At 67.3% G+C, this 54,329-nt stretch carries 59 protein-coding genes (2 of these 59 cut by a window edge); 34 read left to right on the top strand and 25 right to left on the bottom strand.

Annotated elements, in window-relative coordinates:
• Window positions 1-2,092 carry the 3' portion of an ATP-dependent helicase gene (locus ACOZ35_RS05140; RefSeq protein ID WP_424015370.1) on the top strand. The gene continues 860 nt to the left of window position 1, outside the view, so only the last 2,092 of its 2,952 coding nucleotides appear in the window; its start codon lies beyond the left edge, outside the window; it ends in the stop codon at window positions 2,090-2,092.
• A gap of 18 nt (window positions 2,093-2,110) precedes the next feature.
• Here the strand turns inward: ACOZ35_RS05140 and ACOZ35_RS05135 are convergent, their stop codons facing one another.
• Window positions 2,111-2,299, bottom strand: coding sequence for a hypothetical protein (locus ACOZ35_RS05135; protein ID WP_424015369.1), 189 nt, complete (start codon window positions 2,297-2,299; stop codon window positions 2,111-2,113).
• A gap of 111 nt (window positions 2,300-2,410) precedes the next feature.
• Window positions 2,411-3,391 (bottom strand): formyltetrahydrofolate deformylase, encoded by a 981-nt coding sequence (locus ACOZ35_RS05130; protein WP_424015368.1) that lies wholly within the window; start codon window positions 3,389-3,391, stop codon window positions 2,411-2,413.
• 180 nt (window positions 3,392-3,571) lie between these two features.
• Here ACOZ35_RS05130 and purS point away from each other — a divergent pair, with 180 nt between their 5' ends.
• Together purS and purQ are read left to right on the top strand one after the other, a co-directional pair.
• Window positions 3,572-3,823, top strand: a complete 252-nt coding sequence (purS, locus tag ACOZ35_RS05125) for a phosphoribosylformylglycinamidine synthase subunit PurS (protein ID WP_008442483.1) — start codon at window positions 3,572-3,574, stop codon at window positions 3,821-3,823.
• A complete protein-coding gene (purQ, locus tag ACOZ35_RS05120) occupies window positions 3,820-4,497 on the top strand; it encodes a phosphoribosylformylglycinamidine synthase I (protein WP_424015367.1) in 678 nt (225 codons plus the stop codon). The genes purS and purQ overlap by 4 nt, the downstream gene beginning before the upstream one ends.
• A gap of 14 nt (window positions 4,498-4,511) precedes the next feature.
• Here the strand turns inward: purQ and ACOZ35_RS05115 are convergent, their stop codons facing one another.
• Complete coding sequence (locus ACOZ35_RS05115; RefSeq protein ID WP_424015366.1) at window positions 4,512-4,913, bottom strand: SHOCT domain-containing protein; 402 nt, start codon at window positions 4,911-4,913, stop codon at window positions 4,512-4,514.
• 151 nt (window positions 4,914-5,064) lie between these two features.
• Between ACOZ35_RS05115 and ACOZ35_RS05110 the strand changes: the two genes are divergently transcribed.
• The 4 genes from ACOZ35_RS05110 (at window position 5,065) to ilvD (ending at window position 8,807) form a co-directional block, all read left to right on the top strand.
• Window positions 5,065-5,457, top strand: coding sequence for a VOC family protein (locus ACOZ35_RS05110; protein WP_424015365.1), 393 nt, complete (start codon window positions 5,065-5,067; stop codon window positions 5,455-5,457).
• A gap of 8 nt (window positions 5,458-5,465) precedes the next feature.
• Complete coding sequence (locus tag ACOZ35_RS05105) at window positions 5,466-5,774, top strand: MarR family transcriptional regulator (RefSeq protein WP_424015364.1); 309 nt, start codon at window positions 5,466-5,468, stop codon at window positions 5,772-5,774.
• A 77-nt stretch (window positions 5,775-5,851) separates the two neighbouring features.
• Entirely contained in the window at window positions 5,852-6,934 is a 1,083-nt protein-coding gene (locus tag ACOZ35_RS05100; RefSeq protein ID WP_424015363.1) for a type I restriction enzyme HsdR N-terminal domain-containing protein, read from the top strand.
• An 82-nt stretch (window positions 6,935-7,016) separates the two neighbouring features.
• Entirely contained in the window at window positions 7,017-8,807 is a 1,791-nt protein-coding gene (gene ilvD / locus ACOZ35_RS05095; RefSeq protein ID WP_424015362.1) for a dihydroxy-acid dehydratase, read from the top strand.
• 408 nt (window positions 8,808-9,215) lie between these two features.
• Here ilvD and ACOZ35_RS05090 read toward each other — a convergent pair whose 3' ends face one another.
• A complete protein-coding gene (locus tag ACOZ35_RS05090; protein WP_424015361.1) occupies window positions 9,216-9,470 on the bottom strand; it encodes a hypothetical protein in 255 nt (84 codons plus the stop codon).
• A gap of 175 nt (window positions 9,471-9,645) precedes the next feature.
• Here ACOZ35_RS05090 and ACOZ35_RS05085 point away from each other — a divergent pair, with 175 nt between their 5' ends.
• Window positions 9,646-10,230, top strand: coding sequence for an NYN domain-containing protein (locus ACOZ35_RS05085; protein ID WP_424015360.1), 585 nt, complete (start codon window positions 9,646-9,648; stop codon window positions 10,228-10,230).
• A 414-nt stretch (window positions 10,231-10,644) separates the two neighbouring features.
• Here the strand turns inward: ACOZ35_RS05085 and ACOZ35_RS05080 are convergent, their stop codons facing one another.
• Window positions 10,645-11,304, bottom strand: coding sequence for a S26 family signal peptidase (locus tag ACOZ35_RS05080; protein ID WP_424015359.1), 660 nt, complete (start codon window positions 11,302-11,304; stop codon window positions 10,645-10,647).
• A 141-nt stretch (window positions 11,305-11,445) separates the two neighbouring features.
• Here ACOZ35_RS05080 and gcvT point away from each other — a divergent pair, with 141 nt between their 5' ends.
• Both gcvT and ACOZ35_RS05070 read left to right on the top strand, forming a co-directional pair.
• The gene (gene gcvT / locus ACOZ35_RS05075; RefSeq protein ID WP_424015358.1) at window positions 11,446-12,630 is read left to right on the top strand and encodes a glycine cleavage system aminomethyltransferase GcvT; all 1,185 of its coding nucleotides are present in this window, start codon (window positions 11,446-11,448) and stop codon (window positions 12,628-12,630) included.
• Window positions 12,631-12,685: 55 nt separating this feature from the next.
• The gene (locus tag ACOZ35_RS05070) at window positions 12,686-14,428 is read left to right on the top strand and encodes a formate--tetrahydrofolate ligase (RefSeq protein ID WP_424015357.1); all 1,743 of its coding nucleotides are present in this window, start codon (window positions 12,686-12,688) and stop codon (window positions 14,426-14,428) included.
• Window positions 14,429-14,484: 56 nt separating this feature from the next.
• Here the strand turns inward: ACOZ35_RS05070 and moaC are convergent, their stop codons facing one another.
• Window positions 14,485-15,018 carry a cyclic pyranopterin monophosphate synthase MoaC gene (moaC, locus tag ACOZ35_RS05065; protein WP_424015356.1) on the bottom strand — a complete coding sequence of 178 codons (534 nt, stop codon included), beginning with the start codon at window positions 15,016-15,018 and terminating at the stop codon, window positions 14,485-14,487.
• Window positions 15,011-16,483, bottom strand: a complete 1,473-nt coding sequence (locus ACOZ35_RS05060) for an NAD(P)H-hydrate dehydratase (RefSeq protein WP_424015355.1) — start codon at window positions 16,481-16,483, stop codon at window positions 15,011-15,013. The genes moaC and ACOZ35_RS05060 overlap by 8 nt, the downstream gene beginning before the upstream one ends.
• 256 nt (window positions 16,484-16,739) lie before the next feature.
• Between ACOZ35_RS05060 and ACOZ35_RS05055 the strand changes: the two genes are divergently transcribed.
• From ACOZ35_RS05055 to ACOZ35_RS05045, 3 genes are all read left to right on the top strand, one after another.
• Window positions 16,740-17,804 (top strand): glycosyltransferase, encoded by a 1,065-nt coding sequence (locus ACOZ35_RS05055; protein WP_424015354.1) that lies wholly within the window; start codon window positions 16,740-16,742, stop codon window positions 17,802-17,804.
• A complete protein-coding gene (locus tag ACOZ35_RS05050) occupies window positions 17,805-19,541 on the top strand; it encodes a DUF2070 family protein (protein ID WP_424015353.1) in 1,737 nt (578 codons plus the stop codon).
• 83 nt (window positions 19,542-19,624) lie between these two features.
• Entirely contained in the window at window positions 19,625-20,089 is a 465-nt protein-coding gene (locus ACOZ35_RS05045; protein WP_424015352.1) for a hypothetical protein, read from the top strand.
• A 24-nt stretch (window positions 20,090-20,113) separates the two neighbouring features.
• Here the strand turns inward: ACOZ35_RS05045 and ACOZ35_RS05040 are convergent, their stop codons facing one another.
• Entirely contained in the window at window positions 20,114-21,127 is a 1,014-nt protein-coding gene (locus ACOZ35_RS05040) for a lysylphosphatidylglycerol synthase transmembrane domain-containing protein (protein WP_424015351.1), read from the bottom strand.
• A gap of 142 nt (window positions 21,128-21,269) precedes the next feature.
• Here ACOZ35_RS05040 and ACOZ35_RS05035 point away from each other — a divergent pair, with 142 nt between their 5' ends.
• From ACOZ35_RS05035 to ACOZ35_RS05015, 5 genes are all read left to right on the top strand, one after another.
• A complete protein-coding gene (locus tag ACOZ35_RS05035) occupies window positions 21,270-22,139 on the top strand; it encodes a hypothetical protein (RefSeq protein ID WP_424015350.1) in 870 nt (289 codons plus the stop codon).
• Window positions 22,140-22,173: 34 nt separating this feature from the next.
• Window positions 22,174-23,205 carry a glycosyltransferase family 4 protein gene (locus tag ACOZ35_RS05030; RefSeq protein ID WP_424015349.1) on the top strand — a complete coding sequence of 344 codons (1,032 nt, stop codon included), beginning with the start codon at window positions 22,174-22,176 and terminating at the stop codon, window positions 23,203-23,205.
• Window positions 23,206-23,293: 88 nt separating this feature from the next.
• Window positions 23,294-24,070: a pyrroline-5-carboxylate reductase gene (proC, locus tag ACOZ35_RS05025; protein WP_424015348.1), complete on the top strand. Its 777-nt coding sequence runs from the start codon at window positions 23,294-23,296 to the stop codon at window positions 24,068-24,070.
• Window positions 24,063-24,938, top strand: a complete 876-nt coding sequence (gene proB, locus ACOZ35_RS05020) for a glutamate 5-kinase (RefSeq protein WP_424015347.1) — start codon at window positions 24,063-24,065, stop codon at window positions 24,936-24,938. Before proC ends, proB begins: the two co-directional genes overlap by 8 nt.
• Window positions 24,922-26,283: a glutamate-5-semialdehyde dehydrogenase gene (locus ACOZ35_RS05015; RefSeq protein ID WP_424015346.1), complete on the top strand. Its 1,362-nt coding sequence runs from the start codon at window positions 24,922-24,924 to the stop codon at window positions 26,281-26,283. The genes proB and ACOZ35_RS05015 overlap by 17 nt, the downstream gene beginning before the upstream one ends.
• Before the next feature lie 31 nt (window positions 26,284-26,314).
• Here ACOZ35_RS05015 and ACOZ35_RS05010 read toward each other — a convergent pair whose 3' ends face one another.
• Both ACOZ35_RS05010 and ACOZ35_RS05005 read right to left on the bottom strand, forming a co-directional pair.
• Entirely contained in the window at window positions 26,315-26,968 is a 654-nt protein-coding gene (locus tag ACOZ35_RS05010) for a potassium channel family protein (protein WP_424015345.1), read from the bottom strand.
• Between the two features lie 4 nt (window positions 26,969-26,972).
• Entirely contained in the window at window positions 26,973-28,427 is a 1,455-nt protein-coding gene (locus ACOZ35_RS05005) for an APC family permease (RefSeq protein ID WP_424015344.1), read from the bottom strand.
• A gap of 205 nt (window positions 28,428-28,632) precedes the next feature.
• On the opposite strand from ACOZ35_RS05005, the gene ACOZ35_RS05000 reads away from it, so the two are divergent.
• Entirely contained in the window at window positions 28,633-29,286 is a 654-nt protein-coding gene (locus ACOZ35_RS05000; RefSeq protein WP_424015343.1) for a potassium channel family protein, read from the top strand.
• Between the two features lie 156 nt (window positions 29,287-29,442).
• Here ACOZ35_RS05000 and ACOZ35_RS04995 read toward each other — a convergent pair whose 3' ends face one another.
• Window positions 29,443-30,717: an IS4 family transposase gene (locus tag ACOZ35_RS04995; RefSeq protein WP_424016034.1), complete on the bottom strand. Its 1,275-nt coding sequence runs from the start codon at window positions 30,715-30,717 to the stop codon at window positions 29,443-29,445.
• Between the two features lie 251 nt (window positions 30,718-30,968).
• Between ACOZ35_RS04995 and ACOZ35_RS04990 the strand changes: the two genes are divergently transcribed.
• Together ACOZ35_RS04990 and ACOZ35_RS04985 are read left to right on the top strand one after the other, a co-directional pair.
• Entirely contained in the window at window positions 30,969-31,295 is a 327-nt protein-coding gene (locus ACOZ35_RS04990; protein ID WP_138007526.1) for a hypothetical protein, read from the top strand.
• Window positions 31,285-31,899, top strand: a complete 615-nt coding sequence (locus tag ACOZ35_RS04985; RefSeq protein ID WP_138007525.1) for a hypothetical protein — start codon at window positions 31,285-31,287, stop codon at window positions 31,897-31,899. Before ACOZ35_RS04990 ends, ACOZ35_RS04985 begins: the two co-directional genes overlap by 11 nt.
• A gap of 55 nt (window positions 31,900-31,954) precedes the next feature.
• On the opposite strand, the gene ACOZ35_RS04980 is transcribed toward ACOZ35_RS04985, so the two are convergent.
• Window positions 31,955-32,179, bottom strand: coding sequence for a hypothetical protein (locus ACOZ35_RS04980; protein WP_424015342.1), 225 nt, complete (start codon window positions 32,177-32,179; stop codon window positions 31,955-31,957).
• A gap of 116 nt (window positions 32,180-32,295) precedes the next feature.
• Window positions 32,296-32,775, bottom strand: coding sequence for a winged helix-turn-helix transcriptional regulator (locus ACOZ35_RS04975; protein WP_424015341.1), 480 nt, complete (start codon window positions 32,773-32,775; stop codon window positions 32,296-32,298).
• 330 nt (window positions 32,776-33,105) lie between these two features.
• Between ACOZ35_RS04975 and ACOZ35_RS04970 the strand changes: the two genes are divergently transcribed.
• The 6 genes from ACOZ35_RS04970 to ACOZ35_RS04945 all read left to right on the top strand — a co-directional run bounded on the left by ACOZ35_RS04970 (window position 33,106) and on the right by ACOZ35_RS04945 (window position 40,765).
• Window positions 33,106-34,872 (top strand): transposase, encoded by a 1,767-nt coding sequence (locus tag ACOZ35_RS04970; RefSeq protein WP_424015340.1) that lies wholly within the window; start codon window positions 33,106-33,108, stop codon window positions 34,870-34,872.
• Between the two features lie 367 nt (window positions 34,873-35,239).
• The gene (locus ACOZ35_RS04965) at window positions 35,240-36,073 is read left to right on the top strand and encodes an MBL fold metallo-hydrolase (protein WP_424015339.1); all 834 of its coding nucleotides are present in this window, start codon (window positions 35,240-35,242) and stop codon (window positions 36,071-36,073) included.
• Between the two features lie 93 nt (window positions 36,074-36,166).
• Window positions 36,167-37,927: an alanine-zipper protein gene (locus ACOZ35_RS04960; protein WP_424015338.1), complete on the top strand. Its 1,761-nt coding sequence runs from the start codon at window positions 36,167-36,169 to the stop codon at window positions 37,925-37,927.
• Between the two features lie 108 nt (window positions 37,928-38,035).
• On the top strand, window positions 38,036-38,941 hold the full coding sequence (locus ACOZ35_RS04955) for a hypothetical protein (protein WP_424015337.1): 906 nt from the start codon (window positions 38,036-38,038) through the stop codon (window positions 38,939-38,941).
• A gap of 419 nt (window positions 38,942-39,360) precedes the next feature.
• Window positions 39,361-39,741 carry a DUF5805 domain-containing protein gene (locus ACOZ35_RS04950; protein WP_424015336.1) on the top strand — a complete coding sequence of 127 codons (381 nt, stop codon included), beginning with the start codon at window positions 39,361-39,363 and terminating at the stop codon, window positions 39,739-39,741.
• Window positions 39,734-40,765: a tyrosine-type recombinase/integrase gene (locus ACOZ35_RS04945; protein ID WP_424015335.1), complete on the top strand. Its 1,032-nt coding sequence runs from the start codon at window positions 39,734-39,736 to the stop codon at window positions 40,763-40,765. Before ACOZ35_RS04950 ends, ACOZ35_RS04945 begins: the two co-directional genes overlap by 8 nt.
• Before the next feature lie 338 nt (window positions 40,766-41,103).
• On the opposite strand, the gene ACOZ35_RS04940 is transcribed toward ACOZ35_RS04945, so the two are convergent.
• Window positions 41,104-41,427, bottom strand: a complete 324-nt coding sequence (locus tag ACOZ35_RS04940; RefSeq protein WP_424015334.1) for a hypothetical protein — start codon at window positions 41,425-41,427, stop codon at window positions 41,104-41,106.
• A 182-nt stretch (window positions 41,428-41,609) separates the two neighbouring features.
• Between ACOZ35_RS04940 and ACOZ35_RS04935 the strand changes: the two genes are divergently transcribed.
• Window positions 41,610-42,470 carry a phosphatase PAP2 family protein gene (locus tag ACOZ35_RS04935; RefSeq protein WP_424015333.1) on the top strand — a complete coding sequence of 287 codons (861 nt, stop codon included), beginning with the start codon at window positions 41,610-41,612 and terminating at the stop codon, window positions 42,468-42,470.
• 383 nt (window positions 42,471-42,853) lie between these two features.
• Here ACOZ35_RS04935 and ftsY read toward each other — a convergent pair whose 3' ends face one another.
• From ftsY to ACOZ35_RS04885, 10 genes are all read right to left on the bottom strand, one after another.
• Window positions 42,854-43,960: a signal recognition particle-docking protein FtsY gene (ftsY, locus tag ACOZ35_RS04930; RefSeq protein ID WP_424015332.1), complete on the bottom strand. Its 1,107-nt coding sequence runs from the start codon at window positions 43,958-43,960 to the stop codon at window positions 42,854-42,856.
• A 15-nt stretch (window positions 43,961-43,975) separates the two neighbouring features.
• Window positions 43,976-44,434 (bottom strand): prefoldin subunit alpha, encoded by a 459-nt coding sequence (gene pfdA / locus ACOZ35_RS04925; RefSeq protein ID WP_424015331.1) that lies wholly within the window; start codon window positions 44,432-44,434, stop codon window positions 43,976-43,978.
• Complete coding sequence (rpl18a, locus tag ACOZ35_RS04920) at window positions 44,434-44,610, bottom strand: 50S ribosomal protein L18Ae (protein WP_017343293.1); 177 nt, start codon at window positions 44,608-44,610, stop codon at window positions 44,434-44,436. The genes pfdA and rpl18a overlap by 1 nt, the downstream gene beginning before the upstream one ends.
• Window positions 44,611-44,728: 118 nt before the next feature.
• On the bottom strand, window positions 44,729-45,544 hold the full coding sequence (locus ACOZ35_RS04915; RefSeq protein WP_424015330.1) for an ABC transporter permease: 816 nt from the start codon (window positions 45,542-45,544) through the stop codon (window positions 44,729-44,731).
• A complete protein-coding gene (locus ACOZ35_RS04910) occupies window positions 45,541-46,515 on the bottom strand; it encodes an ABC transporter ATP-binding protein (RefSeq protein WP_424015329.1) in 975 nt (324 codons plus the stop codon). Before ACOZ35_RS04910 ends, ACOZ35_RS04915 begins: the two co-directional genes overlap by 4 nt.
• 85 nt (window positions 46,516-46,600) lie before the next feature.
• Window positions 46,601-47,266 (bottom strand): translation initiation factor IF-6, encoded by a 666-nt coding sequence (locus ACOZ35_RS04905; RefSeq protein ID WP_424015328.1) that lies wholly within the window; start codon window positions 47,264-47,266, stop codon window positions 46,601-46,603.
• A gap of 1 nt (window position 47,267) precedes the next feature.
• Window positions 47,268-47,546 (bottom strand): 50S ribosomal protein L31e, encoded by a 279-nt coding sequence (locus ACOZ35_RS04900; RefSeq protein WP_004595726.1) that lies wholly within the window; start codon window positions 47,544-47,546, stop codon window positions 47,268-47,270.
• On the bottom strand, window positions 47,547-47,699 hold the full coding sequence (locus tag ACOZ35_RS04895; RefSeq protein ID WP_004050128.1) for a 50S ribosomal protein L39e: 153 nt from the start codon (window positions 47,697-47,699) through the stop codon (window positions 47,547-47,549).
• Window positions 47,700-47,792: 93 nt separating this feature from the next.
• Window positions 47,793-48,911, bottom strand: a complete 1,119-nt coding sequence (locus tag ACOZ35_RS04890) for a M20 family metallopeptidase (RefSeq protein ID WP_424015327.1) — start codon at window positions 48,909-48,911, stop codon at window positions 47,793-47,795.
• 101 nt (window positions 48,912-49,012) lie between these two features.
• Window positions 49,013-49,297: a DUF357 domain-containing protein gene (locus tag ACOZ35_RS04885; protein WP_424015326.1), complete on the bottom strand. Its 285-nt coding sequence runs from the start codon at window positions 49,295-49,297 to the stop codon at window positions 49,013-49,015.
• Between the two features lie 78 nt (window positions 49,298-49,375).
• Here ACOZ35_RS04885 and ACOZ35_RS04880 point away from each other — a divergent pair, with 78 nt between their 5' ends.
• The 6 genes from ACOZ35_RS04880 (at window position 49,376) to ACOZ35_RS04855 (ending at window position 53,888) form a co-directional block, all read left to right on the top strand.
• Entirely contained in the window at window positions 49,376-50,239 is an 864-nt protein-coding gene (locus ACOZ35_RS04880; RefSeq protein WP_424015325.1) for a DUF6498-containing protein, read from the top strand.
• A 61-nt stretch (window positions 50,240-50,300) separates the two neighbouring features.
• Window positions 50,301-51,059 carry an RNase P subunit p30 family protein gene (locus ACOZ35_RS04875; RefSeq protein WP_424015324.1) on the top strand — a complete coding sequence of 253 codons (759 nt, stop codon included), beginning with the start codon at window positions 50,301-50,303 and terminating at the stop codon, window positions 51,057-51,059.
• The gene (locus ACOZ35_RS04870; protein ID WP_424015323.1) at window positions 51,043-51,666 is read left to right on the top strand and encodes a class I SAM-dependent methyltransferase; all 624 of its coding nucleotides are present in this window, start codon (window positions 51,043-51,045) and stop codon (window positions 51,664-51,666) included. The genes ACOZ35_RS04875 and ACOZ35_RS04870 overlap by 17 nt, the downstream gene beginning before the upstream one ends.
• A gap of 7 nt (window positions 51,667-51,673) precedes the next feature.
• Window positions 51,674-52,153, top strand: a complete 480-nt coding sequence (locus tag ACOZ35_RS04865) for an Rpp14/Pop5 family protein (protein WP_424015322.1) — start codon at window positions 51,674-51,676, stop codon at window positions 52,151-52,153.
• Window positions 52,154-52,157: 4 nt separating this feature from the next.
• The gene (gene psmA, locus ACOZ35_RS04860; protein ID WP_424015321.1) at window positions 52,158-52,931 is read left to right on the top strand and encodes an archaeal proteasome endopeptidase complex subunit alpha; all 774 of its coding nucleotides are present in this window, start codon (window positions 52,158-52,160) and stop codon (window positions 52,929-52,931) included.
• A gap of 54 nt (window positions 52,932-52,985) precedes the next feature.
• Window positions 52,986-53,888 (top strand): SDR family oxidoreductase, encoded by a 903-nt coding sequence (locus ACOZ35_RS04855; RefSeq protein ID WP_424015320.1) that lies wholly within the window; start codon window positions 52,986-52,988, stop codon window positions 53,886-53,888.
• 18 nt (window positions 53,889-53,906) lie between these two features.
• Here the strand turns inward: ACOZ35_RS04855 and ACOZ35_RS04850 are convergent, their stop codons facing one another.
• On the bottom strand, window positions 53,907-54,329 hold the 3' portion of the coding sequence (locus tag ACOZ35_RS04850) for a hypothetical protein (RefSeq protein WP_424015319.1). 93 nt of this gene lie beyond the right edge of the window; 423 of the gene's 516 nt are visible here — the last part of the coding sequence; its start codon lies beyond the right edge, outside the window — the gene reads right to left on this strand; the stop codon is at window positions 53,907-53,909.

Raw genomic sequence — 54,329 nt, 5'->3', positions numbered from 1 at the left:
GTTCCTCGTCGGGCGCGAGCGCGTCGCCGGCGAGATCGGTGAGGTTGACGGGTTCGAGACGCGCGCCTGCGAGGTGGTCGACGCGCGGTTCGCGCGCGAGTTCGACCTCGAACTCCGGACGCCCGCGGCCGACCTGATCCACACGCCGCGGTCGGCGGTGACCGATCGCTTCTACGAGTCGCTCCGCGAGCTGATCGAGTCTCACGAGAACACGCTGGTGTTCACGAACTCCCGGTCGGGCGCCGAGCGCACGCTCCAAGAGCTCCGCCAGCGGTTCGACTACGACGAGTCGGACTCCGGGTGTCACCACGGGAGCCTCGGCGAGGCCCAACGGACGCGCGTCGAGGAGGGGCTGAAGTCGGGCGAGCTCGACGTGGTCACGACCTCCACGAGCCTGGAGCTCGGCATCGACATGCCCCACCTCGACCTGGTGGTCCAAGTGGGCTCGCCGAAGTCGGTCGCCGCCCTGCTCCAGCGCGTCGGGCGCGCGGGCCACAGCCCGGGCGAGACGGTCGAGGGGCGCGTGTTCGCGCTCGACCGCGACGAGCTGATCGAGTGCGCGACGCTGCTCGCCCGCGCCGAGGACGGGTTCGTCGACCGCGTGTTCCCGCCCGAGGGCGCCTACGACGTCGCCGCCCAGCATGTCTACGGGATGGCGATAAACCGGATCCGGCCCGACCGCGAGATTCGGGAGGTACTGCGCCGGGCGCACCCGTACCGCGGCTTCGACGACGCCGCCTACGAGCGGCTGTTCCGGTACCTCACCGGCGACTACGACGGACTAGAGGCGAAGAACGTCTACCCGAAGGTGTGGCGCGACGCCAACGACCCGCCTGACGGCGAGCACCACTACCCCGAGTTCCCGGTCGGCGAGACGCTCGTCGGGAAGCGCGGGCGGCTCGCGCGGGTCATCTACATGACGAACGTGGGGACCATCCCGGACTCGTTCACCTGCGACGTGTTCACGCGCGACGACGAGTGGGTGGGTACCCTCGACGAGTCGTACCTCGACACGCTGGACTCGGGCGACGTGTTCGCCCTGGGCGGCGAGCGGTTCGCGTTCCGCTACCGACGCGGCTCGAAGGTGTACGTCGACCGGACGAGCGAGCGCCCGACCGTCCCTTCGTGGTTCGCCGAGCGCCTCCCGCTGTCCGCGGACCTCGCTCGCGAGGTGCTCGCGTTTCAGGCGGAACTCCTCGACCGGCTGGCCGGTGACGGTCCGAACGCGGGGCCGGCCGCGGTGCGCGCGTGGCTCCGAGAGTTCCCCCTCGACGAGAACGCGGTCCGCGCGCTCGCCCGCATGTACGACGAGCAGGTCCGGTACGCGGGCCCGGACTCGGTCTCGACGCCCGACCGCATCGTCGTCGAGGAGGAACTCGACCGCAACGAGTACAAGCGTCGCTTCTACGTCCACTCGATCTACGGCCGCCGGTTCAACGACGGCCTCTCGCGGCTCGTCGCGGCCGCGGTCGCGAACCGCACCGACGCGAACGTCGCGGTCGCGGTCGCGGACCGCGGGTTCTCGCTGGCGCTCCCCTTGAACCGCAAGGTCGACGTGGCGGGAATTCTAGCTGACCTCGACCCGGAGACCGTCCGCGAGGACCTCCGCGAGGCCGTTCAGGGGACGGACCTGCTCCAGCGCTACTTCCGGATCAACGCCGGGCGCGCGCTCCTCATATTAAAGCGGTACAAGGGGTACGAGAAGTCGGCCGCCGAACAGCAGGTCTCCGCCGAGATGCTGCTGTCGTTCGCGGCGGATCTGGAGGAGTTCGCGGTGTTAGAGGAGACGTACCGCGAGCTGCTGGAGGACCGGCTGGACGTCGACGGGATCCGCGAGGCGGTCGGGCGGATCGCGACCGGCGACCTGACGGTGGAACACCGCGTCGTCGACTCGCCGAGTCCGCTCGCGTTCGGGCTGGCGACGCTCGTCGACTCCGATACCGTCATCGCCGACGACGAGTCGGCCGTCCTCCGCGAGTTCCACGCCCGCGTGATGGAGGAGATCGGCGAGACGCCGCGGAGCGCCGGGAGCGAAGAGGCCGGTGACCGCGGCGTCGGTGACCGCGATGCCGAACCGCCCGCGGACCGCTGACCGGACTGAGACGGCGGATTACGGCCTGAGCGGCTGGGTCGGGATCGGGTCGGGAAGCCCGTCCAAGATCAGCGTTGTGTAGTGGAGGAAGACGACCAGCGCCGCGAGCGACAGCAACAGCAGGAACAGCAGGACCAACCGCTCGTCGCTGCGGACGACCGCGGCGGTGTCGGCGAGGAAATCCGTCCGCGGGCGACGGCCGATCATCGTTGACAGTTGCGGTCGCGTCCGCTTAAAAGTGACCGCTAGAGTGGCCGAGTCGGCCGAGTTGGACGAGTTGGGCGAGTTGGCCGAGCCGACCGACTCGCTCGCGGCCGCTCAGTCGTCCGACGGCGACACGGGTGACCGGCCGAGCGGCTCGCCGTCGACGGGCTCGTCGGGGTTCGCGTCGACGGCGGCGTCACTCAGCCCGAACTGGGCGTCGATGTCGGCGTCCTCGCGGACGTGGACGGTGCCGCGGTGGACTGCGATGGCGTCCGCGAGGTGGAGCCGGACCGCGTCGAGCAGCACCTCGGCTTCGAGGGGCTGCCCGCGGCGCTTGATCTCGTCGACGTCGGCGCCCGGCGGCACGTCGAAGGCGCGCTGGGCGATGACCGGGCCCTGGTCGAGATCGGTCGTGACGTAGTGGGCGGTGACGCCCGCGATGCGGACGCCGGCGTCCTTCGCCTGCCGGTACGCCTCCGCGCCGGGGAACGCCGGCAGCAGCGAGGGGTGGACGTTGATGATCCGGCCCTCGTATCGGAAGACGACCTCCGGCGAGAGGATGCGCATGTAGCGGGCCAGCGCGATGAGGTCCACGTCGTACTCGGCCAAGAGGTCGAGCAGGCGCCCCTCGTCGGTGTTGCCGTTGCCGTCGCCCACGTCGTAGAACGGCTTGTCGTAGCGCTCCGCGAGCGATCGGAGGTCGCCGCGGTTACCGATGACGACTGGAATCTCCGCTTCGGCGCCGTCGTCGGCCAGCTCGCCGTTGGCCTCGGCCTCCAGCAGGGCCTCGGGCGCGTGCGTCTCCTTCGTGACGAGCAGCGCGACGCGTCGCGCGTCGCGGTCGCTCGGGAAGCGGACCTGGATGTCGACGTCGAGCTCGCGGCCGAGCTCGGCGAGCGCGCGGCGGAGCTCGCCGCGGGAGGTCTCCATCTCCGAGGCGTCGACGCGGGTCGTCATCCGGAAGACGCCCTCGCGGACCGCCTGATCTAAGTCCTCGATGTTGATTCCCCGCTCGAACAGCAGGGAGGTGACCCGCGCGATGAGTCCGGTCTTGTCTCCTCCGACGACCGTGATCTCGGTCAGTTCGCGGGTCATGCGACGATCACCTCCGCGGGTTCGAGCGGCTGCATACACCCTTCCCAACAGGCGGAGGGGTTTGCCCCTTTCGTTCCGCGCGGTCCCTGCCTCCCGCAGGAACGACCGATCTGTATCCACGAACGTGCCCATAAACGGCGTTCCAAAACGGTTTTTACACACGACTCCGCACCAACGGGTATGACCGCGTACACGGCGACGGTGACGGTCCGGCTGAAGCGGGGCGTCCTCGACCCGGAGGCCGAGACGACCCAGCAGGCCCTCGAACGGCTCGGGTTCGAGCTGTCCGACCTCCGCTCGGCGGACCGGTTCGAGGTCGACCTCGACGCCGCCGACGCCGACGAGGCGGCCGCGCGCGCCGACGAGATGGCCGAGCGGCTGCTCGCGAACCCCACGATCCACGACTACGACGTCGCGGTCGCGGAGCGATGACCGTTTCAGTCGTCCAGTTCGGCGGCTCGAACTGCGACCGCGACGCCGTCCGCGCCCTCGACCACCTCGGCGTGGACGCCGAGCGCGTCTGGCACGAGGACGGCCTCCCCGCCGATGCCGACGGAATCGTCCTTCCCGGCGGCTTCTCCTACGGCGACTACCTCCGCGCCGGCGCGATGGCCGCCCGGGCGCCGATCATGGAGGAGGTCCGCGCGGCGGCCGACGACGGCGTCCCCGTAATCGGCATCTGTAACGGCGCGCAGATCGGCTCGGAGTCCGGACTCACGCCCGGCGCGTTCACCACGAACGCTTCCGCGCGCTTCCAGTGCGAGCCGGTCCACCTGCGCGTCGAGCGCGCGGACACGCCTTGGACCGCCGCCTACGACGAGGGCGACGTCATCGAGGTCCCCATCGCGCACGGTGAGGGTCGCTTCGAGATAAGCGAGGACGCCCACGCCGACCTCGTTGCCGACGACCGCGTGCTCTTCCGCTACTGCGACGCCGACGGGAACGTCACGGAGGGCGCCAATCCGAACGGCTCGACGGACAACGTCGCCGGCGTCCTGGGCGAGCGCGAGACGGTCGCCGTGCTGATGCCGCACCCCGAGCGCGCCACGCTCCCGGACCTCGGCCGCAGCACCGACGGCGCGGGGATCCTGCGGGCGTTCGCCTGAGCGGACTCACAGGCCTACCGCGTTCGCTCCGCATCCCCGGTCAGATCCGATCCGGCGCCCGGTCCCGTGCCGGGCCCGTCAGTCCCTTCACGCTCCAGTTCGCGTTCCAGCGCTCGCTCGAACTCTCCCTCCGTGAGTTCGCCGTCCGCGTAGCGCCGCTGGAGGCGCTCGACCGGGGTTTCGTCGCTCCGGGCCCGGGCCGGACCGTCGCCGGTCTCCGCCGTGAGGGCCCGTATTCCGACGACGCCCGCGGCGAGCAACGCTCCGACGGTGAGCAGCGCGAGGAGCGGAACGAGGAACGTCGCGCCGCCTACTCCGCCAGCCATCCCCGAACCTGCCATCCCCGAACCTGCCATCCCCGAACCTGCCATCCCGCCCATCAGGGGCGCGGTCGCGAGGGTTTCGAGAGTAGCCATGTATAGTATTTACACTTCTATGAATAAATACTCCGCGGCCGTTTGTGCCCCGCGAGACCGCGCCGACGCCGGTCGGCACGCTGCCGGGCGTTCGGGGACGGGCGCCGTTCCGCCCCAACGGCTTTTGCGGCTGGACGCCGAAATGACGAGCGTGAACGCGCGACACATCGACCACGTCAACCTCCGGATCCCCGAGGACGGTGCCGACGACGCCCGCGAGTTCTACGGCGAGCGGCTCGGGTTCGGCATCGAGGACGCGCTGTACGCGGCCGACGAGAAGCCGTTCTTCGACGTGCGGCTCTCGGCGACCGCCGTGATCCATCTCTGGCCGACCGACGAGTTCGAGCGGCCGACGAAGACGAACTACGACCACGTCGCGGTCGTCGTCGAGGAGTCGGTCGACGAGATTGAGGCCGAGCTGGCCGAGGCCGGCGTCGAGGTCGAGAAGACGCTCGACTCGCCGCTCGGCGCGACCGGCGAGGCCGGCGCGGTGTACGTCCGCGACCCGTTCGGCTACCGGGTGGAACTGAAGGCGCGGGTCTGAATCTCTCTATGGACGAAACACAGAATAGTACGGAACGGATCGTACTGTTCCTTGACGAAAGCGACGATCGCGCGTGGAAGGCGGCGACGATCGCCGAACGACTCGATCTGGAGACGGACGCCGTTAGTGCGATCCTTTCCCGATTGAAAGAGCGTGACCTCGTCCGTCACAAGGGGTCGTTCTGGACAATCACCGATGACGAAGAACGACTCCGAGCCGCATACCGACTCCACCGACACCACAAAAACGCAGACGGTCAGTACGGCGAGGAACGCTTGGAAGAGATAGAAACGGAAGACATGGAAGTGGTTTCGTGACTGTAATCCTACGCTGTCACCTGAACGGTTAGCAACGTTTCACTTTTAAGAGGGTGCGCACCAGAGATTTCGAAAAGATGGACGAGGAGACGGTGTCGGACTACGTCGAACGCTCCCTGTCGCTCGTCGAGTCGTCTCCGCAAATGGACGAGCAGAACACGCGTTCTCGGTTGATTGATCCATTTATAAGAGATGTTCTTGGATGGGACTTCTACTCCACGGAAGTCGAAATGGAATACTCGGTCCAGATGGGGTCTTCAAAAAAGAAGGTCGACTACGCGCTGTTCGCCGACGGTTCTCCGGCTCTGTTCGTCGAAGCGAAAGGCTGTGACACGCCGATCACCGACGCGTACGCCGACCAACTACGGAGCTACATGCGACAAGAGTGGGTGGACTGGGGGCTACTCACGAACGGAAAGACGTTCGCCGTGTTCCGGCTTAAAAAAGATGGCGCTACCCCCGACGTGGAACACCTCGGAGAATCTGCCCTCGCCGACCTCACCGCGAACGACTGGATGCTCGCCGCGCTCTCGAAGGATTCGATTCAGTCGGGTGCCTCGACGGAGATTTATCAGCGGGTGGAGCGTCGACGGCAAGCGATTTCGACGCTGTCCGAAGAGAAAGACGACATCGCGGATTCGATCCGTGAAACGGTCGTCGATCGAGTCGGCGAAGTTGTCTCCCAACCGGCCGAGTCGCTCTCAAAGACGCTCGTCGACGATTTGATCGCGGAATTGGAACGAGATCAGAATGACAGTCGGGTGGACAGTGAAGATCATGCCCAGTCGTCGACCCCCACGAAAACCACCGGACCTTCGGACGCATCTGGATCGTACGTCGTGGAACTCATCACCGAAGCTGGGTCAACGTTCGTCAGCGGTGAGAGCCAGTCAGACGTTATGGAGGAGGCCGTGGATTACCTCATCGAAAATCACAGTCTGATCGAAGCGTACGCGCCGCTTCCGTACGTTCCCGGACAGAAAATTGCGATGCTGAACGACGAGCCGAACCACCCGAACGGCGACGAGATGCGAACGTACCGCCAGGTCGGTGACGACTACTACGTCTACACATCGTTAAATAAGCGAGACAAGAAACGGCATCTCCGCAATTTTGCCGACGCCTGCGGTGTCGACATAGACTTTACAGGCGAGTGGTAACCCCGCCCCGAACCTGTTCGCCCCACCGAGCAACCCTCGCCCCGACGCGGCCGTTTAAGACCCCCGAGCGACAGGGTCGGGTATGAGCGAACAGCAGCCGAAATCCGACGACGACGAGCGGCGGCGTCGCCGGGAGGACGTGGGTAGATTCGCCGGCGGGAAAGACGAGAGCCTGCGGAGCAGAGACGTGACGGAGGGGCCGGACAAGGCGCCGCACCGCGCGATGTTCCGCGCGATGGGGTTCGACGACGAGGACCTCTCCTCGCCGATCATCGGCGTGCCGAACCCGGCGGCCGACATCACGCCGTGTAACGTTCACCTCGACGACGTGGCGGACGCCGCGCTCGACGGGATCGACGCCGCGGGCGGGATGCCGATCGAGTTCGGGACGATCACTATCTCCGACGCCATCTCGATGGGGACCGAGGGGATGAAGGCGAGCCTCATCTCGCGAGAGGTCATCGCGGACTCCGTCGAGCTCGTCTCCTTCGGCGAGCGCATGGACGCCCTCGTGACCGTCGCGGGCTGCGACAAGAACCTTCCCGGGATGATGATGGCCGCGATCCGGACGGACCTCCCCAGCGTCTTCCTCTACGGCGGCTCGATCATGCCCGGGCAACACGACGGGCGCGACGTGACGATCGTCCAGGTGTTCGAGGGCGTCGGGACGTACGCACAGGGCGACATGGACGCCGACGAGCTCGACGACCTGGAGCGCAACGCCTGCCCCGGCGCGGGCTCCTGTGGCGGAATGTTCACCGCGAACACGATGGCGTCGCTCTCGGAGGCGCTCGGGCTGGCGCCGCTCGGGTCGGCCTCCCCGCCCGCCGAGGACGAGGAGCGCTACGCGGTCGCCGAGCGCGCCGGCGAGCTCGCGATGGACTGCATCGAGAACGACCGCCGCCCCTCCGACATCCTCACGCGGGAGTCGTTCGAGAACGCGATCGCGGCCCAGACCGCGATGGGCGGCTCGACGAACGCGGTGCTCCACCTGCTCGCGCTCGCGGCCGAGGCCGACGTCGACCTCTCGATCGAGGACTTCGACGAGATCTCGCGGCGCACGCCGAAGATCGCGGACCTCCAGCCCGGCGGGAGCCGCGTGATGAACGACCTCCACGAGGTCGGCGGCGTGCCGGTCGTGCTCCGGCGCCTGCTGGAGGCCGACCTGCTCCACGGCGATGCGATGACCGTCACGGGTCGGACGCTCGCCGAGGAGATCGCGGAGCTGGAGGCGCAGGGCGACCTCCCCGACGACAACGAGATCGAGGCCGACTTCCTCTACACCATCGATGAGCCGAAGGAAGAGGAGGGCGCCATCAAGATCCTCGACGGCAACCTCGCGCCGGACGGCTCGGTGCTGAAGGTGACCGGCGACGACGAGTTCTACCACGAGGGGCCCGCCCGCGTGTTCGAAAATGAGGAGGACGCGATGGAGTATGTCCAATCCGGAGAGATCGAGTCCGGCGACGTGATCGTCATCCGCAACGAGGGGCCCCGCGGCGGTCCGGGGATGCGCGAGATGCTCGGCGTCACCGCGGCCGTCGTCGGCGCGGGCCACGAGGACGACGTGGCGCTGCTCACCGACGGCCGGTTCTCGGGCGGCACCCGCGGCCCGATGATCGGCCACGTGGCGCCCGAGGCCGCCGCGGGCGGCCCGATCGGCCTCATCGAGGACGGCGATTACATCACCGTCGACATCCCCGAGCGTGACCTGACGGTCGACCTCTCCGACGAGGAACTTGACGAGCGCCGCGAGGCGTGGGACGCGCCCGAACCGCCCTACGAGGGCGGCATCCTCGCGAAGTACGGCCGCGACTTCGCCTCCGCAGCCGACGGCGCGGTGACGAACCCGCGGCTCACCCGAGACTTATAAGCGAGCCGGGCGCCCCTTTTGCGGATTTTAGTTATGCTGTGGCGCGCGCCTCCGAGCGGCCGCCCTCGGCGGCCGCGAGGAGCGCGTGCGAGGGACGCCGCGAGCGACCGGAGGGAGCGAGCGGCGAGGCTGGGGAGGCGTGAGGCTGCCGTGCTGGGCGGGACTCAAAGGGGCAGTTGCGAGGACGGCGCAGACGACGTAAGCACCGCAGCGAGCAGCGCGAGCGAGGAGCGCAACGAGTGTGCGCCGTCCTCGCGGCTGGGGCTTTGGAGGTGTTCACCGGCGATCCGTTGGCAACGATTTAAAGCCGAGAGACCGGGATTTTGGAGGCGAGTTCCACAGCGCAGTCGATCACTTATTACAGAGGATAGCAATAAATCCGAAATTCCGTGTTCAGAGCCACTCGGTTTACTCCCCGCTCACTCCACCGTCGGTCTGTGCGGTCCGGACCGACTCGGCGCGCCAGACGTTGCTGCGGCGGCCGGCGCGCGACAGCTCCATCTTCACGACCGAGCCCACCGGCAGGTCCGCGACGCGCTCGCGGGCGTCCTCGTCGGCGTACTCGACGACGTGGAACGTCTCGTTGCGCGGATGGGCACGTACCGTGGTACATTCGTGATCGTTCTGTGCGGAAATGACGGTGTACGCGTTCGATTGTGACATCTTATCTCCGTATAGCTGGACATCCTACTTCAAATCTCCGTATATTCACTACGGTCGTGACCGAAGTCGTAATACGGATATAAGGTCTTGAAGTTCCGAAGCGATCGGGACCGAGTCGAGGATTGTCGTTCAGCGGAATCACCATACCTATTTCCGGCGACGGCGAAGGCCAGTCATGGACCGAGGCGACGGGCCGGAGAACGAGACGAACGCCGGCGGCGAGACCGCCGCTGACGACGTGACGGACGCAGACGGCGTGACGGACGCGGACACCGGCGGCGTGGCGCTGTTCGTCGACGGGCCGAACGTGTTGCGCGAGGAGTTCGACGTCGACCTCGACGACGTGCGGCGGGCCGGTGAGGCCGAGGGACCACTCGTAACGACCCGGCTCTACCTCGACGAGCACGCGACGCCGGGGCTGATTCAGGCCGCGGAGGCACGCGGCTTCGAGGTCGTGATCACGAGCGGCGACGTCGACGTGAAGCTCGCGGTCGACGCCGCTCGGTTCGCGGCCGAGGGCCGGATGGACACCCTCGCGATCGCCTCCCGCGACACGGACTTCAAGCCGGTCGTCGAGACCGCGAACGGCTACGGGATCCGAACGCTCGCCATCGCGCCCGGCGAGTTCGGCCGCTCGGACGCGCTCCGGAACGCCGCCAACGGCTCCGTGACGCTCGACGGAGACGAAGTCGACGGCGAGGGCGACGTGGCCGAAAACGACGGCGACGAGACGGGCACCGAATCGGCCTCGACGCGATAAGGATTGAAACACGGTGTCGACGGCGATTATTTATAAACGAATGGTGGTACCGCGGTGAACGCTTCTGAAACCCCAGCTGCTCATTTATGTATTTTTTATATGGGATCGCCGGGGAACACCTCCAAAGCCCCAGCCGCGAGGATTCGCGCGACTCGCTGCGGTCCTCAGTCGGTCGCTGGCACTCCCTCCTTGCGGTCCTTGCGTCGTCGTGCTTCGTCCTCGCGGCTGCCCCTTTGAGCCCCACCCGACCGCGACCGCACAGCACCTCACACCTCCCCAGCCTCGTCAGTCGCCTCCGCTTCGCTCCGGCGACTGACTCCCTCGCACGCGCTCCTCGCGACCGCCGAGAGCGGCCGCTCGGAGGCGCGCGCCAACCGCACCGGTTTTATAAATAACCGCTATCGCCTGTCTGCGTCACCGCCGTCTCCCCCGCCGAAGCCAACCCAGAAGCAGCGCACCGACTCCCCCCGCGAGTCCCGCGAAGCCGACGAGGACGACGCCGGTCGCGACGCCGCCGTACCGCGCGGCCGCCGCGTCGACCCCCACCCGAATCCAGCCGAGGTTCGGCACCGCGAACAGCGCCTTGCCGGCGATCCACTCCTCGGGGACGACCGGCGCGATGCCGGCGCTCTGGTCGTACAACTCGTTCGCGTCGCCGTACGTGACGTACCCGTCGTACGGTGCGGGACAGGTCGTCAGCTCCCCGCAGTCGCCGGCGAGGAGCGCCGGGTCGGCCCGCTCCGTCCAGTCCTCGCCGGCGTCGACCGGGAACGCCAGCCGGTGGAACACCGGCCTCCCCCCGACGCCCGGCACGGTGTAAACGACCACGTCGCCCGTCTCGCCGAGGCGCGTCGGGGCGTCCGAGTCGGCCGCGGTCGAAAGGTCGCCCCACGGCGCGCGGTCGGTCGCCGTGACGACGACGAGGTCACCGCGCTCGACGCCGGGCGCCATGCTGCCGCTCTCGACCGCGACGAACGGGGGCCACGTCCCGACGAGCGCGCCGAGCAGGACCGCGATCAGAAGGACCGCGACCGCGGGCGCGACGAGACTGCGATCGGGGCGACGGCTGCTCACGCCCGATACGGGGGCCGGCGACCGCTTGAGGCTGTCGCCCGAGTCGCTCCGGCGGAGTCGTCGACGACCGCCGGATCCGACGGCGGGGCTCCCCTCCCCCGATGCCACAAAGGCTTAGGCGCGTCCGAGTGAGGTGCGAATATGACCGATCGCCTCCCTCCGCTCCACGGATCTCACGACGCGCGCGGCGCCAAGTTCACCGACTTCGGCGGCTGGCAGATGCCCGTCGAGTTCGACTCGATCCAGACCGAACACGCCGCAGTCCGCGAGTCCGTCGGCGTCTTCGACGTCTCGCACATGGGCGAGATCGAGGTCGCCGGCCCGGACGCGACCGATCTCATGAACCGGCTCACGACCAACGACGTGGGCGCGCTCGACCCCGGCGACTCCCAGTACGCCGCGATCACGAACGAGGAGGGCGTGATGCTCGACGACACGGTCGTCTACCGGCTGCCCGACGGGACCACGGCCGGCGAGGCGGCCGCGTCGCTCGCGGCCCTAGAGGACGCCCACGACGGCGACCTCGACGCGCCCAGCGGCGACCCCGCCTACCTCTTCGTGCCGAACGCGGGCCACGACGGCCAGATGTACGACCGCTGGACCGCCCACCGCGAGGAGTGGGACCTCGACGCGACCGTCGCGAACGCCACCGACGACTGGGCGATGCTCGCGGTCCAGGGCCCCGACGCGGCCGACGCGCTCGACGAGGCCACGCCCCGCGACCGCGTCGTCGACCTCTCGAAGTTCGAGGCGACGTCGGCGGCCGTGGCGGGGGCGGAGAGCTGGGTCGCACGCACCGGCTACACCGGCGAGGACGGCTTCGAGGTGATGTGTCCTGCCGACGCCGCCGAGTCCGTCTGGGACGCGTTCGTCGACGCGCCGCGCGAGGCGCAGCCGTGCGGACTCGGCGCGCGCGACACGCTCCGCACGGAGATGGGCTTTCTCCTGTCCGGACAGGACTTCGACCCCGAAAACGAACCCAGAACGCCCTACGAGGCCCGAATCGGCTTCGTCGTGAAGCTGGACACGGAGTTCGTCGGTCGCGACGCCTTGGAGGCCCAGAAGGAGGAAGGCGTCGACGAAAAGTTCGTCGGCGTCCGCCTCCGCGAGCGCGGCGTGCCCCGCGGCGGCTACGCGGTCACCGACGGCGACCTCACCCGCGTCGGGAAGCTGACCTCCGGGACGATGAGCCCGACGCTCGACGAGCCGATCGGCCTCGGCTACCTCCACGAGACGTACGCCGACGCCGGCACCGAGGTGAGCGTCGTCGTGCGCGGCGACGAGAAGCGCGCCGAGGTCGTGATCCCGCCGTTCCTCGATCGGTGAGGATAGTCACCAAATCACGGGCAACCCTCATGAGACCGGCCTGAGAAGCGCCGGTATGGCATCGACGGATCCCGCAAGCGACGCGACCGGCGCACCGGAGTCCGACCTCGCCGTCGCGCGAGCGACCGATCCCCGCCCGATCGAGGACGTCGCGGCCGATCTGGGGCTCTCCGCCGACGACGTCGAGCGCCGCGGCGACGGCGTCGCGAAGCTCACGCACGCGGCGGTGCGCGAGGCCGTCGGCGGCGAAGCGGGCGCGGCCGACGGGGCGAGCGCGTCCGACGGGACGACCGTCCTCGTGACCGGGATGTCGCCCACCCCGAAGGGCGAGGGGAAGACGGTCACGACCGTGGGGCTCGGCCAGGGCCTCGCTAAGCTTGGCGAGCGAACCGCGGTCGCCGTGCGCGAGCCGTCGCTCGGCCCCGTCTTCGGGATCAAGGGCGGCGCGGCCGGCGGCGGGTACTCGCAGGTGCTGCCGATGGAGGCGATCAACCTCCACTTCACCGGTGACATCCACGCGCTGACGGCGGCGCACAACCTCCTCGCCGCCGCGCTCGACAACCACCTCCACCAAGGGAACGACACGGCGGTCGACGCGCGGCGGGTCCACTGGCCGCGCGCGCTCGACGTCAACGACCGCGCGCTCCGCGAGACGGTCGTCGGCCTCGGGGGGACCGCGAGCGGCGTCCCCCGCGAGGACGAGTTCGTGATCACCGCCGCCTCGGAGCTGATGGCGGTCCTCGGGCTGGCGTCCGACCTAGAGGATTTAAAAGCGCGAATCGGTCGCATCGTCCTCGCCGTCGACGCGGACGGCGAGCCGGTCACCCCGGCGGACCTGGGCGTCACGGGCGCCGCGGCCGCGCTGCTCCGCGACGCCTTCCGGCCGAACCTCGTCCAGACGGTCGAGGGCGTCCCGGCGTTCGTCCACGGCGGCCCCTTCGCGAACATCGCGCACGGGACGAACACGCTCGTCGCGGACCGGGTCGGCGCCGCGCTCGCCGACTACCTCGTCACCGAGGCCGGCTTCGGCGCCGACCTCGGCGCGGAGAAGTTCGGGAACATCGTCGCGCGAGAGGGGATGGTCCCCGACGTCGCGGTCGTGGTCGCCACCGTCCGCGGCGCGAAGCGCCACGGGCTGGAGATGTGGCCGACCGACTTCGACGCGCTCGGTTCACCGGACCCCGACGCGGTCCGGGCCGGCGTCGACAACGTCGCGAAACACGTCTCGATCGCCGAGTCGTTCGGGATCCCGACGGTGGCCGCGATCAACGTGTTCGGCGACGATACCGAGGCCGAACTCGCGGCGCTGGAGGAGGCGATCGCGGACCGCGGGATCCCGGTGGCGCGCTCGACCGCCTACCGCGACGGCGGCGCCGGCGCGACCGACTTGGCCGAACTCGTCCGCGAGCGCGCCGGGACGGGGTCGTACGCGCCGCTGTACGAGACGGACGCGCCGATTCGGGAGAAGATCGAGACCGTCGCCCGCGAGGTGTACGGCGCCGCGGACGTCGAGTACGTCGACGGCGCGGCAGACGACGTCGAGCGCGTCGAGCGGTGGGGGTACGGCGACCTGCCCGTCTGCGTCTCGAAGACGCCGTACTCGCTGTCCGACGACGCCGCGCGCACCGGCGTCCCCGAGGGGTGGACGCTCACCGTCCGCGAGGTGACGCCCTCGGCGGGCGCCGGCTTCGTCGTGGCGAAGACCGCCGACGTGATGACGATGCCGGGCCTTCCCGCCGAGCCGGCCGCCGAGGACATCGACGTCGACGCCGACGGCGACGTGACCGGGCTGTTCTGAGGCGTCGACGCTCGCCGGGCCTTTAAGCTGACTGCGCTCGCGTCCCGTCGATCGCCCTACTCCCCGACCGTCTCCTTCCGCTTCTCGACGACCTCGACGTCCGAGATCCGCGTGTCCGGATACCCCCCGTCGGCGTCCTTCTCGGCGGCCTTCACCATGTCCCAGACGGTGTTGAGCCCGGTCGTGACGCCCTCCAGCGCCTCCATCTCGCAGCCCGTCTTCCCTGTGGTCTCGACCGCGACCGTCAGCTCGATCCGGTCGTCGCCGACCGCGAACTCGGTGTCGACGTTCGTGATCGGGATCTGGTGGCACATCGGGATCGTCTCCCAGGTGTGTTTGACCGCTTGAACCGCGCCGATCCGGGCGGTCGCGAGCACGTCGCCCTTCTCGACCGCGTCCGCCTCGACCGCGGCGACGGTCTCCGGCGTCAGCCGGATCTCGCCGCGGGCGACCGCGCGCCGGCTGCTGTCGGGCTTCGCGCCCACGTCGACCATCTGGACGTCGCCGGACTCGTCGGTGTGGGTCAGCGCGTCCGTCCCCGCGGACTCCGCGCTCGGTCCGCCGGCCCCGCCGCCTTCGTCCTCACTCATTACGCATCGCCTCCGGCAGCCGGTCGGGTAAGTCCGTCGCCACCAGTCCGCTCCCGTTCGCCTCCGCGGCGGCGTCGCCCGCGCGCCCGACGACGTACGCGCCGACCGCGGCCGCGTGAAACGGGTCGGTCACGGCCGCGAGCGCGCCGACCGTCCCCGCAAGCACGTCCCCCGTCCCGCCGACGGTCATCCCGGGGTTGCCGGTGCGGTTCAGCCGCACGTGGTCGCCGTCGGATATCACGTCGACCGCGCCCTTCACGAGCAGCGTGTGGCCCACCTCGGCCGCGAACTCGCGGACCAGTTCGGCGCGCTCGTCCGGGCCTTCAGCCGTCTCGCCGCCCATTCCGACGAGTTCGCCTTGATGCGGCGTACAGATCAGGTCGGCGCCGGTGTCGACGTCGGGGACGGTCCGGAGCGCGTCCGCGTCAACGACCGCGCGCCCCTCGAACGCCGTCAGGAACTCGCGAACGAACGCCTCGGTGCCGTCGCCGCCCCCGAGCCCCGGTCCGAGGACGACGACGTTGTTCTCGGCCGCGAGCGACGCGACTCGCTCGGCGTGGGCGGGGCCGACGCGGTCGCCCGGGAGCCCGTGGACGATCAGGTTCGGCGAGAACCCCTGGACCGCGCCGGCGACGGACTCGGGACACGCCACCCGGACGAGGTCGGCCCCGGCGCGGAGCGCGGCGAGCGCGGACAGCGTCGGCGCGCCGGTGTACGGTCCCCCGCCGACGACCAGCACCTCGCCGTTCTCACCCTTATGCGAGTCGGGGTCGCGGCCGAGTCCGAGCAGGTCGCCGGGCCCGGTAAACCGCTCCGCTGCGGCCGGGATCCCAATGTCGGCGACCGTGACCGCGGCGTCGAGCGAGTCCAGTCCGGGCTTCTCGTCGTGGAACGTCACCACGCGGTCGGCGCGTACCCTGACCGAATCCTGGCCGCCCGTCGGGTCGCCCGTGTCGGCGTCGATCCCTGATGGAACGTCGACCGCAACCACCGTCGTGTCGCTCGCGTTGATCGCTTCGGCCGCGGTTCGTTCCGGCTCTCGGAGGCCGCCCGAAATTCCGGAGCCGAGCATCGCGTCGACGACGGCGTCGGGGGTAGCGCCGTCGGACACGCCATCCTCGATGCCGGTGAGGTCGAAGCTCCGAGAGTCGGTGACCGTCTCGGTCGAGATCTCGGCGCTTTCGAGCGCGTCCCAGTTCTCTCTCGCGATGTCGGTTCGGATCGTCTCGGGGCGGCCGAGCAGGTGAACCGCGACGTCGTATTCGTCGAGGAACCGCGCCGCGACGAGCGCGTCGCCGCCGTTGTTCCCGCGGCCGCAGACGAGCGCGACGGTCGCGCCCGGCTCCGCGACGGCTCGCACCTCGCGGGCGACCGCGTTGCCGGACGACTCCATCAGCTGTTTCCGGGGCACGCCGAGCGCGGCCGCGTTGGCGTCGACGGCCGCCATCCGGTCGGTCGTGATCATGGCAGGCGGTTCGAGCGCCGACGGATTAAGCGGGCGGGGTCGGGGCGCGCCGCCGCTGCCGGCCCCAGAGCGCCGTCTCCGGAAATGAAAATGTTGAAGCGGTCAGGTAGTGAAGTCCGCGAATGACCGTGGTACTCGCAGTAGCCGTCGGCGCGGGCGACGACCCGAGCGCCGCCCCGACCGGCGCAGTCCCCGCCGACAGGCCCCTCTGCGGCGCCCCCGGCCGCCCCCAACCCCCCAACCGCCAGACGCGACCATGAACATCGGCTTCTTCACCGACAGCTACTTCCCCGGCATCGACGGCGTCACCTACACCATTCAGGCGTGGCGCGACCGCCTCGAGTCCCGGGGCCACGACGTGTACGTCGTGTACCCGGAGAGCAGCCACGAGCCCGACGCACGCGAGATACCGGTCCCCTCGCTGCCGAACCCCTTCTACCGACAGTATCGCCTCCCGACCTACCGCCGCCTGTCGACGCTCCCCGACCTCGACGTCGTCCACTGTCACGGCCCGGCGTCGACCGGCCTCATGGGGCTCCGCTACGCGAAGCGGTACGGCGCGACGTCGGTGTACACGCACCACACCCCCGTCGAGGACTACTTCGTTCAGGGGCTCAAGTCGGAGCGGCTCGCCTCACTCGCCGGGCGGGCGTACGTGGCCTACGAGAACCGCTTTTTGAACGCGTTCGACTGCGTCACGGCCTCGACCTCGCGGATCCGCCGCGACGTGAAGCCGTACCGGCTCCCCGTCGGGATCGAGATGGACCGGTTCCGCCCGAGCGAGGGCGCGCGGGTGGCCCCGATCGCGACCGACGGCGGCTCGACCGCGGCCGACGCGCCGGTGGTCGGGTACAGCGGCCGGATGACCCACAAGAAGAACGTCGACGAGACGCTCCGGCTCGCCGAGCGGCTGCCCGAGGTACGGTTCGAACTCGTCGGCGAGGGGCCGGTCCGCGCGGAGCTTGAGGCGGACGCGCCGGAGAACGTCCGGTTCCACGACTTCCTCCCCCGCGAGGAGCTCCCCGACTTCTACGCCGCGCTTGATGTCTTCGTCACGGCGTCGACTTGCGACACGCTCGGTCTCTCGACGCTGGAGGCGAACGCCTGCGGCACCCCGGTCGCCGCCGCGGACGTGGCGCCGTTCGACGAGACGATAGGCCCCGAGAACGGCTCGCGGTTCGTGCTGGGCGACCTCGACGACATGGAACGCGCGGTCCGCGACTGCCTCGACGGCGACAGGGACACCCGCACGGCCGTCGAGCAGTATTCGGTGGAACAGACGATAGACGAGCTCGAATCGATATACGGGGTGACCGCGTAGATGGGTGCGGACAACGTCGACGCCTTTCAGCGGTTCATTTTCTCGGTGCCCTCGCTCAGGGTTCAGTCGGCCGCGCTCGTCGTGCTCAGCGCCGTGTACGCCGTCGGCACGTTCGGCGGGATCTGGCTTTTCACGCCGTTCGCGCCGGATCCGTCCCGAATCGTGCCGGTGGCCGCGCTCATCTTCCTGATCCCGTTCGTCGTCGCCGCGGAGCTCTTCCCGCGGGTCCTCGACGGCTACCCGCGGCCGTGGAGCTACTTCCTGGCGCTCACCTCGCAGTCCGTCCTGTTCGTGTACGCGCTGGTGCTCACCGGCGCGAACAACGTCGGGAACGCCTGGAGCATCATCTGGCTGAGCTTCATCACGCTGTACCTGATCAACATTCTGGTGCTCGTCGTGTCGACGGGCATCGACCGCTCCGACCGGATCCTCCTCGTGTCGCTGACGGAGCCGGCGCTGCTCATCGCCGCGTTCTACGCGCTGGGCGGCAGCGACCTCGGCTTCACGACGTACCGGCACGTGTTCGCGTTCGCGTCGCTGCTCATCGCGGCGGGCTTCCTCGTGCTGGTTCTCGTCGTCGTCGACTACCTGATCAAGAGCAACACCGACGTCTCCGCGTTCGCGCTCACCTCCGGGCTCCTTCGGAACGACCGCGAGTCGCTGGACTTGGGCGTCGAGGCCCGCCCGTCCGTGGAGACGTTCGCCGTCGACAACGGGAGCCGTCTCACGGTCGCGGCCCCGTGGGTCCATCCCGGCCCGCTCGGCGGCTTCGGCGGCGGCCAGCTGAGCGGGAACCTGATCGATGCGCTGAACGGCGGAGCGGAGACCGAGGCGGCCGAGCGCGCCGAGCCCGTGGCCGACGGGGGAGTCCAGACCGCAGCCGAGGGCGACGCCGGGTTCTTCTTCCACGTCCCGTGTACGCACAAGGAGGACCTTTCGAACCCGGCGGACGCGGAGCGGATCCTCGACGCGGTCGCCGATCCGGACCGGACTGAGCGCGCGTCTCGGCTTATCACCGAGTCCTACGGTGAGCAGGAAGGATACGCGAACGTCCGGTTCCACGGCCGTCGGCTCGGCGGCAAGCAAGTGATCGTCCTCCACGGCGAGGGGATCGACGACTACGACACCGGCGTGTTCATGCGCGACGTCGACCACGACGACGTGCTGCTGATCGACCAGCACAGACACGACATCCAGAACGGCCCCGACGTGGAGATCCAGTACGGCTCCGCCGAGGCCGACCGCCTGAAGCGCGCGTTCGACGACTTCCGCGACCGGCTCGCCGACGCGGAACTCGCCGACGACTACGCCGCCGGGTTTGCCGTGACGCGGACCGGGCAGGACGCGCTGGCGATGATCGAGCGCGTCGACGGTCAGGAGGTCCTTTGGATCGGCGTCGACACGAACGGGCTCACCCCGGACGTGCGGGCGACCGCCGACGCGTACCGCGACGAGTTCGACGCGGTGATCCCCTTCTCGACGGACACCCACGCGTCGATCCACGAGCTGGCGAACATGCGCGAGTCCGACGTCGACGCCATCGAGCGCGCGGTCGACCGCGCCGTCGACGACGTCGCGCCCGCGACGGTCGGGTTCGAAAGCCGCCGCACGGAGCCGGTGAAGCTCCTAAAAAACGACTACAACGGGCTCGTGTTCAGCGTCAACATCCTCATCCGCCTCACGCTCATCTCTCTCGTGACGCTGTACGCGCTGCTCGTGCTGTGGCTGTTCTTCTAAGAGGTCCCACGCCGCGCCGCACGCGACCGCGGATCGCCGGTGGTCGCCCGAGCGCTTTTTGCCTCCCGCCGCAACCGCGAATCGTGCCCTCGAAAGCCCTCCTCCTCGGCACGGGCCGGACCGCCGCCCGTGCGCTCGGCGCGGTCGCCGTCGCCGTCGTCGCCGCGTCGCTCCTCACCGTCCTGCCGTGGGAACCGGTGCGAACAGCCGGGCGATACGCGCTCTGGGCGGGTCTCGTCGCCGTCGCGGTCGGTACAGCGGGATACGTCGGCCGGCATCAGGGCGGCCTCCTCGTTGGATGGGCCGCCGTCTTCCTCGCCGCGGTCTGGATCTACGTGGTGCCGCCGCTCGCGGCGCTCATCCGCGGCGACGGGGTCGCTGACGGCGGCTACGCTGTGCCGCGCCCGTCAGTTGTCGGACTCGATCCGCGCGCCGAACTCTTGACCGGATTGCGGATCGGTCCGGTCGTCGCGCTCGTGCTCGCGCTGACGCTCGGGAGCGCGGCGTTCGCGCTCGGCGTGGCGCTGCGCCGGCGTTCGGTACGATAGCTCACCGTGTCGCGAAATTCCGGCTCACTCGAACGCCTTCACGCCCAGCGCGGAGGCCGACGCCCCGCCGATCACCATCGGGAGCCAGTAGACGGCGCCGCGGAAGACTAAGACTGCGGCGGTGATTGCGGACGCGGCGACGCCGGTCGTCGGGACAAGCAGGCCGACGAGCGCGGCCTCGATGCCGCCGAGCCCGCCGGGGAGCGGCGTCGCGCCCGCCACGTACGACAGCGGGACGACGAAGATCGGGATCAGCGGCGAGATCGGGTGGCCGACCGCGGCGAACGCGGCGGTGAGCGCGGCCGCCTGGAAGAGCCAGCCGAGCAGCGAGAGCGCGACGATCCCGAGGAGCCGCGGGCGGTCGGTGCCGACGCGCTCGATGTCGGCGAAGAAGTTCCCCAGCCGGTCCGCGAGGCCGGCCTCGATCGTCTCCGCGTCGAACCGGTCGAACCGCCCGAGGAACGGTCCGACCGCGCCCGGGACGCGGTCGACGACCGCCACGCGGTAGCGCCAGACGAAGGCGATCGCCGAGACGATGGCGGCGATCAGCCCGACCGCGCTCGCGACGGCGAACCCGACGCGGTCGCCGACCGCGGTGGTCGCCGCGTACGACCCCACGCCGAGGAACACGAGCGACACCGAGGGGACGACGTTGAGCACGTCGACGCTCGCGATGCCGACGAGCCCGGTCTCGTACCGCGCCCCGCTCACCTTCGAGATGAGCGCCGCGGCGACCGGCTCGCCGCCCGCCTGGCCGAACGGGGTGACGTTGTTCGCGAAGGCGGCGCCGCTGTAGACCAAAAAGGCGGTCCAGACCGACATCTCGACGTCGAGCGCGCCCAGCACGGCACGGAGCATCAGGCTCCACGCCGCGAGCCAGCAGAGGCCGAGGCCGGCGGCCGCGGCGACGAGGACGGGGTCCGCGGCCGCCAGCGCGTCGACGACGCGGTCGACCCCGACGACGACGAAAAGCACCGCGAGGAGGATGACGGCGCCGCCCGCCCCGAGAATCAGCGCGCGCCGTTGTTGACCGTCCATAGTACAGGTGGCGCCGTAGCGAACTTGAAACGTCTGCTTCGCGGCCGCCGGGCCGGACTTCCTCCGATCTCCGATTCGTCGACGCGGTCGGTCGGGCCGAGAATGAGAATACATACGTACCGGCGGGCCGACGACCCACCCAATGGAAGATCAGCGGTTCCTCGAGTCGGAGTGGGATTACTGTCTGGTGCTCGACGCGTGCCGGTACGACGTGTTCGCGGACGTGTACGACGAGTACCTCGACGGCACGCTCGAGAAGCGGCGCAGCGTCGGCTCGTCGACGCCGGAGTGGGCCTACCGCACGTTCACCGGCGACCACGACATCGCATACTTCTCCGGGAACCCCTTCATCAACGACCTGGGGATCCCGCTGAACGAGCTGAAGTGGGGCGCCAGTTGCGACTACGAGTGGACCGCCTCCGAGCACATCAGCGACATCCACGACGTCTGGAAGACCGACTGGGACGACGACCTCGGGACGGTCCCGCCGGAGGGGCTCGCTGACGCGTTCCACCGCAATCAGGACGCCGTCGAGCGCGCCGACCGTACCGTCCTCCACTACATGCAGCCGCACGCGCCCTACCTCTCGCGGGGGAAAGGCCAGAAGCTCAAACAGATCCAGAAGGGGATCAGAGAGCAGGGAGAGGAGGAAACGGGTGACGGCGCGAGCGACGACGACGGCGGGCTGCTCTCCTCGCTCAGCGACTCGGTCCGGCCGAAGATCGAGAGCCGGCTGGACGACAGCGAGTTCGCCCAGAAGGCCGGCCTATGGCTCGAACTCGACCCGAAGGACCTCGTGAAGGACGGCACACGCGTCACCGCGCTGTCGATGTACGAGGAGAACCTCCGGATCGCCTTAGAGAGCGTCTCGGAGCTCGTCGAAGAGCTCGACGGCGATGTCGTCGTCACCGCCGACCACGGCGAGGCGTTCGGCGAGGAGGGCGTCTGGGAGCACCACATCGAGACGTACATCCCCGCGCTGATGGAGGTCCCGTGGCTGGAAGTCGAGTGAACGGCCGCGCCAGAGGCCGCTCCCGGTGCCTGAAATGAAAGTCAGCCACTTCTTCGAGTTCGAGGAGCACGTCACCGGCGGCATGGCGGCGTCCGTCGACCACCAACGGAAGATGTTCGATCGGGTGGGGATCGAGTACACCACGGAGCCGACGCTGGACGCCGACGTGCTCCACCTCAATTTGATGGGGCCGCGCTCGGTCTGGTACGCGCGCCGCGCCCGGAAGGCTGGGATTCCCGTCGTCGCGCACACCCACGTCACCGCCGAGGACTTCGGCGACAGCTTCCGGTTCACGAACGCGCTCGCGCGGCCGCTGAAGCCGTACCTGCGGCGCGCGTACGGGCTCGCCGACCGGCTGATCTGCCCCTCCGAATACAACCGCGACGTGATCCGCGAATACACGGACGTGCCCACGACCGTCGTCTCGAACGGCGTCGACCGCGAGAAGCTCGACGGGTTTGAGTCGCTGGAAGAGGAGTACCGCGAGCGCTACGACCTCGACCCGCCGACGGTGTTCATGGTCGGCCACGTGATCAAGCGGAAGGGGTTGGAGACGTTCGTCGAGACGGCCCACCGGATGCCGGACATCGACTTCGCGTGGTTCGGCCACATCGACCGGTCGCTGAAGGGGCGCGAGACGAAGCGGCTCATCGACGAGGCGCCGTCGAACTGCACGTTCACGGGGTTCGTCGACGACATCCGCGGCGCGTACGCCGCGGGCGACGTCTTCTGTTTCCCGACCCACGAGGAGAACGAGGGAATTGCCCTCTTAGAGGCGATGGCGGCCGGGAAGCCGCTCGTCGTGCGCGACATCGAGACGTTCTCGTGGCTGGAAGACGGCGAGGCGTGTCTGAAGGTGGGCAGCGAGGGCGACGGCGGGAGCGCGCCGGGCGGAGACGACGACGCCCGCGGCGACAACGTCGAGGGGTTCGTCGACGCGATCGACGAGCTCCGCGACGCCGACCGCCGCGCGGAGCTCGGCGCGACCGCCGCCGAGCGCAGCGAGGCGTTCTCGCTCGACGCGATCGCCGATCGGTACCGCTCGTTGTACGCGGATCTGGTGTAGACCGCCCCGAACGGCCGATTATCGGTCACTCACGGAAACTTGCGAAAACCGCAGTTGGTATGTCCGCCCGTCGACTGCGTAGAGGCAAATGACTCGAGTGAGCGTTATCGGCTGCGGTAACATGGGTGGCGCCCTGCTCCGGGGACTCGCCCGTACGGAGGGGTACCATCTGACGGCGATCGACCTCGACCCCGAGGCGCTCGCCGCGATCGAAGACGCCGTCGACGAGACGACCGACGACGTGGCGGCGGCGCGCGACGCCGATATCGTCGTCCTCGCGGTGAAGCCGGACATCGCGCCGGCGGTCCTCGACGACCTCGACCTCCGCGCCGACCAGCAGATCGTCACCCTGGCCGCGGGGCTCCCCCGCGAGTTTGTCGCCGAGCGCACCGAGGCGCCAGTCGTCCGGATCATGCCGAACCTCGCGGCGGAGACCGGCGACATGGCCGCGGCGGCGACGAACGAGGGGCTCACCGACGAGGTCCGCGCGATGCTCGACGACGTCGGCGAGTTCGTCGAGGTCGACGAGTCACTGATGCACGTCTCGACCGCGGTCAACGGCAGCGGGCCCGCCTTCGCCTTCTACCTGATCGACGCGATGAAGCAGGGCGGGATCGACAGCGGGCTCGACCCCGAGCAGGCGGAGACGCTGGCCGCCCAGACGTTCAAGGGCGCCGCGGAGACGGTGTTACGCGACGACCGGAGCGTCGACGAGCTCATCGACGCGGTCTGCTCGCCCAACGGAACGACCATCGAGGGGATGGAGGTGCTGTGGGACAGCGACGCCGACGCGGCGGTCGAAGAGGCCGTCGCGGCCGCAGAGCGCCGGTCCCGCGAGCTTGCTGAGGCGTTCGACGATGCCTGAGGACGCGAGCCTCGAACGGGTCGGCGCGACGGACGGGGAACGCGTCGAAGCCGCCAGACAGATGGCGGCCGCGGCCGACCGCGTGATTGTCAAGGCGGGGACGAACTCGCTGACCGACGACGACTCCCGGCTCGACCGCGTGAAGCTCGACAAGCTCGTCGCCGACGTGATGGACCTCCGCGAGCGCGGCACGGAGGTCGTGTTGGTCTCCTCGGGCGCGGTCGGCGCCGGCACGGGCCGGCTCGACGAAGGGCCGGAGTCCCGGGACGGCGTCGACTCCATCGCGGAGAGTCAGGCGCTCTCGACGGTCGGCCAGGGACTGTTGATGCGCCACTACACGCAGAGCTTCGAGCGGTTCGACCAGGACGTCGCGCAGATCCTCGTGACCGGGACCGACCTCGACGCACCCGAGCGCTTCGACAACTTCACGAACACCGTCGAGACGCTGCTGTCGTGGGGGGTCATCCCCGTCGTCAACGAGAACGACGCGGTGGCGACCGACGAGCTGCGGATCGGAGACAACGACATGCTGTCGGCGTCGATCGCGATCGGGCTCGACGCCGACCTCCTCGTGACGCTCACCGACGTCGACGGCGTCTACACCGGGAACCCGAAGCGCGACGACGACGCGGAGCTGATCGAGGCGGTCGACGACGGCTACGAGCGGCTCCGCGAGATCGTCGGCGGCGGCACCGAGACCGACTTCGGCGGGATTCGCACGAAGGTGGAGGGCGCCCATGACGTGAGCCGCCACGGGATCCCCGCGATCATCGCGGGCTCGGCAGAGCGCGACGTGTTAGCGCGGATCGCAGCGGGTAAGCCGACGGGCACGCTATTCGTGCCGAAGACGGGTGACGAGCATGAGTGAGAGCCACACCGAACCGGACACCGACGTGGAAGCGGACACCGACGAGCTGGCCCGCCGGGCCGAGCGCGCGGCCCTGCGGCTCGCCAACGCCGACGAGGCGACCCGGAACGAGGCGCTCCGGTCGATCGCCGACGCGATCCGAGAGCGCGAGTCGGAGATCCTGGAGGCGAACGCGGTCGACGTCGAGGAGGCCGAGGCGATGCTCGCGGACGGCGAGTACACGCAGGCCCTGGTCGACCGCCTGAAGCTCGACGAGACGAAGGTCGAGGAGATCGCGTCGATGGTCGAGTCCGTCGCGGAGCAGGACGACCCGCTCGGCGAGACGCTGGCAGCGCGCGAGCTCGATGAGGACTTGGAGCTGTATCGGGTCGCGGTGCCGATCGGCGTCGTCGCGACGGTGTTCGAGTCGCGGCCCGACGCCCTGGTTCAGATCGCGGCGCTCGCGCTGAAGTCGGGCAACGCCGTCGTCCTCAAGGGCGGCAGCGAGGCCAGCGAGTCGAACCGCGTCCTCCACGAGGCGATAATCGAGGCGACCGCCGACCTCCCCGACGGGTGGGCCGCGCTCATCGAGGCCCACGAGGAGGTCGACCGCCTGCTCGAGCTCGACGACCGCGTCGATCTGGTGATGCCGCGCGGCTCCTCGGAGTTCGTCTCCTACATCCAAGAGAACACCCAGATCCCCGTGCTGGGCCACACCGAGGGGATCTGTCACGTCTACGTCGACGCGGACGCCGACCTGTCGATGGCCGAAGACGTGGCCTTCGACGCGAAGGTCCAGTACCCGGCGGTGTGCAACGCCGTCGAGACGCTGCTCGTCCACGAGTCGGTCGCGGACGCCCTCCTCCCGGACCTCGTTGCGCGCTACGAGGAAAGCGGCGTCGAACTCCGCGGCGACGAGCGGACCCGCGAGGTCGTCGACCTCGCCCCCGTGGCCGACGACGACTGGGACACGGAGTACGGCGACCTCGAACTGTCGATCAAGGTCGTCGACGACGCCTACGACGCGATCGACCACGTCAACAGGCACGGCTCGAAACACACCGAGTCGGTCCTCACCGAGGATCCGGAGACGGCGAAGGCGTTCATGACCGGCGTCGACGCCGCGAGCGTCTTCCACAACGCGTCGACGCGGTTCGCGGACGGCTACCGCTACGGGCTCGGCGCCGAGGTCGGCATCTCGACCGGGAAGATCCACGCCCGCGGTCCGGTCGGGCTGGAGGGGCTCACGACGTACAAGTACTACCTCGAGGGTGACGGTCACCTCGTCGCGAGCTACAGCGGCGAGGACGCTCTCCCGTTCACTCATCGCGAACTCGACGCGGAGTGGCCGCTCGACGGAAAGTAGGGCGAGCCGCCGCCCACAAGCCGCCGTCTCCCTATCCCTGTAGGAGGTTCATCACTTCGTCGGCGACGTCGGGCTCGACCGCGACGATGTAGCGGCTCCCCGGCGTCAGCGTCGTATCGGGCCGGGCGATCCGCTGGCCGTCGTCGTCGGAGACGACCAGCGCCCCGGCTGGGAAACGGACCTCGGAGAGCGACTTGTCCGCGGCGGGCGCTCCCTCCGCAACGCGGATGAGCATGATGTCGAGGTCTCCGGTCACGTCCGCCAGCGTCTGGACGTCGCTGCCGATGACCTCGTTCGCCGCCACGCGGGCGCCGGCGCGTTCGGGGAACAACACCGCGTCGACGAACCGAGTGTATGCCGTGCCGGCGGCGCGGTCGATACGGGCGACCGTCCGAATCTCCGGGGCCAACTCCGCCGCGGCCAAGCAGACAGCGAGGTTCAGTCCGGTCTCGCCCGTGAGCGCCGCGATCGCGTCGGCCCGTTCGATGCCGGCCTGCTCGATGATGTCGGGGTTCGTCGCGTCGCCCCGTATCACCGTCGCGACGTACTCGTCGGCGATTTCGGAGACGATCCGCTCGTCGCGCTCGATGATCGTCACCTCGTGGCCGCGCTCCGCGAGGATCTCCGCCGTCTGAAAGCCGACGCGTCCGCCGCCCGCGATCACGATGTTGAGTGCGCTTGGCATTGGTTCAGTCCTCCGTCTCCGGGGTGATGTCGGTGTCGGCGACCGCCGGTCCCGCCTCCGGCTCCGCGCGAATCCTGTTGAGCACGAGGTACGCGACGACGCCGAGCAGGATCCACCCGGCGCTGAGCGCCAACGCCAACGGGTCCGTCCGCAGCAGGTATTCGACGAGCACCCCGGTCAGAACCAGGTTGAGCGCGATGCCGATCAGCGGCGGGGCCGGGTAGAATGGCATCTCGTAGGGACGGTGCATGTTGGGCCGCTCGCGGCGCAGCCTGATCACGGCGACGTTGACGATGACGAACGACAACAGGAAGAAGAGGCTCGACATGTTGCCGGCGCTCTGAGTCGGCAGCGCGACGGAACCGAGCATTACCACCGCGCTGGCGAGGATCGCGACGAACGGCGTCCCGTAGCGGTGGTGGATCTGACCGAACGAGGGGAGCAGCTGTCCCTCGCGTCCCATCGAGAACGCGACCCGCGAGGAGGCGATCACGACCGCGTTCAGCGCGGTCAACGTCGAGAACACCGCGCCGAAGACGACGAGCGCGCCGCCGTTCTGAATGATCGGGATCCCCGTCGGCATAAAGGAGGTCGCCGCCGTGGCGATCCCCGCCTCCCCCGCGTCCGCGAGGCCCCCCGCCCCGAGCGTCCCGACGGCGACGGTGACGACGGCCAGGTAGACGACCACGGTCACGGCGAGGCTCACGAAGATAGCCTTCGGAATGTTCTCGCGCGGGTTCTTCACCTCCTCCGTGACCGTGGTGATGAGGTCGTACCCCTCGAAGGCGATGAACGTGAGACCCATCGCCGGGAGGACCGCACCCGCCCCGCTGCCGGCGGGGAACAGCGGCTGGAACTCGGCGCCCGAGAACATCGGCGACGCCAGCCCGAAGGCGACGAACACCACCAGGATGCTCACTTTGATGATCGTGAACACCGTCTCGGCCTTCCCGCTGGCGGCCGTGGAGACGGCGTTGAGCGCTACCAACCCGAAGACGGCGACGAACGCCAGTAGGAACCCGGGCGCGACCGCGGCATCGATGACCGGGATGACGACGGCGCCGACCTCCCCCGGCGGGCGGACGACCCCGTACACGTGGAGCAGTTCGAGGAAGTTCGGGGCGAACCCGAGGGCGTACAGCGCGCCCGCTATCATGTAGGCGAACCAGAGCATCCACCCCATGATGAACGACGAGAGGTCGTCGAATATCTCGCGGACGAAGGCGTACCCGCCGCCGCTCTTCGGGATCGAACTGGCGAGTTCGGCGTACGAGAGCCCCGTGAACGCGGTGACGACGCCGTTCAGGGCGAAGACGATTATCGCCGCCGGACCGGCTATCTCGGCAGCCAACCCGGTCAACACGAAGATCCCCGCGCCGATCATCGCTCCCATGCCGATCATCGTCGCGTCGAGCAGTCCGAGCTCGGCCTCCGGTGACCGAGTCTGACTCCCGCTCATCGCTCCGGGTCTTCGGGTCCCGTGTCGTCCATCGTTCGCTCCGATGTATTATATTCTCTCCACTTTATCTCTCGGGTGAATTTGGCCGGTCTCGGAATCGTGGCGGGGGCTGATATCTACGCTCGAGAGGCGCCGCGGAACCCCCCTCCCGGACGCACAGGAATTCAGGCCGGATTGAAGGATCAGGGCGTTGAAACGTGACTCGATGAGCCAGTCAAAGCGGTTCGTCATCGCCGGCGGCGGGCGCGTCGGGCTACAGACCGCCGAGAACCTCACCGAACAGGGTCACGAGGTGCTGCTGATCGAGATCGACGGGGACCGTGTCGAGGAGCTGTCCGACGCGTATCTCGGCCCGGTGATCCACGGCGACGCCACGCGCCAGTCGATTCTCAGGCAGGCGGACTTACCCGACGCCGACGCCATCGCCGCGCTCACCGACAAGACAGAAACGAACACGGAGATCTGTATGACGGCTCACTACCTCGCGCCGTCGATCCGCACGCTGGCCAGATCGGAGACCCGGACCGAGCAGGAACACGACGAGGTGGTCGATGCCACGCTCCTCCCGCAGTCGCTCAGTGGCGACCACGCGGCGGATATGCTCACAGGCAAGGAGATCCGGACGCTCGTGTTCCCCACCGCGGACCTCGATATCATCGAGGTGACGGTCGCCGAGTCTGCCCCCGTGGCGGGCCGCCGGCTCGACGAGATCGCCCTCCCGGCAGGCAGTCTCCTCATTTCCACGTCGGATCGAGAGGCGCTCGCCGGCCCCGAAACGATGCTGGAACCGTCGGAACAGTACATCCTCGCCGTTGAGTCGGACGTTGTCGACGAAGTGGTCAACCTCTTTCGCGGCTGAGTGTCGCCGAGACCGCCACGGACGACCGAAGCGGCCTCACTCTGCGTCTAGTGGCTGTGCGTGATTTCGCTGCAACATGGCAGTTTAGATTTCTACAAACAACCAATTGAGAAACATTTATGAGATTAAACCCATCTGCGCGGCATTCGTCTTTAGTTAAGCCTCACACCTTGGTTGAGTAGCGGTAGCGAGCGTCTCTTGTAAGATCGGTCGTTGCTGGTGGATCTTTTGTGCGTCTTCGATCAGCCGCTCCAACAGCGGCGGTGGTGAGTAGCCGAGGAACTCACCGAGTTCGTGAAGAATGAGCTGGGCGTGCGACCGGAAGGTCGCCGCCCAGCGTTCCGGTGGAAACACGATCTCGTCGTCAGCCTGCTCGGAGACCAGATCCAACAACTCACGGCTCACTAGCAGCGACAGCAACGCCGCATACAGCAAAATCTCCACCACAACAGGGCTGCTCGTGTCGAACTCATCTAGTTCGTATTGCGTCTTCAACTCACGAAACAGCGTTTCTACCTCCCATCGACACCGATATAGCGTCCCTAGATCTGCCGGGAAAAACTCTTCTCTCGGTAGATTTGTGATGTACAGATGGTAGTCGTCGGCGTCCTCGTCCCGGACGCCGACGACGCGGAACCGCTTCGTGTCTAGCGACCGTGTTCCCTCGTACTGACCCCGCTTGAACTCCGCTTCGACCTCTACGTCAATGTACTCCCGCGAGAGATCACCGACCACGTCGTGGATCTTCTCCCCTTCTAAGGGAATGGCGCGCCCGCGCCATTCCCGTAACTCCTCTGTTATCACCGGATTCGCGTTCTGCTTCAACCGGCTCACAAAGTAGCCGTCGTTCTCGTCGATCAGCGCAAAGCGGCGGTACTTGAAGTACGCTAGGTCGAACAAAACCAGCCGTCCACGCAGCCACGATCCCGTCTTGAACAGCGTACTGTCGTGCGCTTTTTCATCGGTCACATCGATCCGTTCAATCGTCTGGTCGGTGGCATTGTGGAGCAGGTGGAGCTTCGCTCCAGCCTGCTCCTCGTGGCGAGCTTGGAACTCGTCGGAAAGGAACTCGTGCAACCGCAACACCGTTCCATCAGCGATCATCACGTCCCTGAATCGGTTGATATCAGCGTCAACAGCGTCGGGAACAGCGACCTCGTCGAGACCACGCTCGACGAGGTCGCGGAGATACTCTGCAAGTGACGGTGTCAACCGGTGATAGAAGCCACCGGGAGAGATCGTCTCATCGGCTGTAGAGTTGTAGCTGCGTCTAAATCCAGCGAGTGTTCGGCTCTCGCCTGCGGCGAAGCCGAACACGAGCGCCCACACGAGGACGGGAATCTGAAGTTTGCCCTCACGCTCGACCACGCCGAGTTCCTCGGCGTGCTCTTCGAGGAACTCAGAGGGAAACAGTGTAGTAAGCCGACGCATGATTCTTGATGAGGAGGCGTCTTGGTGCACACTTGCCGCCTCCTCATTCCTCTCAAAAAGTAGCCTCGATAAGCCGCTGCTGTCATGCGGTTCTTCGCTTAGCTAAAGACGAATGATCTGCGCGGTTCCTAACTCATATCGCACCCTTTGAGAGAGGGTGACCTGTCTGGTAGTGCTACGTTCTTCGCCACTTGTAACGACAAGTAAGTACGCGTCATAACATATATGCCTCTCCATGTCGAACATCAAGTATGAGCGGATCAAGCTACGACAAGACGATTCAGTTCCGTGCCGGAGCCGAAAAAGAGGCCGCGGAGCTCCTCGATGAGATCCACATCGGTGGCGTCAACGTGAGCGAACTCGCCCGAGTCGGGCTGGTCGAAATGCTCCGACAGTCGTTAGATGAACAAGACAAGATTGCGGTGTACGAACGATACAGTCGTGGTGAGATCGGTGAGGACGTGGCCCGTGTCCTTCTCGGTGAGAAACTCGATAGGATGGAAGAGGAGAAAGAGTCGTTCGAGGCGGCTATGGAACGAGACACGTCTGAATTCTTGACGGACAGCGATGGCGAGTGAGGCTCGCTATCCGATACTGGCTGATACGAGTTCTTTGATCGCGGTTGCGAACACCGCTCAGTGGGAACGACTGAAAGACGCGATTCATCTTACAACGACAAACGTCTGCAAGCACGAACTCCAAAACCACGTCAACTCGAACAAATACCCGCCTGAGGGTAGCCGTGAGCACTACTTGAAACGAGGAAGCCAACGTGTTCTTGAACATCTAGACGAGGATTCGTCGCCGTGGTCGTGCGTAACTGTCGTTCCCCGCCCGCATGGGCCAGATGCAGGCGAGCAATCGCTCAAGCAGGAACTTTCTGAACACGGTTCGTCGTATCAGATTGTAACGATCCTTGACTCAGCTGCGAGACGGTCAATTCGGCGTCTCATCAATGACAACGGGTACGACATCGACGTTGTGGGACCACCGTATCTCCTCTACATCTTACTTGACAACGACCTCATCGAAAAGCCTGAATTCTGCGAGGCAACCGTGGAGATGATTCGAACGGAAGGGTGGACTGGGTACGAGGTTGTGAAGAACGCGTGGAGTAGTATTCCCGTTGATTGTTCCGAAATCCTTGACGACGAATATGATGACGCCCTTCCACCGAAATGATCTGGCTTATACTGCCAATCTGATCAGTAATGCTGGTAAGCTGAACGAGGAATAGCTACAGTCTATCTCCGTAGACTGAATCGAAGCGAGTGTACACCGCTGCAAATGCGATAAAGACAGCAATTGCTCCGATACCGACACCAATCCATTCTCCGTATGGAACACCGTATTCTAACAGACCAATTGCAAGCCGTTCTCCAACAAATGCCATCATCATGATGACGCCTAAGCCGAGGAGAAAGCTCACAACGAAGTTCCGTTCGATGATGTTCTGTTCCATACAAGATATTTCTCGTAAGGGGTAATAGGTTTTCCGTCCTTCTTGATGCTCAGTGCGCAGTCGTAGTGATCTACGGTCTCAAGAAACAATATCTCGAAATAAAGTCACTCGGAGAGTTATTCCTTAGTAAAGAACTCATCATCATAATCTCGATCCGAGTCTTCACCGGAGAAGCCCGTCACATCTTCACCGAACGGATCAACGTACGGATCGCTGTCACTGCGTCTCGCTAACTCCTCTTTCGTCTTCTCACCCTCAATCCACTCCACCAGTTCGTGCTTTCCATCCTCAACTTGTGCCTGCATATCAAGCATTGTTCGATACGCGTGGACGATGTCTAATCGCTCCATTTTTGCTACTACATACTGCCCACGCTCTGTAACCCGATACTGATTCTTCACCGATGTCTCCCGGTCATCGATTTCTGGGGTAATCAGCCCGAGGTCTTTCGCTTCCCCAATCCGCTTCGACAAAGTTGATGAACTAATCTGTAATCGCTCGTTCAGATGCTTGAATCGTTTTGATCCACCTTTCAATACGACAAGAAGGCCGATCCCGCCACGCAGCTCAAAGAATTCCCTAAGCGTGTCTGCCATGTGTCACACGCTATACCCTGTTGGCATCCGTAGTCAAACTTTCTTCTACTCTGAACTTAGCTTCGTTCCAAAACACAATTTGATTTGGAACAATTTGGAAATCGAATTATCCTGTACGCACATCGCGTTTAACCACCTATAGCGTAGGTTAAGGCAGGTTTCCGGAAACAACACCCCGATACTTACACTTCGATTCGAAGTAATATACTGGTACGCTATGAACGGCTCCCCACTATTCGGCCACGGTCTGCTCGCGGTCGGGAGCCACGCGTCAACTCCTGCTTCCCTTCAGCGTCACCAAGAGCTACGACTTCCGGAAAGGTGGTGTCGATGACAGCGTCTGAAACACCGTCTTCAGACGAAATCCTTCGGTCTATTGAGGCCCAGACAGAGGATCTGTGCCACATTCACGACCACATCACACGCATCATCACGAATCTCGACATCGGTGCCGAGTGGTTCAGCGGGTACGACGACCCCGGTCGTGCGAAGTTCGATTTGGAACCAATGGTTCGGTTATTCCTCTACAAGCACGCACGCGATCTGAATCAGTCGGAGCTCGCCCGCCGCTTGCAAGGCGCTGCGTACGTGCATCTCCGTCTCGGATTCGACCGCCCGATCTCACAGCAGATCATCAGTCACAATAAGCGAGAACGGTTCGTCCCGGACGAACGCCGACTGCTGAAAGACGCTGCTGAAGTCATTCGGTCAGTGTACAGCGATCACGACATCATCCGGACGAATGAGCCAGCACTTGACCCTGAAACGGTTCAGCACGACCAGGTCAGTGACACGGAGATCATGGACGCGGTGGAGCGTGCGACTGAACTTGGGTTCAGTGAATTCACCGCAGATCGCGCCAGTAACGCGAAGTACCCGTTGGAAGCGTATTTCGAGCGACAAGGGTACCTGAATATGTCTCGGGCCGGGACAACGACTCCATCGCGCCGGTTCGCCCGGCTTAGCGAACGAGAAAGCGTTCCGCACGGCTCTTCGCATAACCGTACGATGAAGAAGGTCGCCAAGCCTGACTCGCAACTCACGTTCGATGAATTCGTGACTGGGAAGCAGGTTCCGGCGTGGAAACGAATCCGTGACGAAGTCCTCGAACCGTTCCACGCGGGTGTTGAAAACATTTTAGACGAACTTACGCATGAGGAGTACGATGATGCTGGGTTCACGGAACCGGTTCACGCGGCGATAGACATCACTGCGTGGAATTTCTATGCCTCGCCGTTCATGTCCGAGAAACAAGCTCGTGACTCGGACAGAGACCCCATCAGAGTGACCATTGACGGGGAAGAGAAACTGTTGGACCCCGAGCATCCGGATTTGGTTTCCGGGCTCAAAGACAGCGATGAGCGTGGATACAAGTTTGCGACCATCACGATTATCGCAGAAAACACACCGATTGTCCTCGGGGTGGAACCCGTCCGTGATCAGCGGAAGTGGGAACACGAGATGGGATGGGATGTTGAGCGAACGTCTCGTGCTGACATCGTAGAGAGATTGTTAGAGCAGGCATCCCGGCACGTGGACATTCACAAGGTGTTCCTTGACCGTGGGTTCAGCAGCAAGGAGACACGGGACGTGATCGACCGGCGTGGATTGCTGTACGTGCTGGGGAAGCCAGCCCGTGCGAAGGTAGATAAGGAGAATATTGAAGAGATTAAAGACCACGACACGTACGACAGTCGTATCGGGCACGGGACGCACGAGTATGGCGGTCGTGAACACGACATCACGTACATCTACACGCCGTCGAAGAAGGACGGTGACAAGTACGCGGTGTTCACGGTGAACGAGCACATCGATCATCACCGGGCAGAAGCGCTGCTTGGACAGTACGGCCAGCGGATGGAGATTGAAAACGAGTACAAGACCACCAAGAAGCACTTCCTGCCAACAACGGCATCGAAGGACTTCCGCATCCGGTTCCTGTACTTTGTGGTCGGTACGCTGCTGTATAACGTGTGGCGAATGGCGAACTTCGTGCTGCGAGACGCAGTGGATGTCGATCTTGGTGAATCCCCGCCGATTCTTGCGGGGGAGCTGATCGAGTTGGTCGCGTTCTGCCTGTTCGACCCGCCTGACTGACCGCCAGATTTCTCCGTGTGAGCCTGTTTTCACGAGCGGTAGCTCTGTTTTTTCAGCGATATTTCCATCTGAGATCTCCCTGATTAGCACGCTAATTGTAATCTAATTGGGATTTCTGTCGCGGGGTTCGTTCGTACGACCTGTTTGGTCTCCTGATCCATCGCTCACCCTCTCATTTCGTTTGTAGAAATACCAAACAGTCAGTTTGGGTTCGCACCGCTTGCCGATTTCTATATAGCGATATAAGATACAAACATTTGAATCCAGACAGAATTGCGTTGTAGAACAGACGACGTAATTCAGAATCGACTCGAAAACGCGGGACCACTTCGGAATAATTACCCCCGCCGCTTCCGCATCGACGCCCATGGTCGACTCCGACTGGGGCGACTGGCTGCCGCGCGCGGTCGCGGACGCCGACCCCGACACGGTTGCGCTGTGGTACCTGGGCTGTAACGGCTTCGCGATCAAGGGGAGCGAAGGGACGGTCCTCTGGATCGACCCGTACGTCGGTACGGGCGACCCGCCGCGGACGATCCGGATGATTCCGATCCCCTTCGATCCCGCGGACGTCGAGGACGCTGACGCCGTGTTGGCCACGCACGAGCACACGGACCACGTTCACGGCCCCTCGCAGGCGCCGATCCTGGAGAACACCGACGCCGACCTCGTCGCGCCCGACGACTCGCTCGCGGTCGCCCGCGAGGAGGAGGCGTGGACCGAGGAATACGATGTCAGCGAGGCCGCCTTCACGGAGGTACAGGAAGGTGACGAGCTGCGGATCGGCGAGTTCACCGTTCACGTTGTCGAGACGCACGACGCCGACGCCACGCACCCGGTCGGCTACATAATCGAACACGACGCCGGCACGGTGTTCCACGCCGGCGACAGCAAGCCCTCGCCGTCTTTTACGGGGCTCTCGGAGCGGTTCGACATCGATCTCGGGATCCTCGCGTTCGGCTCCGAGGGCACGGTTCCCGACAAGGAGACGGGCGAGCCGGTGCAAACGAAGTGGTACAGCGACGAGAACGAGATCGCCTCGGCCGCGAACGACCTCGGCCTCGACCGGCTGGTCCCCACCCACTGGGACATGTGGAAGGGCCTGACCGCCGACCCGACCGCGCTTCATGACCACGTGCGGAGCTACGAGTCGCCGAACCGGCTGGAGATAGTCGAGATCGGCGACCGGATCGACCTGTAAACTGGAGTCGAGCGGGCGTTTTCGCGGCGTTTCGGTTATCACCCACGAAACCCGGCCCGTGGAATTTAAGCCCCTGCTCCGGGACGTGCGGGTATGAGCGAACGGACGGCAGAGGCGGCCACGACCGTCGACGAGGACGGCATCCGCGTCGAGAAATCCTTCACGGACGACGCGTTCCCCGTGCCCGCGGTGATGTACACCCTCTCTTCGCACCGCGAGGACCCCGTACGGGTGCGTATCGTCGACCGGATCCCGGAGTCGTTCCCGATGGATCGGGTGGGGTTCCACCCGGAGTACGAGAGCGAGAACTGGACGGCGTACAAGGACCATCGAGTGGAGTTCGAACGCGTGATCGACCCCGACGAGACCGTGGAGACGGTGTTCGGGATCCGCGACGACGACCCCGACCTCGACGGGTTCCTCGGGACGCCGGTGATCGAACACGTCCCGGTCGGCGAGGAGATCGAGGACGTCCTCGGCGCCGGCGACACGGACGCGGTGCGAGAGGTACTCTCCGGCGACCGCGCGACTCTTCCCGGCATGGCGGAAGACGACGAGCTGTTGCCGGAGGATCCGGGAGAAGAGGCCGCCGAGGCCGAGGGCGAAGCGACAGAAGACGACGCGGAACCGGATGCTGGCGGCGAGGAGCCGGAATTCGACGACGAACCGGAACTCGACGAAGAACCCGACGCGCCCGAACCCCGTGCGGTCGACGAGGGCACGGCCGCCGTGACCGCGCACGAGGGAGACCCGATCGGCGCCGCGCCGGAGGCGGAGCCCGAACCGGTCGAGGCCGACGAGGAAACCAACGAAACGCCCGAAACCGACGACGAGACCGTGGACGAAACGGTCGGGGACGAGGTCGAGAGCGACGGCGACGACTCCGAAGCCGACGAGCGCGACGAGCCCGCGAGCCTGCCCGGCGAGGGCGGCCTCGCGGCAGCGCTGGCAGCCGAGATCCGCACCGGCGCGGCCGAGGAGGAGGACATCGAGACTATCGAGGAGGCGTTCGACGGTGGGGTGCCCCGCAGCGTCGACGTACGAATCGCCCGCCTCCAGTCGAGTGTGGCCGACATCGAGGCGTACGCCGACGCACTCGCCGAGTTCATCGACGGCGAGGGGACGGCGCGGGAGATCCTCGACGGGATCGACGAACGCGTCGACGACGTCGAGTCCGAGGTCGACGCCCTCGACGACCGCCTTGACCATGCGGACGACGAGCGCGAAGAGATCGCGTCGGACGTCGACCGCGTCGACTCCGCGGTCGGCTCCGCCTCCGAGGCAGTCGACGCGGTCGACGAGCGGGTGGACGCCGTCGAAGACGACGTCGAAGGCGTCGAAGGCGACGTACGCGCCGTGAAAGCGGACGTGCGGGCGGTCGAAGGCGAGGTCGCGTCCGTCGACGAGTCTGTCGAATCGGTCCGAGACGCCGTCACGACCGTCGAGACCGACGTCGACGACCTCGCTGCCGACGTCGACCAAGTCGAGGGGCAGGCCGACGCGGTCGAAGACGCGGTCGACGACCTGGGCGACGACGTCGAGACGCTGTACGAAGAGGTCGACAGGGCGGCCGAACGCGCGGAGAACGCCGAGGATCTGGCCGAAAATGCGGATGAGCGCGCCGCAGACGCCGCGGAGCGCGTCGACGACGTGGAGTCCGGGCTCGACCGCTTCGACGAGGAGTTCGACGACCTGTGGGACGACCTCGCGGAGGTCGACAGCCGGCTCACCGACATCGAGGGACGCCTCGGCGAGGACCTCGACGACGTGGCGGCCGAGATCGAGGAGATCAACGACCACCTCGACGAACTCGACGAGTTCCGCTCGCGTCTCAACGAGGCCTTCGGCCCCTAAACCGACTATTCTCGACGCTGTTGCGCCGCTTTAGAACGGCGCAGTCGCGTCCCGCCGCACCGGTTCAAAAACGCAACCCGTTTTACCCGCCCGACCGCAGATCGGTCAATGACAGATCCGGTTCCGGTCGCCGTCCCCCGCAAGGGGCGTCCGCTCGAAGCGGTCTTAGAGCGGATCGCGGCCGTCGCGGACGACGACCGCTTCGACCGGCTCGCGGACGGCGTGAGCAACACGCTCCGGTACGAGAAGGCCGTCACGAAGGGGTCCGTCGACGCCGACGCGGGCCCGTACGAGCGGCTCGCCGAGTACTCCGACCCCGCGACCCCGGCCGAGCCGGAGTTCACGCTACTGCGCGACGACCGGAACGGGAAGCCGCGTCGGATCGTCTTCGACGCCGCGACGGTCGATCTGGGCGACGTGATGGTCAAGCTCGTCGGTCGCGAGGAGCCGTTCCGCGCGCTTCGAACACACGAGTTCGCGCTCGGATTCGACTCCGCGGACCTCGTGTTAGAGGAGGTGGTCGGGATTCGAGACGCCGGACTCGGCAACATCTCCGACATCAACGACCGCATCGACCCGGTCGACACCGACGTGCGCGTCGTGACCGGCCTCGGCGACACGGTGTATCACACCCTGATGGGACGTGAGGACCGGCGCGCGCCGAACACGACGTTCGACCGCGCGTACCTCGCCGACTACGAGGGGCCGCTGTGTATCTCGCCGCGGTACGAGCGCCTCGTCACAGCCGTGTTGGGCACCGACGCGCTCGACGGCGTCGAGTTCGTCTATCCCGACGCTGACGAGGAGGAGGAGGCCGCGATCGCCCGGGTCGGCCTCGGCGTGTACCTCACCGTCACCGGCTCCACGGCGCGCGAACACGGCCTCTCCGTGGGCGAACACCTCTTCCCCAGCGAGACGGTTCTGATGCGTAACGGGGCCGAGACGGACGATTCCGTCTCTCGCGTCCTCCGGGCGCTTGAGCACGAGGCGGCCGACTCTGAGATCCGCGTCTGAGTCCGGTATTGTATAGCGGCATAGAATATACGTGTGCGGGCTTAGATGGACTTCGGCCCCAACGCGTGGGATCGACTCGTCGCGAGTATCCGCTGTCGGCCGACCGCAGCGATATGCTCCGTTCTCTTTCGAGAGCCAAGATGATCGGCCGATGTCGTACTCCGGACGCACGCGTGTGAGTCGACGGAGGAGACTCACGACGAGTTGAGCGGCGTACTTCGGCAGGCGTTTCGGTGGGATATGCTACTGAAAGAGATATTCGAAAATCTGTACCTTGATGATACGATCTAGGGTATCAGAATTCAGGATATTTCTTTCTCAGCGGGCGATTTAGGGTATCACTCCCCGAGATAAGGTCACTTATCCGCAAATCTGGGATAGATTGAAGTCACGGCCGTGAGAACCACCGACCCAGAACGATGGGAGGCGATCGACAGTCGGTGAAGACGTACGTGCCGACGGAACAGAAGGAACTGTGGCGTGACCACGCCGACGAACTCGACATGTCGCTGAGCGAGTTCGTCAGGACGATGGTACAGGCCGGGCGCCGGGGGTTCGCACCGACCGATTCGGGCGAGCGCGAGGAACCCGCTTCCGAGGCCGCCGACCCTGGGGGTCACGACCTCGAAAGGGGCGTCCGGACGGCTCTCGAATCGGGCCCCTGCTCGTGGGACGAACTCGTCGAGGCGGTGGTCGGCGACGTCGAAGACGAGCTGGAGGCGACCCTCGACGACCTCCAAGAACGAAACCGGATTCGGTACAGCGGCCGGGATGGGGGGTACGTGTTGACCGATGAGTAGCACGCGCGCGGCCCCCGATCCCGAGGACCCGGTCGGCTACTTCCTCGAGGACCTCACCTACCATGGGAAGACCGACCGGACCCGGGAGTCGTACGAGCGCGTCCTCCGGCGATTCGAGGAGTTTCTGGACGACACCGGACCGGAGTCGGCGACCCACCGCGACTGTATGTCGTTCGTCCACTCGCTACGGGGCGACGTCGCGGACAGCACCGTCGCGACGTACGCGGCCTACCTCCACCGGTTTTACGGGTACATGACGGAGGTCGGCGCCTTCGACGGCAACCCGATGACGCTGGTGATGGAGGAAATGGACGAGACCGTCGACAAGGATCCGGCGCGTCGCGACGTCTCGATCCCGGCGATGCGGTCGTTCGTCGCCGGGATCCGCCACCCGCTCCACCGCGCGCTCGTGGTCACCCTCCTGAAGACCGGAATACGGGTCGGCGAGCTCTGTAACCTCGACTTACGGGACCTGTCGGTCACCGATCCGGGGCTCGAAGCGGCGTACTCGCTCGGGGGGCGCCCGGCGCTGTCCGAGCGGCCGGACTCGATATTCGTGACCGCCGAGGCGACCGTCGGCGAGGAGCTGAACGGCGAGGTGCGAACGGCCGCGAATAAGCGGAAGCGCGGGACCGTGATCCCGGTCGACGACGAGCTCCGTCGGGCGCTGAAGGGGTGGCTCGCCGTTCGACCGGATTCGCCGTCGCCCGCGGAGCCGCTGTTCGTCGGTACCGCGGAGGGGTGGGGCGAACGGCTCCGACCGCAGGCGGTCAGACACGTCGTCGAGCGGTACGCCCGCGAGGAGGGGTGGTACCGGACCGGCGGCGGCGCCGACGAGAACGTCACGCCCCACTACTTCCGGCACTTCTTCACGACGCACCTCCGCGACAGGACCGGCGACCGCGGCGTGGTGAAGTACCTCCGCGGCGACGTCGCCGACGACGTGATCGACACCTACACGCACAACTGGGGGGACCAGGTGCGAGAGGTCTACAAGACGAACGTGTACCGGCTTCTGGTGTGAACTGCTGGGGACGGGTAAAATTCTGTGTTTTGTGTGGCAACGAGAATTTGCTTAGTGCCGAACAGATAAACTGTATCTCGCTATATCGAAATAGCAGTGTTGCCGACGCTTCTGTACAGGCCGTAGGCCACCGAGAACACCGGGGAGAAGGCGTTACTCGGCGAGTCCTTCGTAGTCGTCGAGCCAGCCGGTGACGACCCATTCGAGCGCGACGTCGCCGTCGTTCAGGGTCAAGATGAGGTCGTTAGTGAGGAGAGATTCGGTCATGGCTTGTGGTGGTTCGTTCGGCGGGCGGATTTTGGGGTGGTCCAGCCTCGGTACGTCGGCCATCAGATAGGTTACTTCGCACGGTAGGGTCGTGGATTAGGACTTGCGCCGAACCTCGTCGTCGCTGATGTCGGCGATGCGGCTGGATTCGAGCTCGTAATCGTCCTCGTCCGCGTCTCCCCACCCGAGCCGCGAGCGAATGGGGTCTGCGATTCCGGGAGGGGGGTCGACGTACGCCCGCCCGTTTTCACCGTCTTCACAATCTCGATCTTCTTTCTGGTGGAGTTGACGACCCGCTTCCCCTCGTCGTCCTCGGATATCTTCGTTCGTTTCAATGCGTCCTCTCGGATGGGAGTCGGGCGGATTGTTATGGACGCCGTATCGGAGCGGTCCATCGGTAACGCCGCGTTACCGGTCGATTTGAGCCCCACCTGCGGCGACTCGGCCCCGAGACGTGGAGCGCGAAATCGGTCTCATCGTTGGCGTCGATACCGGCTGTTGACCGGTTCGCCTCGAACGATTACCGTTTCGTGTTGACACCGTGTCACTCATGTGTTGTGGCGCTGTGAACCCGACGATGGCGCTCCTCGAAGTGACCGCCGCCACCGGCCTCTCAGTGGTCGCCGGGACGGCGGTCACAGCCCTCCTCTGCATCGGGCCCCGGCAGGTGTCCCGCGCGATGACCGAAGCCGACGACCGCGTCCGCGAGATCGCCCCTTACCTCGGGGCGGCGCTCGCGCTGCTCGCGGTCAAGCAGCTCACGCAGGGGTACCGTCTGCGCTTCTCGCGGGCGCTCGACTGGAACATCACCGACGAGCTGTACGCCCTAGAGGGCGGGTTCGTGGCCGTTCTCCAAGACCTGACCCCGGACGCGACGCTGGAGTTCTTCACCGTGAGCTACATGGTCGGATTTGCGTTCCTCCTCGTTGCGGCGCCGGTGACGTACTTCCTCTCGCCGGGACCCGGACAGCGACGCCTAAAGGAGCTGCTCGTCGCGTACCTGCTGAACTACGCGGTCGGCACCGTCTGTTACACCCTGTTCATCTCGTACGGGCCACGGAACCACCTGGAGTCGGTCTCGGGACTGATGTACCGGGTGTACCCGCAGACGCAGGACCTCACGGCGGCGGTGGCCTCGAACACGAACGTGTTCCCGTCGCTTCACACCTCCCTCTCGGTCGCCGTCGTCGCCGTCGCGTGGCGCTCGCGACGGACCCACCCCCGGTGGACGCCCGTCGCCGCCGCGGTCGCGGCCGCCGTGGTGTTCTCAACGATGTACCTCGGGATCCACTGGCTCTCCGACGTCGTCGCCGGCGCCGCGCTCGGGATCGTCTCCGTCTCCGCCGCCGCGCGGATCGTGAACCAAGCGGAGTCGCCGACGCTCGCGGCTCACGGCGACGAACGCGGGGAGCCGACCGCCCGGGCCGGCGACGATTAGGGTCCTGCTGCTCGACCCGGAGAGCGGCGAGCCGTACACGGTCGAGGCAGACGGGACCGTCATCGTCGGCGACCGGTACGGCTGGGCGATCGCGGAGAGGATCGGCGCGGCCGCGGCGCTCGCGGAGCGGGCAAGCGAGCGAGGCGACGAGGGAGCGGTCGATCGGTTCCGCGAGTGACGCGAGCGGTTCGTCGACCGCGCCGACGCGTACCGCGGTCCGGCCGGGCTCTGGTACAAGAAGCTCCCGCCCGCGGGGACCTAGGGCGAGCCCGTCTCGCCGGAGCCGCCGGGCGTCGAGCCGGACTACCACCCCGCGAGCGCCGCCTTCGAGGGCTGTCGCTCGGGGATACGGTGAGTCTGCGCAGCAAAAACCGAAGCCGCGGTCACTCCTCGTCGAGCAGGCTCTCGACGAGGTCCTCGGGGTCGAACAGGGTGATGTCGTCGTACCCCTGGCCGGTGCCGAGGAAGAGGATCGGCTTCCCGGTGACGTACGCGACCGAGATGGCGGCGCCGCCCGAGGAGTCGGCGTCGGCCTTCGTCAGGATTGCGCCGTCGATCGCGGCGGCGTCGTCGAACTCCTTCGCGCGGTTGACCGCGTCCTGGCCCGCGACCGCCTCGTCGACGAACAGCGTCATGTCCGGGTCGACGACGCGGTCAATCTTCTCCAGTTGGGCCATCAGGTCGTCGCTCGTGTGGAGCCGGCCCGCCGTGTCGCCGAGGACGACGTCGATGTCGTTCGCCTCCGCGTACTCGACGCCGTCGTAGATGACGGCCGCCGGGTCGCCACCCTGGTCGTGGCTGATCAGGTCGCGTCCGAGCCGGTCGGCGTGCTCGCGGATCTGCTCGTTGGCGCCCGCACGGTAGGTGTCACCGTTCGCGAGGACCGAGGAGTAGCCGCGGTCGGCGAGCCACTCGGAGAGCTTCGCGATGCTCGTCGTCTTCCCGACGCCGTTGACGCCGGTGAAGACGATGGTGACCGGCTTGTCGGCCTCGGCGATCCGCTCTTCGAAGTCGAACTGGCCGACCGCGATAACGTCGAGGAGGGCGTCGTGAAGCGCCGACTCGACGAGCTCGCCGGTCGTCTGGACCTGCTTTCGCGACTCGCCGAGCATGCTCTCGCGGACGCTGTCGAGGATCTGCTCGGCGACGCTCATCTCCACGTCGCTTTCGAGCAGGGCCATCTCGAGGTTCCACAGCGGCTCCTCTAAGTCCTCCTCCTCGATGATGATCCGGCCGGTCGCGAACGCCTTCGCGCGCTGGAAGGTGCTCGGCTCGTCGTCGCTCGACGACGAGTCGCCGTCCGCGGTCGGCTCGTCGGAGTCGGTCTCGGCTGCGGCGGCGTCGGCGTCGTCTGCGGGGTCGGCCGAGGCGTCGCCCGCGTCGCTCTCAGCGGCCGCCCCGTCGTCCGGCGCCGCTTCCTCCTCGACCTCGGTCGACTCCTCGACGTCCTCCCGGAAGCCGGAGAGCTTGTCTTTCAGTCCGTCGAACACGGTCTACTCTCCGTCTTACTCCCCGTCTTCTTCCTCGGTCTGCTGCATCTGCTGCATCTGCTGCTGTTGCATCTGCTGTTGCATCTGCTGAGCCTGCTGTTCGAGCTCGTCGCTCTCGGACTCGAGCTCGTCGACCTCTTCTTCGGTCTCCTCGATGCGGTCGCCGAGCGCCTCCTGCTTGCGCCGGAGGACGTCGATGGCGTCGTCCTGCTCCTGCTCAGCGGAGTAGTTGCCGCCGAGCGAGACGATGACCTCGTCGATGTCCTGGACCTCGGCGCGGAGGTAGGCGCCGCCGCCGAGCGGGACCTGAACGGTCGCGCCCGTGTCGAGCGTCTCGATGGCCTCGATCGCGTCGTCGATGTCAGCCTGCTCCTCGCGGTAGTCCGCGATCTCGGCTTCGAGCGCCTCGATCTCCTCGTCGAGTTCCTGCAGTTCCTGCGAGAGCTGCTGGAGCTGCTGTTGTCCGCCGCCCATCATTCCTCGGACACCTCCTCGATGTCGATCTGGGTGCGCTTGCGGTTGTGCTGGCTCCCGACCGTGGTGTAGATTCGCTCGCGGGCGAGGTCCTCGTTTTCCGCCTCAACGTCCTTCGTGAACGGCTGGTCGCCGTCTCGACTCTGGAACCGTCCACTCACCGTGTAGGTACTCATGTTCCCCGATCCGGCAGGGACAGGGAAGTATCTTCCTAAAAAGGGACAGGCAGCGAGGCGGCCGAGGTCGGAACGAATCGGCCTCGAACAACGGCGGAAGAGTCCCGAAACGCGGCTTTCAACCCGAGAGATCCGCGCGACGGAACCGAACGACTGCGAGGGCGACGAGGACGGTCGTCGCCGCGAGCAGGACCGCCGCGCCCGTGAGGTCGTACTCGCCCAAGACGAGGACTGCGGAGGGGTCATAATGCGCCGTCGGGCTAAGGTCTCCCGCCTCGGCGTAGTCGGTACTCGCGACGACGGACTCGAACATGAACAGCGCGAACAGCGCGCCGAGCGCGACCCGCTGGGCGATCCCCGGGCGCGAGACGAGCGTCGACACGGCGATGCCGACCGCGACGCAGGTCAGGTGGTACGGCACCGCCAGCGCGTGGACGGCGACGAGCCGCTCGACCGCGATGGTCTCCCCGACCGCGAGGACGCCGACGTACGCGACGACCGGGAGCACGACGTTCAGGAGCGCGACGAGCGGAACCAGCCCGAGGAACCGCCCGATAACCACGTCGCGGCGCGCGACCGGCGCCGATAGCGTGAGGTCCATCCGGCCGGAGGCGACGTCGCCGGCGATCGTCCCCCCGGCGAGGTACGCGAGGTAGAGGCCGACGAGGAGCAGCCACGCGAACTGGTAGAACTCCACCGCGAGGAACCCCTCGATGGAGGAGATGGCGATGATCCCGAACGCCTCTCGGAGCGCGGGCGGGAACGCCTCGACGTACGCGTCGAGGTCGACGTCCGCGGTCGCCAGCGACGGGAAGAAGGCGAGGAACAGCAGGAGGAACGCGGAGAGCAGGCCCGTCACCACGGCCGACCCGCGGGCCCGCCCGGCGGCGTCGTACCGCGCGATCGCGAGCCACGGGGTCGCGCGGTCGCTCATTCGGCGTCACCTCCGGGCGCGGCGGTCGAATCCGACGGCGTCTCGGCGGCGGTGGTCCCCCCGGACCGCCGTCGCTCGCCGCCGACCGGTCCCGGGACGTCGCCGTCGTAGAAGGTCATGAACGCCTCCTCGAGCGGTGCGTCGACGACGTCGAGGTCCAGCACGGTGTAGCCCGAGAGCAGGTCGATCAGCGCGTCGTACTCGCCGGTCCAGGTGAACGAGACGGTCTCGCCGACGCGGAGGTTCATGATCCCGCGGCGCTCGAAGTCGCCGCGCTCGACGTCCTCCGCGACGCGGACCCGAACCTGCTTTCCGCCCCGGGATCGGAGTTCGGCGACGGACTCGACCGCGACGAGGTGCCCCTCTCGGAGGACGCCGACGCGGTCGCAGAGCGCTGCTACCTCGCCGAGGACGTGCGAGGAAAGAAGGACGCTTGCCCCGTCGTCGACGCGCTCGCGCACCAGGGCGGCGAACTCCTCTTGCAGCAGCGGGTCGAGCCCGGAGGTCGGCTCGTCGAGCAGCAGCAGGTCGGGGTCGTGCATGAACGCGGCTACCAGCGCCACCTTCTGCCGGTTCCCCCGCGAGAGGTCGGCGATGCGGCGGGACTCGTCGAGGTCGAACCGGTCGACGAGGTCGTCTCGGCTCGACTCGCCCTGAAGTGCCGCCTGGTGGTCGAGAAAGGCCTTCGCAGTGCGGTCGCGGTCGAGTCCGGGGTCGCCGGGGAGGTATCCGATTCGCTCGCGGGCGCGGCGGGACTCGACCGGATCGGTCGCGTCGCGGCCGAGCAGCGTCGCGCCGCCGCTCGTCGGCGAGAGGAATCCCAACAGGGTGCGGATCGCGGTCGTTTTCCCCGCGCCGTTCGGGCCGAGGAAGCCGAACACCTCGCCGTCCTCGACAGCGAAGGAGACGTCTTCGATCCCTCGGACGTCGCCGTAGTACTTGGAGAGGTTTCGACACTCGATAGCGGGCATACCGCACCCAACTCCGGTGCGACTCTTAAATGTGTAAGTGCGATACGAACTGAGTTGAGAAAGACGGGGAGCGTCGGCGAACTGCTCAGTCGATGAAGCCGAGCGTCTCCTCGATCCGGCCCAGTTCCGGGCCGGTCGTGTCCTCGCCGACGACGTACCCCTCGTCGGTGGCCACGAGGCCGGAGCCGACGAGCGGCGCGCCGTAGTTGACGGTGCCGAGGTCGGCGCGGACGTCGAGCGCCTCCTCGACCGCCTGAAGCTCCGACTCCGTCGACTGCGGGTGACAGAGCACGCCCGTGTTGTTGGCGACCGCCGCCGTGCCGACTGTTCTGACGTCGCCGAGGTCGCCCCGCGTCACGGGGACGTCGAGGGCCTCTTTGATCACCTGGACCGACTCGCGCGAGAGGTCGGGGTGGACGTACGCACCGTAGTCGTTCGCGAGGACGACGTTGCCGGCGGCGTTGATTTCGCCCGGCAGCTCGCGCACCGTGACGCCGGCGGCGTCGGCGATGCGGTCCTTTTCGCGCTCGGTCGCACGCGAGGAGACGAGCACGCCCTGCTCGTTGCCCGTCGCGAGCGCTCCGACCGTGTTGGACCGACCGACCGTCGTCAGCAGCGGCTCCGCGCCGAGTTCCGCGCCGAGGTCCTCGGCGAGGTCCTCGTCGACGTCCGGCCGGACTAACAGGAGGTCGTCGACGGCGCGGGCGAACACGCCCACGTACGACGAGCCGGTGAAGGTCGCCCGTAACACGTTACTCGGCGTGTTCGGCCTCGACGACCGGTTCGCCGTCCTCGACGAACCGAGCCGCGCGGACCCGCACCGTGCTGGGCGGGTTCTGTCGCCCGTTCTCCCAGACGGCCTCGTTGACGGAGCCGTCGATGATCACGTCGCCCTCGTCGACGGAGAAGTGCTTGGCGAGGTGCTGTCGCGTGATCTTCATGGCGTAGTCGGCGCGCTGCTGGACGGGCTTCTCCTTGGCGTCGCGGAGCGGGACGGTGACGACGCGCTCCTCGAAGTCGTTCGTCGACATTTACTCGTCCAGGTCGTTCCGGCGCCAGTTGCGCCGCTTGGGGTTTCGCGTCACGTTCATGTCCGTCTTCATCATGACCCACGCGGGGACGCGGGTGTTCTGGCGCTCCGCCTTCGCCAGACGCTTCTTTTGAGCCTTTGACTTGTCTCCCATAGTGGCGCACACTTTCCACGGAGCGCATAAAACCCCTTCCATACGGGGTCGGACGCGAGTCGAGGGGATCGGCCCACTGCTCCCCCGACGGCTCTACAGCTCCCGCTCGGCGATCCCGGCGTAAATCCGGTAACAGCGGTCGAGGACGTCGAGGCCCGCGCTCTCGGTGTCCGTGTGTGCCTCGCCGGGCTCGGAGGCGCCGCAGACGAGGCAGTCGGTGCCGGCCTCCGCGAGCCACCCCGCGTCGGTCGCGTGTGGCTTGGTGACGTGTTCGGGCGCGTCGAGGCCGCGCTCGTCGTGGACCGCGCGGGCGACGTCGAGCGCGGCGTCGGCAAACGCCGCGTCGCCGCAGGCCATCGGCGGGAGGTCCTGATCGACGACGAGCTCGACGCCAGGAGTCGCCTCGGCGACGCCAGCGAGGTCCGCGCGGCCGCCGGGGACCGTCCGCTCGTCGACCGTCGCCTCGCAGCGCTCCGGGATCACGTTCCACGTCTCGCCGCCGTCGACGATCGTGACCGCGAGCGACCCCGATACGTCGTTCCCAAGGACCGTCGCATCGGGAACGTCGAGGTCGCGCACCCCATCGATGGCGTCGCAGGCGCGGTAGATCGCGTTCTCGCCGGCCTCCGGCTCCGAGGCGTGCGCGGCCTCCCCGTGCGCGACGAGCCGCGACCCCCGTCGTCCGCGATGGGCGACGACCACGTCCGTGACGCCCGGCTTCGAGTAGTTCGTCGACCCCTCGGCGACGACCGCGCGGTCGGGAGCGAACCCGGCGTCGATCGCGTGGCGCGCACCCTCGCCGCCGATCTCCTCGCCGACGAACGAGGCGAAGATCAGCTCTCGGCCCGCCGGCGGCGTCGCGTCCCGGAACGCGAGCATCGCGGCCGCGACCGACCCCTTCATGTCGGCCGTGCCGCGGCCGTAGATCCGCCCGTCGCGGCGCTCCACGACGTACTCGCCGTCGAGTCCCTCTCCCGCGGTCTGCTCGGGCGCCGGCGGCACGACGTCGTGATGGCCGACGAAGGCGAGCGAGTCGGCGTCCGGATCGTCAGTCGCGCCCGCGAACGCGAGCACGTTGCCGGCGTCGTCGCGCTCGACGGTCGCGTCGGTCTCCGCGCGCAGCCACTCCTCGATGGCGTCGCCCGCGGCCGTCTCGTCCTCGTGGGAGGGGATCGAGACGAGCCGCTCGGTCAGGTCGACGAGTTCGTCCATGTCACCAGTGGCGGCCGTCACCGCTTAAGCGCGTCCCTCGGGGAGCGTTCCGGACGGTCGGGGCGAGAGGGACTGGCGGTCAAAGCGAGGCGAACCCGACCTCAAGTCGTGAACAGCTCGGTGTCGTCGGGCACCGCGAACAGCCCGAGTCTGACCCCGGCGTCGAGCCAGCCGTAGCCGTACGAGTAGGAGGCGAGCGCGTTCACCGGGTCGCCGTCGTCGCGGAAGTGCCGGCCGTCGTCGAGGTACGACTCGGCCATCTCCGCCACGTCGGCGGCCGCCTCGCCCAGCGGCGTGTCGGCCGGGGGACGCGGCTCCGCGACCGCCAGCGCGTCCGCGAGCATCCGCTCGTAGCGGTCCGTCTTCTCCTCCAAGTCGGCGGGCATGCCCGGTGGTTCCCGCGAGCGACCAAAAAGGGGTCGGGGGAGCGAGATTTATGTTCGCCGCGACCGGGGGAGGAGACGATGCCCTCCGACGGATCGGCGGAGAGCGGTCACGGCCCGTCTCGCCCGCTGGACCCCACTGGTCGCGGGGCGCTCGCGCTCGTGCTCGCGACGAACCTCCTCCCGCTCGCCGGCGTCGTCGCGTTCGGCTGGCGCGTCGGCGAGCTGCTCGCGGTGTACTGGATCGAGGTGGCCGTCTTGGTCCTCGCGCACGGCGCCGCCGCGATGTTCGCACGGCGACCGATCGTCTTGGCGGACCGCTCGTTCTACATCACCGGCTACGACGACGACGCGGAGCGCGACGCGGTGTGGGAGCGCGACCCGGAGCCGATTCACCTCGTCTCGTGGCTGCCGCCGATATACCTCCGGAATGCGCGCGTCGTCCGCCGGTCGCTCGGCATCTTCGGGTTTCTCCTCTTCCCGCTCGTCCCGGTCGGATGGGACGCGATTTCGTACCTCACGCCGACCGTCGGGCTGGCGACGCTCGGCGTCTGCGGCGCGCAGGTCGCTGAGGTGCGGCGCGAGTTCTTCACTGACCGGGCCTACGAGGAGCTGTCACCGTACATGGTCGTCGAGGCCGCCCAGCGCGTCGTCTACTTCTACTTCATGATCGGAATGCTGACGGTGATTCCAGTCACCATCGGCCTCTTCGCGGTCGAGGCGGCTCTCGCTCCCGGGCTGCTCGACCGCGTCGCCGACGCGTTCGGCGTCGGGGTCCTCCTCGTCCCGTACCTGCTCCCGATCACGCTCGCGAAGGCGGTCGTCGAGTGGAGCCGCCGCCGAGCGGTCAACGAGGACAACCCGGACGGCATTGCGACGTGGTTTACCGGCGAGGACCCACGCCGCGAGTGGAAGAAGGAGGAGGAGTCCGCCGGAGACGGGTGACCGGCTGGCAGGGAACGGCGAAAGCGCAACGCCGATACGCTCGGCCGCGAAACGAGGGCACATGTACGAGGCCGTTCACGCCTACCCGGACGGGGAGGCGACCGTCGCGCGCCACGCCGCGACCGCCGCTCGCCACGGCTACGACGGGATCGTGGTGCGGACGCGCGACGCGCTGGACCCCGCTGAGGGAGGCGGGCAAGGCGGTTCGGCCCCAGCCGACGCAGACGAGAGCCCAGTCCGCGACCAAGACGCGCTCGGCGAGGAGTACGGGATCGACGTCGTCGACGCGGTCGAGATCGACGACGACGACCCGACGAGCGCCTCCGGCGCGGTCGGGAACTACCGCTCCGACCGGACCGTGGTCTGCGTCGTCGGGGGCGACGACGCCCTGAATCGCTTCGCTGTCGAGCAGGCGCGCGTCGACGTCCTCGCCCGCCCGATGGCGGACGGCGGCGACTTCAACCACGTCCTCGCGAAGGCGGCGCGCGACAACGGCGTCCGCGTCGAGTTCGACTTCGGCCCGGCGCTGCGCGAGACCGGCGGGAAGCGGGTCCGGGCGCTCGCGGACCTCCGGAAGCTCCGCGAGATCGTCGACCACTACGACGCGCCGTACGTCGTGAGTGCGAACGCACGCTCGCACCTCCAGCTGCGAGCGCCCCGGGAGCTGGTCGCGGTCGGCGAGGCGATCGGGTTCGACGCCGAGGCCGTCCGCGAGGGGCTGCGAGCGTGGGAGGACCTCGTCGAACGCAACCGGGACCGCCGCTCCGAGGCCTTCATAGAGCCGGGGGTCCGACGTGGCAGGTATGAAGAAGACGGTTGAGGAGCACGCCGAGCGGTTCTCCGAGAAGGCGGCCGAGTACGACGACTCGAAGAGCCAGGAGTACCACGCCTGCGCGAGCCTCGTGATCGACCACGCGGCGCCCGAGGCCGACGACGTGGTCCTCGATCTTGGCGCCGGGACTGGCGCCATCGCGCTCGCGGTCGCCGAGGACGCCGAGCGTGTTCTCGCGCGAGACGTTAGCGAGGGGATGATGGAGGAGGGGCGCCGGAAGGCGGCCGACCGCGGGCTCGACAACGTCGAGTTCGCGTACGGCGAGTTCCGCGACCCCGGCCTCGACCCGGACCAGCGGGTCGACGTCGTCACCTCGAACTTCGCGCTCCACCACCTCGCTGACGACGAGAAGCGCGAGGCGATCCGGGTGATGGCGGAGACGGGCGCGCGGCGGATCGTCCTCGGCGACGTCGCCTTCTTCGAGGAGCCGGACCCCGACGCGCCGTTCTACAGCCCCGAGGTCGACGACCCTGCGACGGTCGGCACGTTGGTCGAGGCGTTCACCGCGGAGGGGTTCGCGGTGACCACGGTCGAGCGCGTCCACGATCAGGTGGCGGTGATCGTCGCGGAGCGGATCCGTGAGCTGCCCGCGTGATCTCTCCGTGAAACATCTCCCGAAACACCTCCGGCCGCGGTGGCGCTACATCGCAGTCGGAATCGAGTCGTGGGCGGACGCCGAGATCGGCCGGCGGGCCTTTCAGCGCGCGCTGTGGTACAGCGCCGGCAACCTCCTCGGGGACGCCGGCAGCGCCGACGCCGACCTCACGCTGCTGTCGTTCGCGCACGCGAACGGGACCGGCGAGGCCGTCGTCCGCGTCAGACACGGACACGTCGACGACGCGCGCGCCGCGATCGCCTGCGTGAGCGAGGTCGACGACGAGCCGGTCGGAATCCTCGTCAGGGGGATTTCGGGGACGGTGCGTGCCTGTGAGGAAAGATATATGGGTCGCGCGACCCCCAGTTCGACACAGCGAGACGTCGCGTTCGAGGGCGCCGAGCGGCCCGCGGTCGTGCGCGGAGACACGTGCGATCTGTGGGGCGGGTCGGCCCGCGTCGGCGCGACGACGTTCGACACCGAGTGATATCATGCAGGGCCAATCTCAACAACAGGCGTACGACCGCGGCATCACAATCTTCTCTCCGGACGGCCGACTCTACCAGGTCGAGTACGCCCGGGAGGCGGTGAAACGAGGGACGGCGAGCGTCGGGATCCGCGCCGAGGACGGGGTCGTCCTCGCGGCCGACAAGCGCGCCCGCTCCCCCCTCATGGAGCCGGAGAGCATCGAGAAGCTCCACAAGGCCGACGACCACGTCGGCGTCGCGAGCGCGGGTCACGTCGCCGACGCCCGCCAGCTCATCGACTTCGCGCGCCGACAGGCGCAGGTGAACCAGCTCCGCTACGGCGAGCCCGTCGGCATCGAGACGCTGACGAAGAACATCACCGACCACATCCAGCAGTACACGCAGGTCGGCGGCGCGCGCCCGTTCGGCGTCGCGCTCATCGTCGGCGGCATCGAGGACGGCGAGCCGCGCCTGTTCGAGACCGACCCCTCGGGAACCCCCTACGAGTGGCAGGCGCTCTCCATCGGATCGGACCGCAGCGACCTCCGCGACTACTTAGAGGAGGAGTACGAGGAGGGCATCTCGACGGACGAGGCGGTCGGGCTCGCGCTCGATACCCTCGCACAGTCGAACGACGGGGAGCTCTCCCCCGACGGCGTCGGCGTCGCGACGATCACCGTCGACGACCCCGAGTACGCCGAGCGCCCGGCCGACGAGATCGAGGAGATCCTCGCGGAGCGGGACCTGCTCCCGACCGACGAGGACGAGGCGGACGGCGAAGACGCAGACGAGGAGTAACGCGCCCGTTCGCTCCCGGTCGGCGGGGACGTTCCGCGCCGGGCCGGGAGAGTTATGCCGTCGGAGACTGACCGGAGAGGCGTGCAGAAGACGGCACTCATCACCGGCTGTTCCTCGGGCATCGGCCGCGCCGCGGCGCACGCGTTCCTCGACGAGGGATGGACCGTGTACGCCACCGCGCGGAACCCGGCGGACGTCGAGGCGCTCGGCGAGGCGGGCTGTGAGCTCGCCACGCTCGACGTCACCGACCAGGACGACGTCGACCGCGTCGTGGACCGCATCTTAGACGAAGAGGGAGCGATCGACGCGCTGATCAACAACGCCGGCTACGGCCAGTTCGGACCGATCGAGGACGTCACGACCGACCGCGTCCACGACCAGTTCGACGTGAACGTGTATGGCCCGCATCGACTCATTCGGGCAGTCCTCCCCGCGATGCGCCGCGAGCGCGACGGGACCATCGTCAACGTCTCGTCGGTCGCGGGCCGGGTGTCGATGCCCGGCGGCGGCGTGTACAGCGGGTCGAAGTTCGCACTGGAGGCGATGTCCGACGCGCTCCGGAACGAGGTCGCGGACCTCGGAATCGACGTGGTCGTCGTCGAGCCCGGCCCCGTGAAGACGAACTTCTCGAAGCGCGCACAGGCGGAGGCCGGCGCCGATCCGGACGGGGACGACGCGGAAGCGGCCGACCCCGACGATCGCGAGGGAATCGAGCGGACCGACGCGTACGACGAGTTCTACGCGATGTTCGAGGACGCGAAGCTGATCGGCGGCGACGGCCCCGGCGCGGTCGAGCCGGAGCTCGTCGCGAACGCCATCTACGACGCCGCGAGCGCAACCCAGCCCCCGGCGCGGGTCCAGCCCGGCACGGTCGCACGCGTCGGCGTCCTCGCGCGGTTCCTCCCCGACGCGCTGCTCGACAAGGCGTACGGGCTCGTCAGGAACGTCACGTCGTAAGGCGGCGCTGACGACCGATCACGCGTCGGGACCGACCGCGAACGGGCTCTCTTCTTCCCGCCAGTTCCACCCCGGGAGTCGCGTCTGGAACCCCGCCGCGAGCGCGGCGTCGAGGTCGTCCGCGCCGGCCGTGCCCGCGCCAGAGCGGTCCGCGTCGGCCGTGGCGTCCCGGTCCACGTAGAGGTCGGCGACGTGGAACGTCGCCTGCGCGAGCAGCGAGAGGGGGCGGCCGCCGGCGATCGTAGACGCGAGTTCCCGGCCGAGGACCTCGTCGACGACGAACCCGGGGTAGTCGCCCGCCACGTCGAGGTCGCGAAGGAGCGCGACGCAGGCCGCGACGTTGACCGCGACCTCGCCGTCGGCGAACACGGCGTCGACCTCGCGACGGTACGCGTCGGGCGCCACCGCGTCGACGTCCGTCTCGAAGAGTCGACCGAGGCG

The sequence above is a fragment of the Halorubrum xinjiangense genome (assembly GCF_049604745.1).
GTDB classification, from domain to species: Archaea; Halobacteriota; Halobacteria; order Halobacteriales; family Haloferacaceae; genus Halorubrum; species Halorubrum xinjiangense_A.
Note: the sequence above shows the minus strand (reverse complement) of the source record. Positions and strands in the feature narration are given on the sequence as shown.

What these genes read in the sequence shown, in the direction of transcription:
- ACOZ35_RS05135 (WP_424015369.1), bottom strand. Translation starts at nt 2,299, where the DNA reads ATGATCGGCCGTCGCCCGCGGACGGATTTCCTCGCCGACACCGCCGCG.
- ACOZ35_RS05130 (WP_424015368.1), bottom strand. Translation starts at nt 3,391, where the DNA reads ATGACCCGCGAACTGACCGAGATCACGGTCGTCGGAGGAGACAAGACC.
- purS (WP_008442483.1), top strand. Translation starts at nt 3,572, where the DNA reads ATGACCGCGTACACGGCGACGGTGACGGTCCGGCTGAAGCGGGGCGTC.
- purQ (WP_424015367.1), top strand. Translation starts at nt 3,820, where the DNA reads ATGACCGTTTCAGTCGTCCAGTTCGGCGGCTCGAACTGCGACCGCGAC.
- ACOZ35_RS05115 (WP_424015366.1), bottom strand. Translation starts at nt 4,913, where the DNA reads ATGGCTACTCTCGAAACCCTCGCGACCGCGCCCCTGATGGGCGGGATG.
- ACOZ35_RS05105 (WP_424015364.1), top strand. Translation starts at nt 5,466, where the DNA reads ATGGACGAAACACAGAATAGTACGGAACGGATCGTACTGTTCCTTGAC.
- ACOZ35_RS05100 (WP_424015363.1), top strand. Translation starts at nt 5,852, where the DNA reads ATGGACGAGGAGACGGTGTCGGACTACGTCGAACGCTCCCTGTCGCTC.
- ilvD (WP_424015362.1), top strand. Translation starts at nt 7,017, where the DNA reads ATGAGCGAACAGCAGCCGAAATCCGACGACGACGAGCGGCGGCGTCGC.
- ACOZ35_RS05090 (WP_424015361.1), bottom strand. Translation starts at nt 9,470, where the DNA reads ATGTCACAATCGAACGCGTACACCGTCATTTCCGCACAGAACGATCAC.
- ACOZ35_RS05085 (WP_424015360.1), top strand. Translation starts at nt 9,646, where the DNA reads ATGGACCGAGGCGACGGGCCGGAGAACGAGACGAACGCCGGCGGCGAG.
- gcvT (WP_424015358.1), top strand. Translation starts at nt 11,446, where the DNA reads ATGACCGATCGCCTCCCTCCGCTCCACGGATCTCACGACGCGCGCGGC.
- ACOZ35_RS05070 (WP_424015357.1), top strand. Translation starts at nt 12,686, where the DNA reads ATGGCATCGACGGATCCCGCAAGCGACGCGACCGGCGCACCGGAGTCC.
- moaC (WP_424015356.1), bottom strand. Translation starts at nt 15,018, where the DNA reads ATGAGTGAGGACGAAGGCGGCGGGGCCGGCGGACCGAGCGCGGAGTCC.
- ACOZ35_RS05060 (WP_424015355.1), bottom strand. Translation starts at nt 16,483, where the DNA reads ATGATCACGACCGACCGGATGGCGGCCGTCGACGCCAACGCGGCCGCG.
- ACOZ35_RS05055 (WP_424015354.1), top strand. Translation starts at nt 16,740, where the DNA reads ATGAACATCGGCTTCTTCACCGACAGCTACTTCCCCGGCATCGACGGC.
- ACOZ35_RS05050 (WP_424015353.1), top strand. Translation starts at nt 17,805, where the DNA reads ATGGGTGCGGACAACGTCGACGCCTTTCAGCGGTTCATTTTCTCGGTG.
- ACOZ35_RS05040 (WP_424015351.1), bottom strand. Translation starts at nt 21,127, where the DNA reads ATGGACGGTCAACAACGGCGCGCGCTGATTCTCGGGGCGGGCGGCGCC.
- ACOZ35_RS05035 (WP_424015350.1), top strand. Translation starts at nt 21,270, where the DNA reads ATGGAAGATCAGCGGTTCCTCGAGTCGGAGTGGGATTACTGTCTGGTG.
- ACOZ35_RS05030 (WP_424015349.1), top strand. Translation starts at nt 22,174, where the DNA reads ATGAAAGTCAGCCACTTCTTCGAGTTCGAGGAGCACGTCACCGGCGGC.
- proC (WP_424015348.1), top strand. Translation starts at nt 23,294, where the DNA reads ATGACTCGAGTGAGCGTTATCGGCTGCGGTAACATGGGTGGCGCCCTG.
- proB (WP_424015347.1), top strand. Translation starts at nt 24,063, where the DNA reads ATGCCTGAGGACGCGAGCCTCGAACGGGTCGGCGCGACGGACGGGGAA.
- ACOZ35_RS05010 (WP_424015345.1), bottom strand. Translation starts at nt 26,968, where the DNA reads ATGCCAAGCGCACTCAACATCGTGATCGCGGGCGGCGGACGCGTCGGC.
- ACOZ35_RS05005 (WP_424015344.1), bottom strand. Translation starts at nt 28,427, where the DNA reads ATGAGCGGGAGTCAGACTCGGTCACCGGAGGCCGAGCTCGGACTGCTC.
- ACOZ35_RS05000 (WP_424015343.1), top strand. Translation starts at nt 28,633, where the DNA reads ATGAGCCAGTCAAAGCGGTTCGTCATCGCCGGCGGCGGGCGCGTCGGG.
- ACOZ35_RS04995 (WP_424016034.1), bottom strand. Translation starts at nt 30,717, where the DNA reads ATGCGTCGGCTTACTACACTGTTTCCCTCTGAGTTCCTCGAAGAGCAC.
- ACOZ35_RS04990 (WP_138007526.1), top strand. Translation starts at nt 30,969, where the DNA reads ATGAGCGGATCAAGCTACGACAAGACGATTCAGTTCCGTGCCGGAGCC.
- ACOZ35_RS04985 (WP_138007525.1), top strand. Translation starts at nt 31,285, where the DNA reads ATGGCGAGTGAGGCTCGCTATCCGATACTGGCTGATACGAGTTCTTTG.
- ACOZ35_RS04980 (WP_424015342.1), bottom strand. Translation starts at nt 32,179, where the DNA reads ATGGAACAGAACATCATCGAACGGAACTTCGTTGTGAGCTTTCTCCTC.
- ACOZ35_RS04975 (WP_424015341.1), bottom strand. Translation starts at nt 32,775, where the DNA reads ATGGCAGACACGCTTAGGGAATTCTTTGAGCTGCGTGGCGGGATCGGC.
- ACOZ35_RS04970 (WP_424015340.1), top strand. Translation starts at nt 33,106, where the DNA reads ATGACAGCGTCTGAAACACCGTCTTCAGACGAAATCCTTCGGTCTATT.
- ACOZ35_RS04965 (WP_424015339.1), top strand. Translation starts at nt 35,240, where the DNA reads ATGGTCGACTCCGACTGGGGCGACTGGCTGCCGCGCGCGGTCGCGGAC.
- ACOZ35_RS04960 (WP_424015338.1), top strand. Translation starts at nt 36,167, where the DNA reads ATGAGCGAACGGACGGCAGAGGCGGCCACGACCGTCGACGAGGACGGC.
- ACOZ35_RS04955 (WP_424015337.1), top strand. Translation starts at nt 38,036, where the DNA reads ATGACAGATCCGGTTCCGGTCGCCGTCCCCCGCAAGGGGCGTCCGCTC.
- ACOZ35_RS04950 (WP_424015336.1), top strand. Translation starts at nt 39,361, where the DNA reads ATGGGAGGCGATCGACAGTCGGTGAAGACGTACGTGCCGACGGAACAG.
- ACOZ35_RS04945 (WP_424015335.1), top strand. Translation starts at nt 39,734, where the DNA reads ATGAGTAGCACGCGCGCGGCCCCCGATCCCGAGGACCCGGTCGGCTAC.
- ACOZ35_RS04940 (WP_424015334.1), bottom strand. Translation starts at nt 41,427, where the DNA reads ATGGACCGCTCCGATACGGCGTCCATAACAATCCGCCCGACTCCCATC.
- ACOZ35_RS04935 (WP_424015333.1), top strand. Translation starts at nt 41,610, where the DNA reads ATGGCGCTCCTCGAAGTGACCGCCGCCACCGGCCTCTCAGTGGTCGCC.
- pfdA (WP_424015331.1), bottom strand. Translation starts at nt 44,434, where the DNA reads ATGGGCGGCGGACAACAGCAGCTCCAGCAGCTCTCGCAGGAACTGCAG.
- rpl18a (WP_017343293.1), bottom strand. Translation starts at nt 44,610, where the DNA reads ATGAGTACCTACACGGTGAGTGGACGGTTCCAGAGTCGAGACGGCGAC.
- ACOZ35_RS04915 (WP_424015330.1), bottom strand. Translation starts at nt 45,544, where the DNA reads ATGAGCGACCGCGCGACCCCGTGGCTCGCGATCGCGCGGTACGACGCC.
- ACOZ35_RS04910 (WP_424015329.1), bottom strand. Translation starts at nt 46,515, where the DNA reads ATGCCCGCTATCGAGTGTCGAAACCTCTCCAAGTACTACGGCGACGTC.
- ACOZ35_RS04900 (WP_004595726.1), bottom strand. Translation starts at nt 47,546, where the DNA reads ATGTCGACGAACGACTTCGAGGAGCGCGTCGTCACCGTCCCGCTCCGC.
- ACOZ35_RS04895 (WP_004050128.1), bottom strand. Translation starts at nt 47,699, where the DNA reads ATGGGAGACAAGTCAAAGGCTCAAAAGAAGCGTCTGGCGAAGGCGGAG.
- ACOZ35_RS04890 (WP_424015327.1), bottom strand. Translation starts at nt 48,911, where the DNA reads ATGGACGAACTCGTCGACCTGACCGAGCGGCTCGTCTCGATCCCCTCC.
- ACOZ35_RS04885 (WP_424015326.1), bottom strand. Translation starts at nt 49,297, where the DNA reads ATGCCCGCCGACTTGGAGGAGAAGACGGACCGCTACGAGCGGATGCTC.
- ACOZ35_RS04880 (WP_424015325.1), top strand. Translation starts at nt 49,376, where the DNA reads ATGCCCTCCGACGGATCGGCGGAGAGCGGTCACGGCCCGTCTCGCCCG.
- ACOZ35_RS04875 (WP_424015324.1), top strand. Translation starts at nt 50,301, where the DNA reads ATGTACGAGGCCGTTCACGCCTACCCGGACGGGGAGGCGACCGTCGCG.
- ACOZ35_RS04870 (WP_424015323.1), top strand. Translation starts at nt 51,043, where the DNA reads ATGAAGAAGACGGTTGAGGAGCACGCCGAGCGGTTCTCCGAGAAGGCG.
- psmA (WP_424015321.1), top strand. Translation starts at nt 52,158, where the DNA reads ATGCAGGGCCAATCTCAACAACAGGCGTACGACCGCGGCATCACAATC.
- ACOZ35_RS04855 (WP_424015320.1), top strand. Translation starts at nt 52,986, where the DNA reads ATGCCGTCGGAGACTGACCGGAGAGGCGTGCAGAAGACGGCACTCATC.